Raw genomic sequence first — 55,944 nt, 5'->3', positions numbered from 1 at the left:
GGCCCTCTGGGTGTTCAACGCCAAGCGCGCTCCCGAGTTCGCCGAGGCCTGCATGCTGCCCTTCGCCGATGACGAGCCGCTTCCCGCCCCCCCTGAAGATCCCACTGCAACAAGGAGCACCCGGCCATGACCACCTTCTGGAGTGCGTATATCTGCGTACTGACCATCGGCAGCCTGATCGGCCTGACCTGGCTGCTGATCGGCACGCGCAAGGGTGAAACCAAGGGCAGCGTCGACCAGACCATGGGCCACAGCTTCGACGGCATCGAGGAGTACGACAATCCGCTGCCGCAGTGGTGGTTCATGCTGTTCGCCGGGACCCTGGTGTTTGCCGTCGGCTACCTGATCCTCTATCCCGGCCTGGGCAACTGGAAAGGTATCCTGCCCGGCTACGAGAACGGCTGGACCGGCGTTCACGAGTGGGAAAAGGAGATGGACAAGGCCGATGCCAAGTTTGGGCCGATCTTCGCCAAATTCGCGGCCATGCCCGTGGAAGAAGTGGCCAAGGACCCGCAAGCGCTGAAAATGGGTGGGCGCCTGTTCGCCTCCAACTGCTCGGTGTGCCATGGATCGGACGCCAAGGGCGCCTATGGTTTCCCGAACCTGGTGGAAACCACCTGGCGCTGGGGCGGCAGTGCCGACACCATCAAGCAGACCATCATGGGCGGGCGTATCGCGGCAATGCCGGCCTGGGGTGAAATCCTCGGCGAGGACGGTGTGAAGAATGTCGCCGCCTATGTCCATCATGAGCTGGGCCACCTGCCGTTGCCCGAAGGCAGCGACGCCAACCTGCAAGCCGGCCAGCAGATCTTCAGCAGCAATTGCGTGGCCTGCCACGGCCCTGAAGGCAAGGGCACCCAGGCCATGGGCGCGCCGAACCTGACCCGGCCCGCCGGGCTCATCTACGGCAGCAGCCTGGCGCAATTGCAGCAGACCATCCGCCATGGCCGCCAGGGCCATATGCCGGCCCAGAGCGAAATGCTCGGCAACGATAAAGTGCAGTTGCTCGCCGCTTATGTGTTCAGCCTCTCCCACGGCAATCAAGGAGAAAGCAAAGCCCAATAAACACCGGATATTTCCTGCCGCATCGATCAGGATGCGGCAGTTCCCTGCCTGTACGCGACCCAGTGTCGCACCTCTCCTTTAGTCCGCCTACCCACTCCCGGGAATCGGTACTAAGCTTTGCAAACTTCGATCAAACCGTATCCCCTCGCCCGCCGGTCGATTCCGGCCTTTTCGAGGGCGCGCTTTGACCTTACACCGAGCATGGAAAGGCCGCAGAATCAGCGTCGCACGGTATTGACCGAGGTCATGGCGCGTTGCAATGACCCTACATTTTATCCATACTTGCGGCCGATTTTACTTCTAATAAATATACCCAAACCGTGGAACCTTAGAATGAGCACAGCAATCAGTCCGACTGCTTATAACTATAAGGTAGTCCGCCAGTTCGCCATCATGACGGTGGTCTGGGGGATCCTTGGCATGGGGCTCGGTGTATTCATCGCCTCGCAACTGGTCTGGCCGGAGTTGAATTTCGGCCTGCCGTGGACGAGTTTTGGACGCCTGCGCCCGCTGCACACCAACCTGGTGATCTTCGCCTTCGGTGGTTGTGCATTGTTTGCCACCTCCTACTATGTCGTGCAGCGAACCTGCCAGGTACGACTGATCTCCGACGGCCTCGCGGCCTTCCACTTCTGGGGCTGGCAGGCGGTGATCGTCGGCGCCGGGATCACCCTGCCCCTGGGTTACACCACCACCAAGGAATACGCCGAACTGGAATGGCCGCTGGCTATCCTGCTGGCGATTGTCTGGGTGGTCTACGCCCTGGTTTTTTTCGGCACCATCATCAAGCGCAAGACCAAGCACATCTATGTCGGCAACTGGTTCTACGGTGCGTTCATCATCGTCACGGCGATGCTCCACATCGTGAACCACATCTCGCTGCCGGTGAGCTTCTTCAAGTCCTACTCGGCCTATGCCGGGGCAACCGATGCGATGATCCAGTGGTGGTACGGCCACAACGCCGTGGGTTTCTTCCTGACCACCGGCTTTCTCGGGATGATGTACTACTTCGTGCCGAAACAGGCCGAACGGCCGATCTACTCCTATCGCCTGTCCATCGTGCACTTCTGGGCGCTGATCACCCTGTACATCTGGGCCGGCCCGCACCACCTGCACTACACCGCCCTGCCGGACTGGGCCCAGTCCCTGGGCATGGCGATGTCGATCATCCTCCTGGCCCCGAGCTGGGGCGGCATGATCAACGGCATGATGACCCTCTCGGGCGCCTGGCATAAGCTGCGCACCGACCCGATCCTGCGATTCCTGGTGGTGTCCCTGGCGTTCTACGGCATGTCGACCTTCGAAGGACCGATGATGGCGATCAAGACCGTCAACTCGTTGTCCCACTACACCGACTGGACCATCGGCCACGTGCATGCCGGGGCCCTGGGCTGGGTGGCGATGATCTCCATCGGCTCGCTGTACCACATGATCCCGAAAATCTTCGGCCGTCCGCAGATGCACAGCGTCGGGCTGATCAACGTGCACTTCTGGCTCGCGACCATCGGCACCGTGCTCTACATCGCCTCGATGTGGGTCAACGGCATCACCCAGGGCCTGATGTGGCGCGCGATCAACGACGACGGCACCCTGACCTATTCCTTCGTCGAAGCGCTGCAGGCCAGCCACCCCGGCTATATCGTCCGCGCCATCGGCGGTGCGTTCTTCGCCAGTGGCATGCTGTTCATGGCCTACAACGTGTTCCGTACCGTTCGCGCCTCGGACCCGGCTGAAGCTGAAGCCGCCGCTCAGATCGCTGTCGCTGGAGCTCACTGATGAAGCACGAAGTAGTCGAGAAGAATATCGGCCTGCTGGCCTTCTTCATGGTCATCGCCGTGAGCATTGGCGGCCTGACCCAGATCGTCCCGCTGTTCTTCCAGGACGTCACCAACAAGCCGGTCGAGGGCATGAAGCCACGTCCGGCGCTGGAACTGGAAGGTCGTGACATCTTTATCGCCAACGGTTGTGTCGGCTGCCACTCGCAGATGATCCGCCCGTTCCGCGCCGAGACCGAACGCTACGGACACTACTCGGTGGCCGGTGAAAGCGTCTGGGACCACCCGTTCCTCTGGGGCTCCAAGCGTACCGGGCCGGACTTGGCCCGGGTCGGCGGGCGTTACTCCGATGACTGGCACCGCGCGCACCTGTACAACCCGCGCAACGTGGTGCCCGAGTCGAAAATGCCGGCTTATCCGTTCCTGGTGGAAAACAAGCTCGACGGCAAGGACACCGCGAAGAAAATGGAAGTCCTGCGCACCCTCGGCGTGCCTTACACCGACGAAGACATCGCCGGGGCCAAGGATGCCGTGAAGGGCAAGACCGAAATGGACGCGCTGGTGGCCTACTTGCAAGGCCTGGGCACCATCATCAAAAGCAAACGGTGATCTGGATGGATATCGGGATGATTCGTGGCCTGGGCACCCTGGTGGTGATGGTGGCCTTTATCGGCCTGGCGCTGTGGGTGTTCAGCCCGCGGCGCAAGTCGGAATTCGAGGACGCGACCTTGCTGCCTTTCGCGGATGACCCCGAAGCCATCAAGCAGGTCGAAAAAGCGTCTAGGAGTAACAAAGAATGACTACGTTCTGGAGTCTGTACGTCACAGTCCTCAGCCTGGGTACCATCTTCGCCCTGACCTGGTTGCTGCTGTCCACCCGCAAGGGCCAGCGCGCCGAGCAGACCGACGAGACGGTTGGCCACTCCTTCGACGGTATCGAGGAGTATGATAACCCGCTGCCCAAATGGTGGTTCATGCTGTTCGTCGGCACCATCGTCTTTGCCCTCGGCTATCTGGCCCTGTACCCGGGCCTGGGCAATTGGAAAGGCCTGCTGCCGGGTTACAATTACCTCGACAACGATAAGCAGACCCCCTTCGCCAACGGCCAGAACGGCTGGACCGGCGTACACGAGTGGGAAAAGGAAATGGCCCGCTCGGATGCCAAGTTCGGGCCGATCTTCGCCAAGTACGCGGCCATGCCCATCGAGGACGTGGCCAAGGACCCGCAAGCGCTGAAGATGGGCGCGCGCCTGTTCGCCTCCAACTGCTCGGTGTGCCACGGTTCCGACGCCAAGGGCGCCTATGGCTTCCCCAACCTGACCGACGAAGACTGGCGCTGGGGCGGCGAGCCGGAAACCATCAAGACCACCATCATGGGCGGTCGCCATGCGGTGATGCCGGCCTGGGCCGAGGTCATTGGTGAGCAAGGCGTGGCCGATGTCGCCTCGTTCGTGCTGACCAACCTCGACGGCCGCAAGCTGCCGGAAGGCGCCAAGGCCGACCCGGTGGCGGGGCAGAAACTCTTCGCCACCAACTGCGTGGCTTGCCACGGTCCTGAAGGCAAGGGCACCCCGGCCATGGGTGCGCCGAACCTGACGCACCCGGCGGCCTTCATCTACGGTTCGAGCTTCGCGCAGCTGCAACAGACCATCCGTTATGGTCGCCAGGGGCAGATGCCGGCCCAGGCCCAGTTGCAGGGCAACGACAAGGTTCACTTGCTCGCCGCCTATGTCTACAGCCTGTCCCAAGGTGACAACAAGCCCGCTGAATAAGTGCGTTTGAGCAACAACAGACGGCCCCGCCAGCACAACTGGCGGGGCCGTTTTGATTACCCGCGGCCGGTGTTCAGCACACCGTAAACACCCCGCCGACCGGGTAATCGGAGCTCGCCATAGCCTGCGCCAATCCGCCCCCGTCCACGATCAATCATCTATAGTCAATTGACCTGGATCATGCTTTGTTACATCCACTACACCATACTGAGCGCTGACCCAACGCGACCAAAGGTCGCACCCTTGGAGCACAGGGACCGGCGTATCATTGAGCCACTGCACTACTCTTTCTGATCGCGGTCGGCACGTACTGACCGAGGCATTTCCCCCTGCCGTGGGACGCAATGATGAGCAACCAGATTCCGCTACACGACGTCACGCCACCTGCCAAACCCGCCAACGCAACCGTCGACCTCTACGCGTCGCGAGAGAAAATCTACACCCGAGCCTTCACTGGCCTGTTCCGCAACCTGCGCATGGCCGGTGGTGCCGCCTTGTTCCTGCTGTACTTCGGTACTGTGTGGCTGGACTGGGGCGGTCACCAGGCGGTGTGGTGGAACCTGCCCGAGCGCAAGTTCTTCATCTTCGGCGCGACCTTCTGGCCCCAGGACTTTATCCTGCTCTCGGGCCTGTTGATCATCGCCGCCTTCGGCCTGTTCTTCATCACCGTCTATGCCGGGCGGGTCTGGTGCGGCTATACCTGCCCGCAAAGCGTCTGGACCTGGATCTTCATGTGGTGCGAGAAGGTCACCGAAGGCGACCGCAACCAACGCATCAAGCTCGACAAGGCGCCCATGGGCGCGAATAAATTCCTGCGCAAACTCGCCAAGCACAGCCTGTGGCTGCTGATCGGCTTTGTCACCGGCATGACCTTTGTTGGCTACTTCTCGCCGATTCGCGAACTGATGATCAGCTTCTTCACCGGCGAGGCCGATGGCTGGTCGTATTTCTGGGTCGGTTTCTTCACCCTCGCCACCTACGGCAACGCCGGCTGGCTGCGCGAGCAGGTGTGCATCTACATGTGCCCCTATGCGCGCTTCCAGAGCGTGATGTTCGACAAGGACACCCTGATCGTCTCCTACGACCCGCGCCGGGGCGAAGACCGTGGCCCGCGCAAGAAAGGCGCCGACTACAAGGCCCAGGGCCTGGGCGACTGCATCGACTGCACGATGTGCGTGCAGGTCTGCCCCACCGGCATCGACATCCGCGACGGCCTGCAGATCGAGTGCATCGGTTGCGCCGCCTGCATCGACGCCTGCGACAGCATCATGGACAAGATGCAGTACCCGCGCGGGCTGATCAGCTACACCACCGAACACAACCTTTCCGGACAGAAAACCCATAAGCTGCGGCCACGCCTGATCGGTTATGCGCTGGTCCTGCTGACCATGATCGGCCTGTTGGTGGCGGCGTTCTTCATGCGCCCACTGGTGGGCTTCGACGTCAGCAAGGACCGGGTGCTGTACCGCGAGAATGCCCAGGGGCGGATCGAAAACGTCTACAGCCTGAAGATCATGAACAAGGATCAGCGCGACCACACCTATGTCCTCGACGCCAGCGGCTTGCCCGACCTGAAACTGCAGGGCAAGCGCGAAATCCACGTGGCCGCCGGCGAGATTTTCAGTATGCCGATGGAGCTGTCCAGCGCCCCCGAGCAACTGCCGTCGAGTACCAACGAGGTGAAATTCACCTTGCGCGACGCCGATAACGACAGCGTTCATATTGAAGCCAAGAGCCGATTCATCGGCCCGCAAATCCGTTAAGGAAAGACACGATGCCCGCAGCCACTGCCGCAAGCCCTTGGTACAAGCACCTCTGGCCCTGGATCCTGATCGGGATCATGGCCTGCTCGGTGACCCTGACCCTGTCGATGGTGACCATTGCGGTGAAGAACCCGGACAACCTGGTCAACGACAACTACTACGAGGCTGGCAAGGGCATCAACCGCTCCCTGGACCGCGAACTGCTGGCCCAGAGCCTGAAGCTGCATGCCAGTGTGCATCTGGATGAAGTCACCGGCGAAGTCGACTTGCGCCTGCGGGGCAACAGCCAGCCGGCCAGCGTCGAGCTGAACCTGATCTCGCCAACCCAGCCGGAGAAGGACCGCAAGGTCACCCTGAACCGCAGCGCCAGCGAACCGGGGCGCTATATCGGGCAACTGGCCGACAAGATCGAAGGCCGGCGCTTCGTCGAGTTGCTGGGGGTCGAAGGCGACAAGACCTGGCGTCTGTTCGAAGAAGAGCAGATCAGCCAGGACAAGGACCTGAAGCTGGGCGACGAACCGCTGCAAGGCGCCGAAGACCTGAGCAAATAAATACGATCCGCTTCTGTAGGAGCCGGCTTGCTGGCGATGGCGATCTCACAGTCGATATCTCTATCGCCAGGTAAACCGCTATCGCCAGCAAGCCGGCTCCTACAGTGACCAATGGCGCCTATGACAACCCCCATACCCTGCTACCACTGCGCCCTGCCCGTCCCCTCCGGCAGTCGCTTCACCGCTGTCGTGCTGGGCGAGCCCCGCGAGTTCTGCTGCCCGGGTTGCCAGGCGGTGGCCCAGGCGATTGTCGCCGGCGGCCTGGAACACTATTACAGCCATCGCAGTGAAACCTCGGCCAACCCCGAGAGCCTGCCGGTGCAATTACGGGACGAACTGGCGCTGTACGATCGCGCCGATGTGCAGCAACCTTTCGTCCGCCACGACGGCGAGCTCGCCGAAGCCACCCTGCTGATGGAAGGCATCAGTTGCGCCGCCTGCGGCTGGCTGATCGAGAAACACCTGCTCGGCCTGCCCGCCATGGCCGAGGCGCGGCTGAACCTGTCCAATCACCGCCTGCAAGTACGCTGGGCAGACCGCCAACTGCCGTTGAGCCAGATCCTCGGCGAACTGCGTCATATCGGCTATGCCGCACACCCCTATCAGGCCGACCAGGCCAGCGAACAGCTCGCCAGCGAAAACCGCAAATCCCTGCGCCAACTGGGCCTGGCTGGCCTGCTGTGGTTCCAGGCAATGATGGCGACCATGGCGACCTGGCCGGAATTCAATATCGACCTCAGCCCGGAACTGCACACCATTCTGCGCTGGGTGGCGTTGTTCCTGACCACGCCCATTGTATTCTATAGCTGTGCGCCGTTCTTTCGCGGCGCCTTTCGCGACCTGCGCACCCGCCACCTGACCATGGATGTCTCGGTCTCGCTGGCCATCGGCAGCGCCTACTGCGCCGGAATCTGGACCGCGATCAGCGGGGTCGGCGAACTCTACTTCGATGCCGTGGGCATGTTCGCCCTGTTCCTGCTGGCCGGTCGCTACCTGGAGCGCCGCGCCCGTGAACGCACCGCCGCGGCCACCGCGCAACTGGTCAACCTGCTGCCGGCGTCCTGCCTGCGCCTGGGAGCCGACGGCCAGAGCGAACGCATCCTGCTCAGTGAGCTGCGCCTGGGTGAGCGGGTGCTGGTGCATCCTGGCGCCGTGCTGCCGGCCGACGGGCGGATTGTCGAAGGCCAGTCGAGCATCGACGAATCCCTGCTGACCGGCGAGTACCTGCCACAGCCGCGCACCGCCGGGGATACGGTCACTGCCGGCACCCTGAACGTCGAGAGCGCGTTGACCGTCGAGGTCCTGGCTCTCGGCCAGGACACCCGTCTGTCCGCCATCGTCCGCCTGCTAGACCGCGCCCAGAGCGAAAAGCCGCGCCTGGCGCAGATCGCCGACCGCGCCGCGCAGTGGTTCCTGCTGTTCTCGTTGATCGCCGCGGCGGTCATTGGCCTGGTCTGGTGGCAACTGGATCCGACCCGGGCCTTCTGGATCGTGCTGGCGATGCTGGTCGCTACCTGCCCCTGCGCACTGTCGCTGGCCACCCCCACCGCCCTGACCGCCGCCACCGGCACCCTGCACAAACTCGGCCTGCTGCTGACCCGCGGCCATGTGCTCGAAGGCCTGAACCAGGTCGATACGGTGATTTTCGACAAGACCGGCACCCTCACCGAAGGCCGCCTGACCCTGCGCTCGATCCGCCCGCTGCGCGAGCTGGACAGCGAGCGCTGTCTGAGCCTCGCCGCCGCCCTGGAAAACCGTTCCGAACACCCGATTGCCCGCGCCTTCGGCCGGGCCCCGCAAGCCGCCGAAGAGGTGCATGGCACACCCGGACTGGGCCTTGAAGGCCGGGTCGGTGAACAGTTGCTGCGCATCGGTCAGGCGGCGTTTGTCTGCGAACTCGGCGCGTTTCCCCTACCGCCGACGCCAGACGAAGCCGGACAATGGCTGCTGCTGGGCGATACTCGCGGGCCACTGGCCTGGTTTGTCCTCGACGACCGCCTGCGTGACGACGCCCCGGCCTTGCTGGCAGCCTGCCGGGCGCGGGGCTGGCGCACGCTGCTGCTGTCCGGTGACAGCTCGCCAATGGTCGCCAGCGTCGCCGCCGAACTGGGCATCGACGAGGCCCGTGGCGGCCTGCGCCCGGACGACAAGTTGCAGGTGCTGCGGGACTTGCATCGCCAGGGGCACAAGGTGCTGATGCTCGGTGACGGCGTGAATGACGTCCCGGTCCTGGCCGCCGCCGATATCAGCGTGGCCATGGGCTCGGCCACCGACCTGGCCAAGACCAGCGCCGACGCGGTGCTGCTGTCCAATCGCCTGGGCGCCCTGGTGCAAGCCATCAACCTCGCCCGGCGGACCCGGCGGATCATCATCGAGAACCTGATCTGGGCCAGCCTGTACAATGGCCTGATGTTGCCGTTCGCCGCCCTCGGCTGGATCACCCCGGTGTGGGCCGCGATCGGCATGTCCATCAGCTCGCTGACCGTGGTGCTCAATGCCTTGCGCCTGACGCGCCTGCCCGGCGCGCCGACGCTCACGACCACGCCAGATACCCGCCCGCTGCCGGCCTGAGCCGCGCGGACATGGAGTTCCCATGCCAGCTCTGTACATCATGATCCCCGCCGCGCTGCTGATCGTGGCCATCGCCGTCTATATCTTCTTCTGGGCCGTGGACAGCGGCCAGTACGACGACCTCGAAGGCCCGGCGCACAGCATCCTGTTCGACGACCAGGACCCGAAGCACACCGCCGCCGTCGAAGAGACCCAGCCCGCCAAGGACAAGCACGACAAGGCGCCTCCCCGTGCTTGAACTGGCGCCCCTGCTGGTTTCAGCGGTGATTCTCGGCCTGCTCGGCGGTGGTCATTGCCTGGGCATGTGCGGCGGCCTGATGGGCGCCCTGACCCTGGCGATTCCGCCGGAACAGCGCAGTCGGCGCTTTCGCCTGCTGTTGGCCTACAACCTGGGGCGGATTCTCAGCTATGCCGCTGCCGGCCTGCTGATCGGCCTGGCCGGCTGGGCCGTGGCCAGCAGCCCGGCGGCGTTGTTCCTGCGGGTAATCGCCGGACTGCTGTTGATCAGCATGGGCCTGTACCTGGCCGGCTGGTGGAGCGGCCTGACCCGCATCGAAAGCCTCGGGCGCGGTCTGTGGCGACATATCCAGCCGCTGGCCAACCGCCTGCTGCCGGTGTCGAGCCTGCCCCGCGCCTTGCTGCTGGGCGCGCTCTGGGGCTGGCTGCCGTGCGGGTTGGTCTACAGCACCCTGCTCTGGGCGGCGAGCCAGGGCAATGCCCTCGACAGCGCACTGTTGATGCTGGCCTTCGGCCTGGGCACCTGGCCAGTGCTGCTGGCCACCGGGCTGGCGGCGGAGCGGGTCACCGCCGTGCTGCGCAAACGCAGCGTGCGCATGGGCGGTGGCCTGCTGGTGATCCTGTTCGGCCTGTGGACCTTGCCTGGCCCGCACCAGCATTGGTTGATGGGGCACTGATCCGCCCTGAACGCACACGCTCTCCTGTAGGAGAGCATGTGCATCAGCCTCATACCCCCGTTGACGCAAATCAAGATGCCCCCTCGGCCCTCCCCCTAGACTCGGGATATTGCAGCCAATCCGGGGGAATGCCCGCATGCTCGACGCCATCCGTTGGGATTCAGATCTGATCCACCGCTACGACCTCGCGGGACCGCGCTACACCTCCTATCCCACGGCCGTACAATTCAACAGCCAGGTCGGCACCTTCGACCTGCTCCATGCCCTGCGCGACAGCCGCAAGGCCCTGCGGCCGCTGTCGCTGTACGTGCACGTGCCGTTCTGCGCGAACATCTGCTACTACTGCGCCTGCAACAAGGTCATCACCAAGGACCGCGGCCGCTCCCAGCCCTACCTGCAGCGCCTGGAACAGGAAATCCAGCTGGTCGCCTGCCACCTGAATCCGGCGCAGAAGGTCGAGCAACTGCACCTGGGCGGTGGCACCCCGACTTTTCTCAGTCATGACGAACTGCGGCAACTGATGACCTGCCTGCGCGAGCACTTCAACCTGTTGGACGACGACTCCGGCGACTACGGCATCGAAATCGATCCGCGGGAAGCCGACTGGTCGACCATGGGCCTACTGCGCGAGCTGGGCTTCAACCGGGTCAGTGTCGGCCTGCAGGACCTCGACCCGAACGTACAGCGGGCGGTCAACCGCCTGCAAAGCCTGGAAGAAACCCGGGCGATCATCGAGGCGGCGCGAACCCTGCAGTTCCGCTCGATCAATGTCGACCTGATCTATGGCCTGCCCAAGCAGACCCCGGATAACTTCGCCCGAACCGTCGACGAAGTGATCAACCTGCAACCCGACCGTTTGTCGGTGTTCAACTATGCGCACCTGCCCGAGCGCTTCATGCCGCAGCGGCGGATCAACGGCAATGAACTGCCAGCACCGGCCGACAAACTGGAAATGCTCCACCGCACCATCGAGCAGCTCACCGCCGCCGGCTACCGTTATATCGGCATGGACCACTTCGCCCTGCCCGACGACGAACTGGCGATTGCCCAGGAAGAGTCGACCCTGCAACGCAATTTCCAGGGCTACACCACCCACGGCCATTGCGACCTGATCGGCCTGGGCGTCTCGGCCATCAGCCAGATCGGCGATCTCTACTGCCAGAACAGCAGTGACCTGAACCAGTACCAGAACACCCTCGCCAGTGCGCAACTGGCCACCAGCCGGGGCCTGTTGTGCAACGCCGACGACCGCCTGCGCCGGGCCGTGATCCAGCAGATCATCTGTAACCTCAGCCTGGAGTTCGCCGATATCGAGCGCCAGTTCAATATCGACTTCGGCGGTTACTTCGCCGCGCTCTGGCCACGCCTGACGGAGATGGCCGCGGACGGCCTGATCGAACTCGACCGCGAACGCCTCACGGTCCTGCCGGCGGGACGCCTGCTGGTCCGGTCGGTGTGCATGGTCTTCGATGCCTATCTGGATCAGCAGAACCGCCAGCGGTTCTCACGGGTGATTTGACTGATCGAGCCGTTTTCGGCCAGCCCCGCCTGCACGGGTGCGCTATTTTGGCGCAGGCTGGCCTGAGCGCCCCTTGCTGGGTTACCCTTACGTCTTATGTGTGTTTTCCCACAAGGATTTAAGAAATGTCCGACCCCGTGAAATTGCGCGCCCATAGTCAGGCCCATTGCAAGGATTGCAGCCTGGCCCCTCTTTGCCTGCCACTTTCGCTGAACCTCGAGGACATGGACGCGCTGGACGAAATCGTCAAGCGTGGCCGACCACTGAAGAAAGGCGAGTTCCTGTTCCGCCAGGGCGACACCTTCGGCTCGGTCTACGCCGTGCGTTCCGGGGCGCTGAAGACCTTCAGCCTGAGCGACGGCGGCGAAGAGCAGATCACCGGCTTTCACCTGCCGAGCGAACTGGTCGGGCTGTCGGGCATGGACACCGAGACCTATCCGGTCTCAGCCCAGGCGCTGGAAACCACCTCGGTCTGTGAGATCCCCTTCGAGCGCCTCGACGAACTGGCCCTGCAACTGCCGCAACTGCGCCGGCAGTTGATGCGGGTGATGAGCCGGGAAATTCGCGACGACCAGCAAATGATGTTGCTGCTGTCGAAAAAGACCGCCGACGAGCGCATCGCCACTTTCCTGGTCAACCTCTCGGCGCGTTTCCGCGCTCGGGGGTTCTCGGCCAACCAGTTCCGCCTGAGCATGTCGCGCAACGAGATCGGCAACTACCTGGGGCTGGCGGTGGAAACCGTCTCGCGGGTCTTTACCCGCTTTCAGAGCAACGAGTTGATCGCCGCCGAAGGCAAGGAAGTGCATATCCTCGATCCGATTCAGCTCTGTGCACTGGCGGGTGGATCGCTGGAGGGCTGATTCGAACGCTGTAGAGAAACGCGATCCCTGTAGGAGCCAGCTTGCTGGCGATGCGATCTGACTGCCGACATCGTTGTCGCCTGGAAAATCGCCATCGCCAGCAAGCTGGCGCCTACAGGTACGGTGTTTCCTGGTGAAATACCGTCAGCTAGCCCAGCACTTCACTCAACGGAATAAAGTTCACCCAGTCGCCTTCCACCAGGGTGCTCTCCTCCAACACCTCGACCAAGCCCTCGGCCCAGGCCGCGCTGCGCAGCACGCCGGAGCTCTGGTTGCGGTAGATCGTCGCCCTGCCGTTCTCCAGGCGCCCGCGCAGATATTCGCGGCGATTACCCGGTTTGGGCCAGACAAAACCGGCCGGCACCTTGAACTGCAACGGCTGAACCTCCCGCACGCCTTGCCGGCGTAACAGATAGGGACGGGCCAGGAGGGCAAAAGTAACCAGGGTCGAGGCCGGATTGCCCGGCAGGCCGATTACCGGCACTCCGCGAAAATGCCCGAAGGTCAGGGGCTTGCCCGGCTTGATCGCCAGCTTCCACAGCTCCAGTTCGCCCGCCTCACGCAAGGCAATCCCGAGGAAATCGGCTTCGCCCACCGACACCCCGCCCGTGGACAGGATCAGGTCGACATCGTCCAACTGCGTCAGACGCTGGCGGGTCGCCTCCAGATCATCCGGCAGGATCCCGGCATCCAGCACCTCACACCCCTGGCGCGCCAGCCAGCTGCACAGCAACACACGGTTGCTGTTGTAGATCTGTCCCGGCCCCAGCGGCTGGCCCGGTTCAACCAATTCGTCGCCGGTGGACAGCACAGCCACCCGTACCCGTCGCAGCACCTTCAGTTCGGCACAGCCCAGGGATGCCGCCAGGCCCTGCTCGATCGGCCCCAAGCGGGTTCCGGCGGTCAGCACCACTTCCCCCACCGTGGTTTCCTGGCCCTGGGGGCGGATATTCTGTCCGACCGCCAGCGCTTCGATAAAGCGTACCCGCCCATCGGCGAACACCTCGGCGTTTTCCTGCATTTCCACGCAGTCGGCCCCCGCCGGCACCGGGGCGCCGGTAAAGATTCGCGCGCAAGTCCCCGGCTTCAACGGCTCGGGGGCTTGTCCGGCAAAGATCCGCTGGCTAACCGGCAGCGGCTCGCCGTGCCAATCGGCCAGGCGCAGGGCATAACCGTCCATGGCGCTGTTGGGCCAGGGCGGCAGGTCGAGGCTGGAGACCAGGTCTTCGGCCAACACCCGGCCGTCGGCTTGCGCCAACGGCAGGCGCTGCGACTCACGGATCGGCGCAGCCTCGGCCAGCGCCAGCAGACGGGCCAGGGCAACTTCCACCGACATCAACGCACCGAGCTTGCCCGGCTTACCCACGGGATTCACAAGGCGCCGCCTGTTTCAGATGAGGGACGAAGTTGCACGGACGATGGCGTGCGTCCAACTGCTCGGCGAGGATCCCGTCCCAGCCAGTGCGCACCGCATTGGTCGAACCCGGCAGGCAGCAGACCAAAGTACCGTTGGCCAGGCCGGCGAGCGCCCGGGACTGCACGGTGGAGGTGCCGATGTCCGCCACGGAGATCTGCCGGAACAGTTCGCCAAAGCCATCGACCTGCTTGTCCAGCAGGCAGGCGACAGCTTCCGGGGTGCTGTCGCGCCCGGTAAAACCGGTACCGCCGGTGATCAGCACGACCTGGACCAGGTCTTCGGCAATCCAGCTGGCGACCTGCGCGCGAATCCGATAGAGGTCGTCCTTGAGCAATACCCGCTCGGCGAGGCGATGCCCGGCGGCGGTCAGGCGGTCGACGTAGAGCTGCCCCGAGGTGTCGGTGTCGAAGGTACGGGTGTCACTGACGGTCAAAACCGCGATGTTCAGCGGTACGAAAGGTGTATCGGCCTTGGCTTTCATAGGCTCGGTCCAGTTGAAGGAAGAACAGCCTGGTGTTATATCACAGCCTCCCTTTTCATCGCCGCTGTCGAGATTGCCCATGCCCGTGAACGACCTTTCCATTCTGCTCCTGGCCGGCGGTCGCGGCCAGCGCATGGGCGGCCAGGACAAAGGCCTGCTGGACTGGCGCGGACAACCGCTGATCGCCCATCTGCACGCCGTGGCACGCCCGTTCAGCGATGACCTGATCATTTCCTGCAACCGCAACCCGGAGCGTTACGCGGCCTACGCCGACCGGCTGGTAAGCGACGACAGCGACGATTTTCCCGGCCCCCTGGCCGGCATTCGCGCAGGCCTCGCGGTGGCCCGCCATGGGCATCTGCTGGTGCTGCCCTGCGATGTGCCGCGGATCGACGCGGCGCTGCTCACGGCCATGCTCGATGCCGTGCGCGGCGATCCGAACCGGCCGCTGATGCTGCGCCAAGGCGAACACTGGGAACCGCTGTTGTGCGTGATCCCCTGCGCATTGGCCGCAGCCTTCGAAAGCGCCTGGGCCCTGGGCGAGCGCAGCCCGCGCAAGATCATGCTGCAACTGCAGGCCCAGGCCCTGCAGTGTCCGCCGGATGATCCCCGATTGGCCAATCTGAACACCCCGGAACTGCTGCAACCCGCGAATCACTCGGCGAATGGCTCCTCGCAAGGAACTTGCTGAGCCCGTATCCGTCAGAAACTACAATGAGCGTTGTAATCCATCAGTTCTGGCATCAATCAACGCTATCCTCAAAAAACACCCTTTCCGGAGAAGTACCATGACGCAACGGACTCTTGCCGCACTCCTGCTGACAACCGCCCTCGCCGCCCTTGCCGGTTGTTCGTCGCCAACGGTGATCACTTTGAATGACGGGCGTGAAATCCAGGCGGTGGACACTCCGAAATACGACGAGGACTCAGGGTTCTACGAGTTCAAGCAACTGGACGGTAAAAAGACCCGCATCAACAAGGACCAGGTGCGTACCGTCAAGGAGCTGTAAGCTCTCCGACACATCCAACACAGAGCCCGCCTTGCGCGGGCTCTGTCGTTTTTCCCGACAGCGACAGCATGCAGGCATAACCCCCGGGTACGGCCTATTCTATGGAAATACCCCACCCGGGCTCATTGACCCTTTCCGGTAGCTGAATCATGAAAGTCCTCATGCTGCACGGCCTCAATCACCACCTGTTCGGCAAGCGCGAGCCGATCCGCCATGCAGATGTCACCCTGGAACAGATCGACGCCCGCCTGCGAACGCTGGCCAGGGAGCTGGACGTGGATGTCACCAGTTTCCAGACCAACTGCGAGGGGGCGATGTGCATTCGCATCCGCCAGGGCGCCCGCGAACAGGTGGACGCGGTGCTGATCAATGCCGGTGCCTGGGCCCACAGCAGCTACGACATTCGCGACGCCCTGGCGCACTTGTCGGTACCGGTGATCGAGTTGTACATGGCCAATATCCATCGCAACGAACCCTTGCACCAGCCTTCGGTGCTGGCCGAAGTGGCGCGCGGGCAGATCTGCGGTTTCGGCGTCGACAGTTACCTGCTGGGCTTGCGGGCAGCGGTGAGCGCGGCCCAGGGCCAAGCCTGCCATTGACGGCCGCCGACATCACCAGTGCAGGACAATCTCGCTCTCGAAGCGCCGCTCCTGACCGCTGATCGGATCAATGAAGCGCAGGCCCTGGGCCAGCAGCTTGAGCGGGTTGGCGTAATCATCCACGGCATCCTTGAGCACCTGTGGATAAAACGGATCATTGCAGATACCCGCGCCAAGGGCCGCCATATGCACCCGCAACTGGTGCTTCTTGCCCGTGACCGGATACAGCGCATAGCGCCACAGCTCGGCATTTTTCTCGGCGACTTCGACAGCGGTTTCGGTATTGCTGGTGCCGGCTCCTTCGCGCATGCGGAAAAACGGTTCGCCTTCCACCAGGCGGCTTTTATGCACCAACGGGAACGACAGGTTCGGCAAGGCCCGGGCGATTGCCTCGTAGCGTTTTTCAATCTGCCGTGTCGGAAACAACCTCTGATAGGCCGAGCGACTTTCCGGATTGGCCGAGAACAGCACCAGGCCCGCGGTGTGCCGGTCGATCCGGTGCAGCGGCACCAGATTCGGGTTGTCCAGACGGCGGATCAGGCGCCGTAACAAGGTCTGCTCGACATATTCGCCGGCCGGCGTCACCGGCAGGAAATGCGGCTTGTCCGCCACCACCAGATGCTCATCGGCGTAGAGAATCGTCTCGTTCAGCGGAATTGGCGTCTCGTTCGGCACCTCGCGAAAGTAATGAATGCGCAAACCTTCGCGATAAGGCAACTGCGCGCTGATCGCCGCCCCTCCGGCGTCCAGTACCCGACCACGGGCAATGCGGTCGAGCCATTGCTCGCGGCTGATCGCCTTGAAGTGTTCGCACAGGCAGTCCAGCACCGTGGTCCACGACCCGGGTGGCAGGTACAAGGTGCTGGCCTGGTGCTCGGCGGCATTGAAGGGCAAGACGGACATGACAGGACTCGAACGGCTGGGCAAGCCGGCATTATCCCGCAAGACCCCGGCAGAACCTAGGCTCGCGGCAACCCGATCCACGCCCCGGTGGCCAGTGGCACGCCTCAGCCCGAGGCGATCTTGCTTCCCAGCAGCTTTGCCCCGGCCGCCTCGGTGTAGTCCTTCAGCCAGCGCAGCACATCCACCGCCTCCCAGCGCCCCGGATCGTAGAGCGCGTACAACAAGCCCTGGTAGCCCACCACATCCAGTTGCCGGTGATAGCCCGCCCGCTGGAACAAGGCTTCGATTTCCGCGAAACAGGTATTGAAGTGCAGCTTGTTGAAAGGTGTCTTGCCTTCCGTGACCAGCCCATCCAGGCGCAACTCCAGTACCGCTTCACGCACCACATCGGCGGACATGCGATTCACGCTGGATTTCAATTGTTCGACATTGAGCATGCTTTAACCCTCTTTATCTCTCTGGATTCCGTTCCCGGGTGCGCACGTCAGGGTGGGCATCCTGTCCCAACACCGGAACGAAAACTGTATAAACATACAGTAACTGATTTTTTGATGACCCGCCAACCGATTGCCGCCGGCCGGCAGCCTTCATGATTCCCTGGGATGGACTTTTCCATAGACGTTGCCGCCGATGAACGAGCCCACCGTGCCAAGGATCACCATGGCGTAGGTCCCACCATCGATCTTTCCATACCAGGTCAACATCGCGGTGCTTACGCCAACCACCACGGTGGCCAGGAACTTGCGACCGCCCAGTTGGTTGACCAGCAGAATCGACCTCCCTTTCATTTCATTTCCTCCCTTGCACCACTGGAACGTGCTGCCTCAAACGTCATGCAGCGACGTAAGCACAGTCGTTTTTCCAGCGCAACCGCAGGTAATTTGATGAAACAGAAGGGCCGTCAAGCACGCCGCCAACAGGGGCCTGACGGAAAAGGTCAAGGCGGTTCAGCGCAGAAAGGCCACGACCTGCTCGACATCGAAGGGCCAGTCCAACTCGGCTCCGCTGTCCACCCGACGCAACACCGGAATACGCAGGCCATAGGCATCGAACAGGGTCTCGCTGTCGGCGATATCCACCAGCTCCAGCAACAGGCCGTGTTCGACCAAAGGCATCAACTGCGCCTCGGCGAGTTCACAGAGATGACAACCCAAGGTGCCGAACAGCTGGCATTCAGGAGGCATGAGGCAAGGTCCGCTATCAGAGAAAAACCTATTTTAGGCCCGGGCCGTGAGGCCGTCGAGCCATGCTGGGCCACTCAGGCCGTATCGTAGCGCTTGCCCGAGGCCTCCGGGCGAAATCGGCGCTGGCAGTAGCGGGTCGCCCGCTCCGGCACCGCGGCGCCTCTCAAGCCCTGCAGTGAATACAGACGCTCCATGGACCTCTCCGTTCGACCGGGGCCTGGCCGCACGCTCCCCCAACTGGGGGTTGAGCATAGCGAAACGAGGCGGACTAGTCCTGACTCACCGCGCCGATCTTGTGAATCGAAAGATCGGCACCGTAGTACTCCTCTTCCTGGCTCAGCCGCAAGCCATGCAGCGCCTTGATCGCACCATACACGGCAAAGCCGCCGATCAGCGCCACCACCACCCCCAGCGCGGTACCGATCAACTGACTGACCAGGCTGACCCCACCCAGGCCACCCAACGCCTGCTGGCCGAAGATCCCGCAGGCAATCCCGCCCCAGACCCCGCACAGGCCGTGCAACGGCCAGACGCCGAGCACATCGTCGATCTTCCACTGGCTCTGCGCCGCGATAAAACACCAGACAAACAAGCCGCCCGCCACCACACCGGTGACCAGCGCCCCCACCGGGTGCATCAGGTCGGAACCGGCACAGATCGCCACCAGCCCGGCCAGCGGACCGTTGTGCAGGAAGCCTGGGTCGTTACGCCCGATAATCAGCGCCGCCACCGTGCCGCCGACCATGGCCATCAATGAATTGACCGCCACCAGTCCGCTCACCCCTTGCAGGGTCTGCGCGCTCATGACATTGAAGCCGAACCAGCCGACGATCAGGATCCACGAGCCCAGGGCCAGGAAGGGAATACTCGACGGCGCGAACGCCACCAGCCGCCCCTCGCGATAACGTCCCTGGCGCGGCCCCAACAACAGCACCGCCGCCAGCGCCAGCCAGCCGCCCATGGCGTGCACCACCACGGAGCCGGCGAAGTCATGAAAGCTGGCGCCAAAGCGGGCCAGCAGCCACGCCTGTAGGCCAAAGTTGCCGTTCCAGACCAGGCCTTCGAAAAACGGGTAGACGAAGGCGACGATCAGCGAGGTGGCGCACAGCTGCGGGGCAAACCGCGCCCGCTCGGCAATCCCGCCGGAAATGATCGCCGGAATCGCCGCCGCGAAGGTCAGCAGGAAGAAGAACTTCACCAGGCCATAACCGTGGTCGCCACTGATTTGCGCCGCTGGCTGCAAAAAGCTGACACCGTAGGAAACCCAGTAGCCTATAAAGAAATAGGCCAGGGTCGAAATCGCGAAGTCACTGAGGATTTTCGACAAGGCGTTGACTTGGTTTTTTTGCCGAACGGTGCCGACCTCGAGAAAGGCGAAACCGGCGTGCATGGCCAGAACCATGACCGCACCGAGCAGAATGAACAGGGTGTTGGAACCATGGACCAGAGTGTCCACAGCGCTTTGCAAGTTTTCCATGGAGACGGCAGACCTGAAGTCAGGGAAAAGCACCAAAGCAGTTCAATCGCCGCGCATTTCGCACCAGATTGGCGCCAACCCGAGCCAGGAGCGAACCGCTTTGGCGCAGGGCGAAACACGAAGCGCGAGGAACCCTTGGGTTTTTTCCGCGTTTTTTGATTATTTGAGGTATGGTTTTCGCAGGCCAGGCCTCTAGGACGCCCAAATACAGCGCACACACCTGGCACAACGCACCAGCACAAAGCAAAAGCTGTACCAGCCAATCGCAGTGAACCTTCAACCAAGGCCCGCACTCGAAACCTGCACAGACTTTTCTCGGACGCTTTTTCACGGAGAACATCTAATGGCTCACAAAACGACACAGACGGCTCAAGAAATACTGATGGCGGATTTCCAGGCCCTGGTCAGCGACACCGAACGCCTGCTCGAACACACCGCCAGCCTGGCCGGCGACCAGGCCGATGAGTTGCGCGCGCAGATTCAGGAAAGCCTGATCAAGGCCCGCGAAACCCTGCAACTGACCGAAGCTTCGCTGCGCGATCGTAGCCAGGCGGCGGTCGACGCGACCGAAGCCTACGTCCAGGCCAAACCCTGGCAGTCCATCGGGATTGCCGCCGGTATCGGCTTTATCGTCGGCCTGCTGGCGACGCGGCGCTGATATGGCGGGGGATGAATCGAGCGGCAGCGGCGACTCGACCCGCCGCCTGGGGGCGGCTTTCCTTGGCCTGTTGCACAGCCATGTGGAATTGTTCGGCATCGAGCTCCAGGAGCAGAAAGCCCGTACCCTCAGCCTGTTGCTGTTCGCCGGGATGACCCTGGTGTTCGGCCTGTTGTTGCTGGTGGGGTTGTCGGCGCTGGTGCTGATCCTGCTCTGGGACAGCTGGCGCCTGGCCGGGATCATCGGCCTGTGCGTGTTTTACAGCCTGGCCGGGCTGTTCTGCGCCCTGCGCCTGAAAGCGGCGATCTGCGATGAGTCGTCGCCCTTCCACGCCACCCTTGAAGAGTTGGCCAACGACCGCGAGCGACTGCTGCCATGAGCCTGCCCGACCTTAGCCACATCCACACCCGGCGTGATATGCGCAAGGCGCTGATCCGCCTGCGCATGGAAATGCATCGCCAGGAAATCCGCCATGAGTCGCGGGAACTGCTGCAACCCTTGCAACGCCTGCGTGGCCTGGGCCAGAACTGGCAGGCCAACCTGGGTCTCAAGCATGCCCCGCTGTGGGGAATTGGTATCGTCACGCTGCTCGGTTTCATGAGCGGCCGGGGTGCCAAGGGCGGCGGCGTGGACAGTCTGTCGCGCTGGGCGCGCCTGGGTGCCAGCCTGTTGCCGCTGATTCGGCTGGCGCTGCGCGGCACCGCGTCCAAACCCTGACGCCAGAGAAGCTGGCTGCATTCTTGCAGTAGTCATCGGGTTGAGCGCGAACCCTCGGGCTCGCGTTCAATCTGCCTTGCCCGCCGCAGCCAGACCTATAAGACCCAGCCCAAGGAGGCACCGTGATCGACGGGCAACCGCTCGCCTGCTTTCAGCCGTTCATCGATACCGCCACAGGCCGTATCGCCGGTGTCGAGGCCCTCGGCCGCCTGCGCCAGACCAACGGGCAACTGACCTCCGTGGGACCGCTGTTCGCCGATCCGCGTACGCCTTCGGCCGCGCTGCGCCGCCTGGACCGACAGATCCGTGACAACGCCCTGAGCCGGCTGCATGAAGCGCCCCGGGACTGGTTCCTGAGCCTGAACATGTCGCCGCGCTGGATCAGCCGCCTGAGCAACGGCCAAGCCTTGCCGAGCCTCAAGCAACTGGCGCAATACGACATCGATCCACAGCGCATCGTCTTCGAAATCACCGAACTGGGGGGCAACAGCCTGCGCCTGGCGGAAGTGGTCAAGCGCTATCGAGAAGCCGGCGCGCGCATTGCCATCGACGATTTCGGGGCCGGTTATTCCCAGCTCGACCGGGTACTGGCCTTGCAGCCGGACATTCTCAAGCTCGACATGCGCCTGTTCCAGGCCGCGGCCCGCGGTGGCCCCAGCAGCGAAGTGGTCAAGGCCCTGGCGCAAATGGCAGAAAAAACCGGCTGTTGGATCATCGCCGAAGGCGTGGAGACCGAGGCCGAGCTGAATTTCGCCCTGGAATGCGGCTCGCGCTACGTGCAGGGCTATCTGTTCGCCAAGGCCGAGCTGGATTTCTTTGCCACCGACGCCTTTGTCGCCCGCTTCGCCGAACTGCGCGAGCGCTATGTGCAACAGAAGCTGGCCGAACGCGCGCGCCTGATGAACCTGCGCCAGCAATTGGGCGGACTGATGACCACGCTGCAGAGCTGGGCCCAGGGCCAGGCGCCGCTCAGTCAGTTGCCACGGCCCGACGGCTACCCCTGGCTGCTGCGCTTCTACCAGTGCGATCGCCACGGCACCCAGCTCACCCCCAATCTGGAGTGGCGCAACAACGCCTGGCAGGCCGACAGCAGCTACCTGGGCCACAACTGGTCCTGGCGGCCCTATTTCTATCACTTGCTGGCCGAAGGTTGGGACGAACGCCGGCTGATCCTCTCCAGCACCTATCGCGACGCCACCAGCAACCAGTATTGCCTGACCGCCGGGCAATTCTTCGATAACGGCCAACGGCTGCTGCTGATCGATATCGATGCCGCCGACTTATAAATTTACTTGCAGGGTTTTGCTTGCAGGCCGGGCCGCTAAACGGGAAGCTGGGGCATCAGTCACCGACGGAGAGCCCCGCCTTGGATTGGCACACCCTGCTTACCCGCGAACGCCTCGGAAAATCGCTGCACAGCCCTGAAGAACTGGGCCGCAGCCCTTTCCACAAAGACCACGACCGCATCATTTTCTCCGGCGCCTTCCGGCGCCTGGGGCGCAAGACCCAGGTCCACCCGGTGACCAGCAACGACCATATCCATACCCGCCTGACCCATTCGCTGGAAGTCAGTTGCGTCGGTCGCTCCCTGGGCATGCGCGTCGGGGAAACCCTGCGCGACGCGCTGCCGGACTGGTGCGAGCCAAGCGACCTGGGCATGGTCGTGCAATCGGCCTGTCTGGCCCATGACATCGGTAACCCACCGTTCGGTCACTCCGGCGAGGACGCCATTCGTCACTGGTTCCAACAGGCCGCCGGACGCGGCTGGCTGGACGGCATGAGCGTGGCCGAAGGCAATGACTTCCTCAATTTCGAAGGCAACGCCCAGGGTTTCCGGGTGCTGACCCAGCTGGAGTATCACCAGTTCGAAGGCGGCACCCGACTGACCTACGCCACCCTCGGCACTTATCTCAAGTACCCATGGACAGCGCGGCACGCCGATTCCCTGGGTTACAAGAAGCACAAGTTCGGCTGCTACCAGAGCGAACTGCCGATCCTCGAACAGATCGCCCACAAGCTCGGCCTGCCGCAGTTGGAGGAGCAACGCTGGGCGCGCCACCCGCTGGTCTACCTGATGGAGGCCGCCGACGATATCTGCTATGCCCTGATCGACCTGGAAGACGGCCTGGAAATGGAGCTGCTCGACTATCCCGAGGTCGAGTCCCTGTTGCTCGGCCTGGTCGGCGACGACCTGCCGGAAACCTACCGGCAACTCGGGCCGCAGGACTCCCGGCGGCGCAAGCTGGCGATCCTGCGCGGCAAGGCCATCGAACACCTGACCAACGCCGCAGCCCGGGCCTTCGTCGAGCAGCAGGATGCCCTGCTGGCCGGAACGCTGTCGGGGGATCTGGTGGAACACATGCACGGACCGGCCAAACGCTGCGTGCTCAACGCCAAGGACATCGCGCGCAAGAAAATCTTCCAGGACAAGCGCAAAACGCTCCATGAGATCGGCGCCTACACCACCCTGGAAATCCTTTTGAACGCCTTCTGCGGCGCGGCCCTGGAACAACACGGCGGGCGCACGCCATCGTTCAAGCATCGGCGCATCCTCGACCTGCTCGGCAACAGCGCGCCACAGCCCGAGTGGCCGCTGCACAGCTCGTTCCTGCGGGTGATCGACTTCATCGCCGGCATGACCGACAGCTATGCCAGTGAAATGGCCCGGGAAATGACCGGGCGCTCCAGCCCGGTTTAAGCCCATGGCGCCCGCCCCTGATCAGGGCGGGCCGCTTAGCGGGACAAAGCCTACACAGGCGAGAGAATCAACTGATTGATCATGGCTTCGGCCCACTGAAATAATTGCTTTCCTCTTATGTCTGCCGCCCAAACTCAAGCTGACCTGCCATTCAACAAGCGCCCGATTCCAGGCATATTTTCCTACACAGCGCCTACCTATGTAGCCTTGTCTCGAGTCGACAGGTCGCCCGGAAAACACCATGCCCAAACACAACTTACGCGTGTTGCTGGTAGAGGATCACCCCTTTCAACTGGCCGCCACCCAGAGCCTGCTCAACAGCTATGGCTTCCATGCCCTGACACCGACGCTCAACGCCCGGGAAGCCTTGCGTGCCCTGGATTCGGCACACACACCGTTCGACCTGATGCTGTGCGACCAGTGCCTGCCCGACGCGCTGGGGCTGGACCTGATCGAAACCGCCTGCCGCAGCGGCATGATCAAGCAGGCGATCCTGCTCAGCAGTCTCAGCAATGAGGAACTCGATGCCCTCAGCGCCCTCGCACTGGAGCGACGGCTGCCGCTGCTCGGCTGCCTGAGCAAGCCACTGAACGGTCTCGCCCTGCAGAATGCGCTGAGCCTGGAGCGACACGCGCAGGAGGCCGACGCCCCCACCGAGCCCGCGCCCTGCGCCGAGCCTCACCCCAACGCGCCGTCTTGATCCCTACTCGCCAATCCCCGGTTCCATCCCGAGTTATCGCCGCCAAAACACGCCTACGTACAAGTAGGACATTTCCCAAAATATCATAAGAACTTATAACTAATTAGCCATTCCGTATAACCGCCCATTTCAATACTGAATAGCTCTTCCGTTTCAAACTGGCTCTATCCGTAAGTCGAAACCCTATTTAAAGTAGGAATATTCCTATACTACCTCTGTAGGGTCTTCCCTTCATGCGCCCGCTTGTCCAACTGAGCTAAGGTTCGCGCTTTCCAAGCAGCTCGTATGGGACTTTATTATGAACTCGGTTTTTATCGTCGACGACCACCCCGTTGTCCGCCTGGCCATCAGGATATTGTTGGAACAGGAGGATTGTTATGAAATAGTTGGGGAAACCGATAACGGTGTCGACGCGATGCAAATGGTCCGCGAATGCATGCCGGACCTGGTGATCCTGGATATCAGTATCCCCAAACTGGACGGCCTGGAGGTGCTGGCCCGTTTCAATGCCATGAATTCGCCACTTAAGACCCTGGTCCTGACGGCGCAGACCCCCAATCTGTTCGCGATGCGCTGCATGCAGTCCGGCGCCTCGGGTTATGTCTGCAAGGCCGAAGACTTGAGCGAACTCCTGAGCGCGATCAAGGCGGTACTGTCCGGCTACAATTACTTCCCGAGCCAGGCGTTGATTGGTGCGCGAAAAGAAGGACCGGAAAATCCGGAGATCGAACTCTTCAAACTGGTGAACGACCGGGAACTGATGGTCCTGCAATTATTTGCCCAGGGGCGAACCAACAAGGAAATCGCCAAGGGTATGTTTCTCAGTAACAAGACCGTCAGTACCTACAAGAAAAGACTCATGCAAAAACTCAAAGCCAAATCCTTGGTAGAGCTTATCGAGATGGCCAAACGCAACGCGGTAGTGTGAGAAAACCAATGCCCACGCGCATAAAGGACTATCTGATGGTGATCACAGGCTTGTGCCTGTGCCTGTCAGCGCTTGCAGAGACCCCCAGTGTCACCCACTTCTCATTACTCAGCCGCTCGAGCACCAGCCACATGGAGGTCGCGCTGGACAAGGAACAGCGGCGCTGGGTCCAGGACAAGCGTGAACTGCTGCTCGGCACCTCCGCCCCGGACTACCCACCCTTCGACATGACCGTCAGCGGGCGAGACTACGAAGGCATCACCGCCGACTACGCCGGCATCCTGGGTCGGGCCCTGGGCTTGTCCGTCAAGGTGCAGAGCTTTGCTACCCGGGAGGCCGCCATCAGCGCCCTCGAACAGGGCCGGATCGACCTGCTCGGCAGCGCCAACGGCTTCGAGGCGGTGAACAAGAACATCGCCCTCTCGACCCCCTACGCCATCGACCAGCCGGTACTGGTCACCCGGGAAGACGAAACCCGCGCCCTGAACGATGGCCTGGCGGGGATGCGCCTGAGCATGGTCTACCACTACCTGCCGCTGGACGAGATCAAGAGCCTTTATCCCAACGCCACGCTGCAGTTCTACCCCTCCTACCTGAATGCGCTCAACGCCGTGGCGTTCGACCAGGCCGATGTGTTCCTCGGCGACACCATCTCGACCCACTACCTGATCAACAAGGGCTATTTGCGCAATGTGAAGATGGCCAACTTCGGCAAACACGAGGCCTACGGCTTCAGCTTTGCCGTACGCGGCGACAATGCCGTCCTGCTCGGCGCCGTCAACGCGGCCCTGAAGGCGATCCCCACCAGCGAGCGCGAGAATATCGCCCGCCGCTGGAGCGCCGGCAGCGACATCCTGCTGACCGACCACAAGCTGCAACTGACCGCGCGTGAAGAGCGCTGGCTCAAGGAGCACCCGGTGGTCCGCGTGGTGGTCAACGAAGCTCTGGCGCCCATCACCTTCTTCGACGCCGACAACAGCTTTCGCGGGGTCACCGCCGACCTGCTGGAGCTGATCCGCCTGCGCACCGGCCTGCGCTTCGAAGTACAACGCTCGCGCAGCCTGGAGGACATGATCAATCGAGTGCAAAACCATCAGGCCGACATCATCGCCGCCGTCAGCCCGACCAATGAGCGCGAGAATATCCTGCATTTCAGCCGGCCCTACATGGAAAACTCGTTCGTGCTGCTGACAGCCAAAGGCCGCGACGGCGTCAATAACCTCGATCAGATGCAAGGCCGGCGCCTGGCGGTTATTCGTGGCAACCCGCTGATCGACTATCTGCATCGGGACTTCCCGCAAATCAAGCTGATTGAAACCGATGACAGCCTCAAGGCAGTCGAACTGCTCGCCCAGGGCCAGGCGGACGGCGCGGTCAGCGCGCTGGTGATTGCCAACTACCTGATCGCCTCGCAGACCTTCGACGACAAATTGCAGATCAGCGCAACCATCGGCACCCAGCAGGCGATCTTCGCCCTGGCCACTGCCCGCGGCGCCACGGAGCTGAGCTCGATTCTCGACAAGGCGCTGCTGAGCATCGCTCCGGACGAACTGGGCATCATCAATAATCGCTGGCGCGGCTACACCCCGGCGTCGGACAGCTACTGGCGCAACTACCATCGGCTGATTCTGCAGATCGTCATGGGCGCTGGCGCGCTGCTGTTGCTTTCCCTTGGCTGGAACGCCTATATGCGCCGGCAGATCCGCCAACGGCAACTGGCCGAACGCGCCCTGAGCGACCAGTTCGAATTCATGCGCGCGCTGGTCAACGGCACGCCGCACCCGATCTATGTGCGCGATCGCGAAGGCCTGTTGCAGACCTGCAACGACAGCTACCTGCAAGCCTTCTCGAGCAAGCTCGAGGATGTGATCGGCAAGCGGGTCATGGACGCCTACCAGGGCAACGCCTTCGAGGCCCGGGAATACCAGGCCGACTACCAGCGGGTGATGGACGAAGGCACGGCGCAGATCTGCGACCGCACCCTGCATATCGGCGACCGCCGGATGACCATCTATCACTGGATCCTGCCCTACCGCAATTCCCTGGGCGAAGTGCAAGGCATCATCGGCGGCTGGATCGATATCAGCGAACGCCGCGAACTGTTCGACGAGTTGCGCGCGGCCAAGGATCAGGCCGACAGCGCCAACCGGGCCAAGAGCACCTTCCTGGCGACCATGAGCCACGAAATCCGCACGCCCATGAACGCGGTGATCGGCATGCTCGAACTGACCCTCAAGCGCGCCGACCAGGGCCATCTGGATCGCCCCGCCATCGAAGTCGCCTATAACTCGGCCAAGGACCTGCTGGAACTGATCGGCGATATCCTCGATATCGCCCGCATCGAGTCGGGACGCCTGAGCCTGTCCCCGGAACGGGTCAACCTCAGCGAACTGGTGGAGTCGGTGGTCAGGGTCTTCGATGGCCTGGCCCGGCAAAAGCAGCTGGACCTGGTGGTGCAGTTGCCCGAACGGCAGAGCATCGGCGACATCCTGATCGATCCGTTGCGCTTCAAGCAGATCCTCTCCAACCTGATCAGCAATGCCATCAAGTTCACCGAGCACGGCCAGGTCACCATCTCGCTGCTGATGCAGCCCGCCGCTGGCGCGCAGCGGACGAACATGAGCCTGACCGTCCAGGACAGTGGCATCGGCATCAGCGCCGCCGATCAGGCCCGGCTGTTCGAACCCTTCGTCCAGGCCGACAACTCCGGCCACCTGGCCCGCAGCGGCGCCGGCCTGGGCCTGGTGATCTGCCGCAGCCTGTGCGAAATGATGGGCGGCACCCTGGCCTTGTCCAGCGTGCCCGGTGAAGGCACCCGCGTGGTGGTAACCCTGCAACTGGACAGCCTCGAAGCCATGCCAGGCGCCACCCAGCGCGAACCGGAACTGGCCCCGGCGCTGCAAGCCTTGAATGTCCTGGTGGTGGACGATCACCCGGCCAACCGCTTGTTGATGTGCCAGCAACTGGGCTTTCTCGGCCACTCTTTCAGCACCGCGCAGAACGGCGCAAGCGGCTTGCAGACGTGGAAAGACGGGCACTTCGACCTGGTGATCGTCGACTGTAACATGCCGGTCCTGAACGGCTACGAGATGACCCGGCGCCTACGTGAACATGAAGCCAGCCATGATCTGGCGCCCTGCACGGTGTTCGGCTTCACCGCCAACGCCCAGCCCGAGGAACGCGCCCGCTGCAAAGAAGCCGGCATGGACGACTGCCTGTTCAAGCCCATCAGCCTGACCACCCTCAACCAGAAGCTCGCCGACGTCACGCCGCGCCCGCGCCCGGCCGCTTTCAGCCTCGACAGCCTGCACGCCCTGACCGGAGGCGAACCGCTGCTGATGCGCCGTTTGCTCAACGAGCTGTTGAGCAGTTGCCAGGCGGATCGCGAGGAGCTGCGCGGCGTGCCGGTCAGCGGTGACCTGCTTGCGCTGATCGACATGGCTCACAAGATCAAGGGCGCGGCGCGGATCGCCCAGGCCGGCGAGCTGGTAAAGCACTGCGAAACCCTGGAACAGCTCTGCCAGGAGGAGGCGCCGATACCGCGGCTCGAAGCCGCCCGGCAGGCCATTGTGCAGGCGCTGCTCGAACTCGAGACGGCCCTGCGCGAACACACCGACCCGCCGCCGGAAAAAATGCCCGTTCAGGGCAACACCTGACAGCGGACATTGACTATCCTTGGCGCTGAGCAGTGCACCCCATCACCCAGGAAGATCGGCGATGCCCCGTCCCATGCAACGCGAAAGACGCCGGCTGGCGCTGCACGTGCACATCAGTATCCTGTTCACCTGTCTGCTGCTGTTGACTGGCATCCTGCTGGGGCTGTTCAACTACCGGCAAACCACCCAGATCATTCTCTCCAGCAGCGAAAAACTCTTCGGCAGGGTCCGGGACGATGTACAGCTTGATCTACAGAACACCTACCAGCCGATTCGCCATCTGCTGAGCCTGCTGGCCATCGACGATCGCACCCAGGCCCCCGGGCTGGAGCAACGGCTGGCCCTGCTCAAGCCCTTCACCCAGGCCTTGAACGACAACCCGAACCTGGCCTCGCTTTACCTCGGTTACGCCGATGGCGACTTCTTCATGGTCCGACCGTTGCGCGACAGCGCCCTGCGCGCCTACTTCAAGGCGCCGGAGAATGCTGCTTTCCAGGTCTGGAGCATCGAGCGCGACCCCGGTGTCCAGGGGGTCAAGTCCGAATCGCTGTTCTTCGACGCGGCGTTGCAGTTGATCAGCCGCCAGGACAATCATCGCGAAGCCTACGATCCCCGCGTCAGAGCCTGGTTCAACAGCGCCCTGAACGACAGTGACCAGATCACCACCGCGCCCTACCTGTTTTTCTCCACTCACAATGTCGGCACCACCCTCGCCCGGCGCGGCAGCGCGAACGTGGTGATCGCCGCCGACCTGACCCTCGCCGACCTGTCCGCGACCCTGGACAGGCACAAGGTCACGCCCTCGACCGAAATCGTCCTGTTCGATGAAAACGCCAATGCCGTGGCCTACCCCGACTACGCCCGGTTGATCGGTGGCAGCAGCGACGCGCGCCTGCCCCGGGTGCAGGACCTGAGCCCGATCCTGCGGCGCTTCATGGAACCGGGCAACAGCACCGAGCACTACCTGAAGACCGCGCAACGGCAATGGATAGTCGCCCGCACGCAGCTCGCCGAAGGCGGTCCCAAGGGCCTGCAACTGGCGCTGCTGGTGCCGGAAGACGAACTGCTGGCGGATGCCTACCGGATCCGCTGGCAAGGCGCGCTGATCACCCTGGCCACCCTGTTGCTGTGTCTGCCCCTTGGCTGGCTGACCTCCAGACTGCTGGTCAAGCCGCTGCATGCCCTGGTGCAGGAGGCCGATGCGATTCGCAGCTTCAACTTCAACCACCCGGCGACACCACGTTCGCCAGTGTTGGAAGTCGACCGACTGGCGATCTCGATGACCCGCATGAAGCAGACCCTGGCCAGCTTCTTCGAAATCACCTCCAGCCTTTCGGCGCAAACCCGTTTCGACCCGCTGCTGCAACGGGTGCTCGAGGAAACGCTGAAAATCGCCCAGGCCCGGGCCGGCCTGATCTACCTGCTGGACAGCGAAAGCCGCCAGTTGGAGGCCCACGCCCTGGTCATCGATGGCGTACAGCAGGATCCCCGCCAATTCGATATCCGCAACGCCGCCGAGGCCGACGAACAGCGCCCGGCCTGGCTCAAGACACTCGACCGGCAGGACAACGTGGTCGCCACCCTCGGCTTCGAGCAGGCGGCCGACTTGCAAAAGGTCCTGCTCACCCTGGAAAGCCCACGCATTCACCTGATCGGTATTCGCCTGCACAATCGCCAGGGCGAAACCGTCGGCGTGCTTGCCCTGCTGCTGCCCGACAGCGGCACCGAAGCCGATATGGAGAACCTGCAGCCGGATCGCATCGCCTTTATCAGCGCCATTTCCGGCACCGCGGCCGCCTGTATCGAGAGCCAACGCCTGCAAGCCCGGCAGAAGCAGTTGCTGGACGCCTTCATCCAATTGCTGGCCGGGGCCATCGACGCCAAGAGTCCTTACACCGGCGGCCACTGCCAGCGCGTCCCGGCGCTGACACTGATGATCGCCGAAGCCGCCGCCGCCAGCCAGACGCCGGCGTTCAAGGGCTATCAGCCCACGGAGGACGAATGGGAAGCGCTGCACGTCGCCGCCTGGCTGCATGACTGCGGCAAGGTCACCACGCCGGAATACGTGGTCGACAAAGCGACCAAGCTGGAAACCCTGTACGACCGCATTCACGAAATACGCACCCGCTTCGAAGTGCTCAAGCGCGATGCCTGGGTCGACTATTGGCAAGGCCTGGCACAGGGTGGCAACGAGCCGGCCCTGAGCCAGGCGCGCGATACCAGCCTCGCGGCCCTGGATGAGGATTTTGCCTTTGTCGCCCACTGCAATCTTGGCAGCGAAGCCATGGCCGAGGCCGACCAGGCGCGCCTGCAGCGCATTGCCCAACGCACCTGGACCCGCACGCTGGACGATCGCCTGGGCGTTTCCTGGGAAGAACATCATCGCCAGGAACGCCAATCAGCTGCGCCCCTGCCGGTCAGCGAAGCGCTACTGGCGGACAAGCCCGAGCATCTGTTCGAACGCAACCCCGCCGAGCTGATCCCCGCCGACAACCGCTGGGGCTTCCAACTGGACGTGCCGCCCTACAAGTTCAATCGAGGGGAGTTGTACAACCTGAGCATTGCCCGCGGGACGCTGACCCGCGAAGAGCGCTACATCATCAACCATCACATGGTGCAGACCATCCTGATGCTCGATCAACTGCCATTTCCCGGGCACCTGGCCGCCGTGCCGGAGATCGCCGGCGGTCACCATGAAAAAATGGACGGCACCGGTTACCCCAAGCGCCTGAAGCGTGAACAGATGAGCCTGCCGGCGCGGATGATGGCGATTGCCGATATTTTCGAGGCGCTGACCGCCGCCGATCGCCCCTACAAAAAGGGCAAGAGCCTGAGCGAAGCGCTGGGCATCATGGCCGCCATGTGCCGCGACGCCCATATCGATCCGCAATTGTTCGAGTTGTTTATCCGCGAAGAAATCTACCTGGAGTACGCCCGGCAGCATGTCCTGCCCCAGCAGATCGACACGGTGGATGCCGAGTCGCTGCTGGAAAAGGCCGGGCTGGGCGCCTGAATCGCCTCAGCAGTCAGTCAGACGCAGGAAGATTGCCGCCAGGTGCTCGATGCCGGCCTGGTCTTCGAGGGTGAAGCGGGCCAGGCGCGGGCTGTCCAGGTCGAGCACGCCGACCAAGCGGCCGTCCTTGACCAGCGGTACCACCAGTTCGCTGTTCGAGGCGCTGTCGCAGGCGATATGCCCGGCAAACGCATGTACGTCCTCGACCCGCTGGGTTTCCCGGGTCGCCGCGGCGGTCCCGCAGACGCCCCGGCCGAAGGGAATGCGCACGCAGGCGATCTGCCCCTGGAACGGTCCGAGCAGCAGTTCTTCATCGCGGTTGAGGTAGAACCCGGCCCAGTTCAGGTCCTCCAGCTGATTGAACAGGAAGGCCGAGAATTGCGCGGCATTGGCGATAAAATCCCGCTCGTCCGCCAGCAGCGATTCCAACTGCGCGTGCAGCAGCCCGTAGCCGTCCAGGCCGCTACCCGCGTTCTGTAAATCGATCATGGTGCCTGCTCCAGCAACTTCAAACCCACCCAATAGCGGGCAAACTGATAGGCGCAACGGCCATTGCGATTACCGCGCCCGGTAGCCCAGCGCACCGCCTGGATATCCAGTGCCTCATCACGCTGCCAGGCCAGGCCGGCCTTGAGCGCCAACTCGCCGACCCAGTGCTCGACCACACTGAGAAAGTGCTCCTGGGTGAAGGGGTAGAACGACAGCCACAGGCCGAAGCGGTCGGACAAGGCGATCTTGTCCTCCACGGCTTCGCTGGGGTGCAATTCGCCGTCGACACGCGTCCAGTTTTCGTTATCGCTCTCTTTCTCCGGCACCAGGTGCCGGCGGTTCGAGGTGGCGTAGAGCAAGACGTTGTCCGGGGCCTGTTCGAGGGAACCGTCGAGCACGCTCTTGAGCACACGATAGTCGCCTTCGCCCGCCTCGAAGGACAGGTCATCGCAAAACAGCACGAAGCGCTGCGGCAACTTTTGCAACTGCTCCACCACCCGCGGCAGATCCGCCAGGTGATCGCGCTCGATCTCGATCAGGCGCAGGCCCGCTTTGGCATGCTCGGCGAGCAAGGCACGCACCAGCGAGGACTTGCCGGTGCCACGCGCGCCCCAGAGCAAGGCATGGTTGGCCGGCAAGCCATCGAGGAACTGCCGGGTGTTGCGCGCCAACTGCTCGCGTTGCTTGTCCACGCCGATCAGGTCGGACAACCGCATATCCAGGCTGACCTCCAGCGGCAACAAGTAGCCACTGCGACCTTCACGCTGCCAGCGGGCCGCCAGGCAGCCGTTCCAATCAATGGCCTGGCGCGGCGCGGGCAACAGCGGTTCAAGACGGGCGAGCACCGCGTCGGCACGCTCAAGAAAGGCATTCAATCGGGAATCCACGACGTTTCCTCAGGCAAGTTCATACGATGATGTCGCGTTGGCGCCGTCGGGCGCCGGCAAGCTCTGGCAGACTGCACACCGCGCGTATCGAATCCCCCACTGCCGGTGCGTGCCTCGGATCAGCTATGCTTGCCCGGCGAAGGGAAAGGAAAGTGGTACACCACCCCATGGATATAAAATTCACCCACCGCTTGTCCTACAAACAAGCCCGGTTGACGGTGCTGGTCGGCTTCATTCTGGGAACACTGCTCAGTCTGCTGCAAATCGGCATCGATTATGCCAGCGAAAGCGCCTCGATCAACCGTGAAATCCTCTCCCTGCTGGAAATCAGCCACAACCCGGCATCGAGGATCGCCTACAACATCGACGCCGAACTGGCGCAGGAACTGGCCCTGGGTCTGCTGCGCTCGCCGGCGGTGCTGCGCGCGCAGTTGATCGACAACAACCATATGGTCCTGGCCAGTGTCGAACGGCCGCGCCAGGAGGGCAGCTATCGGATGATCAGCGATTGGCTGTTCGGCGCCGATCGGCGCTTTGAAGACCGGCTTTTTCTCAGCCATTTGCCGGACGAATCCCTGGGCACCCTACACCTGGATATCGACACCTATACCTTCGGCATACGCTTCCTGCATCGGGCCGAGATCACCCTGCTCAACGGTTTTGCCCGCAGCCTGATCCTCACCCTCATCCTGCTGGTGTTGTTCTATGTGATGCTGACCAAACCTCTGGTGCGGGTGATCCAGGCCCTCAGCAGCAGCACCCCGGGCCAGTCGAAACAGGCGCGGCTGGCCTTCCCTCAGGGCCATGAACACGATGAGATCGGCGTGCTGGTCAAGGTCGCCAACCAGCAATTCGAGAACATGAGCACCGAGATCCAGCAGCGCCGCAGTGCTGAAAACCGCCTGACCGACTACCTGGGCCAGCTGGAAAATATCGTCTCGGCGCGCACCACCGAACTCAAGGCCAGCAACGCGCGGTTGAGTCAATCCAACGAAGAACTGGAGGTGGCGCGCAGCACGGCGCTGAACATGGCCCAGGCCCGTTCGGCGTTTCTGGCCAACATGAGCCATGAGATCCGCACGCCCTTGAACGGGCTGCTCGGCATGATCGCCCTGTCCCTGGACAGCCCGTTGAACGCCGAGCAACGCCAGCAGTTGTCGATTGCCCACGACTCAGGGAAAGTCCTGGTGGAGCTGCTCAACGACATCCTCGACCTGTCGAAATTCGATGCCGGGCAATTGGAGCTGGAGCGCATCCCCTTCGACCTCGGCGCGCTGATCGAGGACACCGCCAACCTGCTTTCGCAAAACGCCGCCCCCAGCGTCGAGCTGGCCTGCCTGATCGACCCGCAATTCCCGGCGCTGGTACTCGGCGACCCGACGCGGGTCCGGCAGATCGTCAGCAACCTGTTGTCCAACGCCCTGAAGTTCACTCGCTTCGGCCGGGTCGATGTGCGCCTGAGCGCCCGCGACAACGGCGTGCGCATCGAAATCTGCGACACCGGTATCGGTATCGCCCAGGAAGCCCAGGCGAAGATCTTCCAGCCCTTCACCCAGGCCGGTGCCGGCATCACCCGCCAGTTCGGCGGCACCGGCCTGGGGCTGACCCTGACCTACAACCTCTGCGAGGCCATGAAAGGCCGCCTGACCATCAACTCCGAAGTCGGCTTCGGCAGCCAGTTCTGCGCCGAACTGCCGCTGCCCGGACACACGCCGGCGGCGACACCGCGGCTCCTCACCGGCAAGATCATCGCCGTGACCTCCAGCACCAGCGGCCTGAGCGAACTGCTCGGCCAGCAGTTGCCGGTCTGGGGCCTGGACTATCAACACTACGGGCTGGATGACAGCCTGGCCGGCGTTAACCCCGACCTGTTGATCACCGACTGTCCCGAATGCCTGTTCGGCCTGCGGCCGGCAATCAGCGCGCCGATCCTGCTGGTCACCGCCTATGGCAACTTCATGCCCAGTGAGCAGGCCAGTGCCCTCGCCCCGCTGCAACAGCAGGCCCGCCCCTTGGCGCGCAACGCGCTGTACCAGACGCTGGCGCGCATCCTGCTGCCCGACGATCCGGCAGAGCTCAACGTCCAGCCCCGGGACAGCCAGCCCTTGCGGCGCGCGCGTATCCTGTTGGTGGAGGACAATCCGGTCAATCAACTGGTGGCCAAGGGCATGCTCGGCAAGCTCGGCTGCGAAGTGACAGTCGCCGCCCATGGCGGCGAGGCCCTGAGCCAGCTGGAGCAGCAGGTGTTCGACCTGGTGTTGATGGACTGCAATATGCCGGTCATGAATGGTTACGAAGCCAGCCGGCAGATACGCCGTAGTGGGCGCTGGCCAAACCTGCCGATCGTCGCGCTGACGGCCAACGCCATGCCCGAGGAACGTGAACGCTGCCGGGCCGCGGGCATGAGCGATTACCTGGCCAAGCCCTTCCGCCGTGAAGAACTGATGGCCCTGCTCGAACAGTGGGTGCCTGCTACAACGACTTGAGTTGGACCAGCAACTGGTCGAGGCCGTGGCGCAGCTCGTCGAGCCGGGTCAGATCGACGCCACTGTCGCAGAGCAGGCGGGTCTTGATCGGCAACACCTGAGCACGCAAGGCCGCCCCCGCCGGGCTCAGGCTCAGGTGCACTTCGCGCTCGTCGAGGGCCGAACGACGCCGTTGCACCAGGGCCATCTGCTCGAGGCGCTTGAGCAGCGGCGTCAGCGTCCCCGAGTCCAGCAGCAGGCGCTCGCCGAGAGCCTTGACCGTCGGTTGCGCCGGCGCGCTGTCGTGCCACTCCCACAGCACCAGCATCGCCAGGTACTGCGGGTAGGTCAGGCGCAACTGCTCCAGCATCGGCTTGTAGCCGCGGATCACCGCCCGGGAAGCGGCATAGAGCTTGAAGCAGAGCTGGCTGTCGAGGCTCAGCGAATCGCTGGACAGGTCATTCATTTAAGCAGGGCTTCGATCTCGCGGGTGAGGTTCTCCGGCTTGGTGGTGGGCGCGAAACGCTTCACCAGGCGGCCGTCCTTGCCAATCAGGAACTTGGTGAAATTCCACTTGATGCCCTGGGACCAGAGCAGACCCGGTGCGCGTTTCTTCAGCTGGACGAACAGCGGATGGGCAGCGTCGCCGTTGACGTCGATCTTCTTGAACAGCGGGAAACTGACGCCGTAGTTCAGCTCGCAGAACTCGGAGATCGCCCCTTCGTTGCCCGGCTCCTGCTTGCCGAACTGGTTGCAGGGAAAACCGAGCACCACCAGCCCCTGGTCCTTGTAGGACTGCCAGAGTTGCTCAAGCCCTTTGTACTGCGGGGTAAACCCGCACTTGCTGGCGGTGTTGACCACCAGGATCGCCTTGCCGGCGAAGTCGCCCAGGGTCTTTTGCTCGCCCTTGATGGTGGTGCAAGGGATGTTCAGCAGGTTATCGCTCATGACAGTTCCTCCAATGAATGTCGAACAAGATAGCGAGCAATTGAATTGCGCACAATTCAATTGCTCGGATTGATGGTCCCCTATAAGCCATGCCCCCCAGCCCACCAGGTTTCGCGCGGGCCCGGAAATCAGGAACACCGCGCAACAGCGGATTCAGCCGCGCGGAGCCAGATCCAGGCACACCGAGTTGATGCAGTAGCGCAAACCGGTCGGCGGCGGGCCGTCGGGAAAAACATGGCCCAGGTGCGCGTCGCATTTGGCGCAGACCACTTCGGTGCGGATCATGCCGTGGCTGATATCGCGGATCTCGACCATCGCATTGTCGCCGATCGGCTGGTAGAAACTCGGCCAGCCGCAGCCGGAGTCGAACTTGGTACGGGAATCAAACAGCGGCTCATTGCAGCAGATGCAATGATAGACCCCGTCGGTCTTGGTGCCGTTGTATTTACCGGAAAACGGCCGCTCGGTGCCTTTGAGCCGGCACACGTTGTACTGCTCCGGGTCGAGCATGGCGTGCCATTCTTCCAGGGTTTTTTCCAACTTTTCCATCGTTACACCTCGGCGGCTGAAAAACCCCGATCTGTCTCTTTTCCACGGATCGGGCGGCACGTATGATTGCGCCTCGTCAAATGCCAGTCTGGCACCCGCGTCCGACGCATTCAAACGGATTTTCCCAGCCAGCGGCTGGGGGACCACAAGACGCGGTGAAAACGCAGTATTGCCATAGCGGCCTCGACGAGACCGCCTGGATCGTCCATTTTCAGGATCACATCGCCATGCAGGTCAGCAAATCGAACAAGCTCGCCAACGTCTGCTATGACATTCGCGGCCCAGTGCTCAAGCACGCCAAGCGCCTGGAAGAGGAAGGCCATCGCATCCTCAAGCTGAACATCGGCAACCCGGCGCCCTTCGGTTTCGAAGCCCCGGACGAAATCCTCCAGGACGTGATCCGCAACCTGCCGACCGCGCAGGGCTACAGTGACTCCAAGGGTCTGTTCAGCGCCCGCAAGGCGGTCATGCAGTACTACCAGCAAAAGCAGGTCGAAGGTGTCGGCATCGAAGACATCTACCTGGGCAACGGTGTGTCCGAACTGATCGTGATGTCCATGCAGGCCCTGCTCAACAATGGCGACGAAGTGCTGGTTCCGGCGCCGGACTACCCGCTGTGGACCGCCGCCGTGACCCTGGCCGGAGGCAACCCGGTGCATTACCTGTGCGACGAGCAGGCCAACTGGTGGCCGGACCTGGCCGACATCAAGGCCAAGATCACCCCCAACACCAAGGCCCTGGTGATCATCAACCCGAACAACCCGACAGGCGCGGTGTATTCGAAGGAAGTCCTGCTGGGCATGCTGGAACTGGCCCGCCAGCACAACCTCGTGGTCTTTTCCGACGAAATCTACGACAAGATCCTCTACGACGACGCCGTCCACATCTGCACCGGCTCCCTGGCGCCCGACCTGCTCTGCCTGACCTTCAACGGCCTGTCCAAATCCTACCGGGTCGCGGGTTTCCGCTCCGGCTGGGTGGCAATCTCCGGGCCCAAGCAGAATGCCCAGAGCTACATCGAAGGCATCGACATACTGGCCAACATGCGCCTGTGCGCCAACGTGCCGAGCCAGCACGCGATCCAGACCGCCCTCGGCGGCTACCAGAGCATCAACGACCTGGTGTTGCCGGCCGGCCGCCTGCTGGAACAGCGCAACCGCACCTGGGAACTGCTCAACGACATTCCTGGTGTCAGCTGCGTGAAACCCATGGGCGCGCTCTACGCCTTCCCGCGGATCGACCCGAAAGTCTGCCCGATCCTCAACGACGAGAAGTTCGTCCTCGACCTGCTGCTCTCGGAAAAACTGCTGGTGGTCCAGGGCACCGCGTTCAACTGGCCATGGCCCGATCACTTCCGCGTGGTCACCCTGCCTCGGGTGGATGACCTGGAACAGGCCATCGGGCGCATCGGCTCGTTCCTGAAAACCTACCGCCAGTAATCTCCTACAACCTCCTGCGACTCATCCGTGAGCCGCAGGAGGGCACTTTTCCCTCATTTCTTTTTGTATGTCTTTGCGTCAGCATGCCGCCGGCCAGGGACTCCCCCTCACAGCCAACACATCCCCCGGTTTCAAAGGGGCTTGCAGCGCTACGCCGCCTTAAAAACCCGAGCTATCCCTTAGGAAATGACTGGCAAGCGGCTAGAATCAAGCTGTAGGACACAGTTTGAAATAGTCACCCGGTTGAATAGGTCGGAGCCGCACCTTATATACCCCGCATGACGCTACATCTTTAGCTGAGGAGAAACTTTCAACCATGATGCGCATCCTGCTGTTCTTGGCCACTAACCTGGCGGTCGTGCTGATTGCCAGCATCACCCTGAGCCTTTTCGGCTTCAACGGGTTCATGGCGGCCAACGGGGTTGATCTCAACCTCAATCAGCTGCTGGTCTTCTGTGCGGTCTTTGGTTTCGCGGGTTCGCTGTTCTCGCTGTTCATCTCCAAGTGGATGGCGAAGATGAGCACCGGCACCCAGCTCATTACCCAACCTCGTACCCGCCATGAACAGTGGCTGCTGCAAACCGTCGAGCAACTGTCCCGCGACGCCGGGATCAAGATGCCCGAAGTGGGTATCTTCCCGGCCTACGAGGCGAACGCCTTCGCCACCGGCTGGAACAAGAACGACGCGCTGGTCGCGGTCAGCCAGGGCTTGCTGGAGCGGTTCTCGCCCGATGAAGTGAAAGCCGTGCTGGCCCACGAGATCGGCCACGTGGCCAATGGCGACATGGTCACCCTGGCGCTGATACAGGGCGTGGTGAACACCTTCGTGATGTTCTTCGCGCGAATCATCGGCAACTTCGTCGACAAGGTCATCTTCAAGAATGAAGAAGGCCAGGGCATCGCCTACTACGTGGCGACCATCTTCGCCGAACTGGTCCTGGGCTTCCTGGCCAGCGCCATCGTCATGTGGTTCTCGCGCAAGCGCGAATTCCGCGCCGACGAAGCCGGGGCCAGCCTCGCCGGTACCGCCGCGATGATCGGCGCCCTGCAACGTTTGCGCTCCGAACAGGGTTTGCCGGTGCACATGCCGGACACCCTGAACGCCTTCGGCATCAACGGTGGCCTGAAACAGGGCCTGGCGAAGATGTTCATGAGCCACCCGCCGCTGGAAGAGCGTATCGAAGCCCTGCGTCGGCGCGGCTGATAAGCACCCTGATGGCCCCGCTTATGAGGGGCTGTGGTTGTGGGAGCGGAGCTTGCCCGCGAAGGCGCCTGTGAGGACGCCAAAAGCTTCGCGGGCAAGCTCCGCTCCCACAACAGCCAACAGCGCGGTGTTTTCAGAGTCACCACCCGCCTGTCTCCTGCCCTGATCATCGCAGGCTTACCCGCCTCCTACGAAACCTTCTCCAAGCGGTAAACCCGCTCATCAAGCCGGGTGACACCGGCCTGGAGAAACTTCCAGCTTTCGCCGAGCACATCCTGCTCGTCCTCCACCTGAAGCTGCCATTGGGGCTCCAGCAAGCGCCGGACCTCCCCATCGAGCAAGGCGAACGGCGGCCCATCGAGTTGGGTCTGGTCGTAGTCCAGGGTGATCAACAAGCCCTGGGTGCCGACCGCCAGTATCCTGCTCAAATGCGCCGCATAACGCTCGCGCATGGCTGGCGGCAAGGCGATCAGCGCCGCCCGGTCATACAACCCCACGCAGTCGGCAACGTCTTGCGCCGTCAAGGCAAAGAAATCCCCGCACCAGAGCTCCAGCGGACCCGCCTCATAAACCATGAACGCGCCCTGCTGACGTATCAGCGGCTTGAGCTGCTGCTCGGCAAAAAAAGCCTCCACCGCCTTCTCCGACAACTCCACCCCCAGGACCCGCAGGCCTTGCGCCGCCAGCCAGGCCAGGTCGAGACTCTTGCCACACAAGGGCACCAGCACCCGCGCCTCGATCGGCAATGCCAGGTCGGGCCAGAAGCGCTGCAGATGGGGGTTGACCTGCTCCAGGTGAAAGCCGATCTGGTTGTGTTCCCAACGCTTGTGCCAAAATTCCGGTTGCATAGGTCACCCTGAAAATTCGATCAAAAAGCACTAAAACTTATATTAGATTTAGATCAATGATCTGATTGAAGATGGCGTCATCTTAACTCGACGCTCAGGACTTTTATTATGCTCCCCAGCCTGTTCATCTCCCACGGTTCGCCCATGCTGGCCCTCGATCCCGGCGCCAGTGGCCCGGCCCTGGCGCGCCTGGCGGCCGAGCTGCCGCGACCGAAGGCCATCGTCATCGTCTCGGCCCACTGGGAAAGCCAGGACCTGCGGGTCAGCAGCAATCCGCAACCGGAAACCTGGCACGACTTCGGCGGTTTTCCACAGGAGCTGTTCGCCGTGCAATACCCGGCGCCCGGTGAGCCGCAGTTGGCCGCCGAGGTCGCCGCGCTCCTCAATGCCGCCGGTCTGCCCGCTCAGCTCGATGAGCAGCGCCCGTTCGACCACGGGGTCTGGGTGCCCCTGTCGCTGATGTACCCGCAAGCCGATATCCCGGTGGTCCAGGTGTCCCTGCCGAGCCGCCAGGGCCCGGCCCTGCAGACGCGCATCGGGCATGCGCTCAGCGGCCTGCGGGCACAGGGCATCCTGCTGATCGGCTCCGGCAGCATTACCCATAATCTTGGCGAACTGGACTGGCATGCCGGGCCGAACAGCATCGAGCCGTGGGCCAAGGCCTTCCGCGACTGGATGGTCGACAAGCTCGCCGCCGATGACGAAGCGGCCCTGCACGACTACCGCAAACAGGCGCCCTACGCCGTGCGCAGCCACCCCAGCGACGAACACCTGCTGCCGCTGTACTTCGCTCGTGGCGCCGGCGGCCAGATGAGCATTGCCCACCAGGGTTTCACCATGGGCGCCCTGGGCATGGACATCTATCGCTTCGCCTGACGCGCCCCCCCCCTGTGGGAGCCCGGCTTGCTGGCGATGAGGCCAGTGAGTCTTGCAGTGATCTTACGGACGCCATCGCCGGCAAGCCGGGCTCCCACAGGGGTTCGCACGGTGAATGCGCAAACGCTGTAAAAACAGGCAAAAAAAATCCCCGAACCAGTCGGGGATTTTTTTATCGATCAATCAACCCGGGGGCTGATCAATCTTCGCGGTAACGACGCAGCTTGAGCTGCTTGCCAGCCACGCGGGTGTCCTTCAGTTTGGTCAGCAGACGCTCCAGACCATCTTCCGGCAGTTCTACCAGACTGAAGCTGTCACGCACCTGGATGCGACCGATCGCTTCACGCGCCAGGCCACCTTCGTTAAGGATGGCGCCCAGCAGGTTCTTGGCGGCGATACCGTCACGCGCACCCAGCGCGGTACGGCAACGGGCACGACCTTCAGCCAACGGCACCGGAGCACGACGCTCACGATCGCTACGCTCAGGACGGTCACCGGAACGCTCCGGACGATCGCCACGTGGCGCATTGTTCGGCACCAGCGGACGCTCTTTCTCGATCGCCGCCAGGGTCAGCGCCTGGCCATTGGTGGCCTTGCGCAGCAGGGCCGCGGCCAGGGCACGCGGGCTGCAACCGATATCGGCGGTCAGGCGATCGAGCAGCTCGCCATGGGTCGATTCAGCATCGGCTACCAGTGGCGAAAGGCTGTTGGTCAGTTTCTTGATGCGCGCATCGAGAACAGCCTGGGCATCCGGCAGGCGGACTTCGGCGACTTTCTGACCGGTCACACGCTCGATCACTTGCAGCATGCGGCGCTCACGTGGCGTCACCAGCAACAGTGCGCGACCTTCGCGACCGGCACGGCCGGTACGGCCGATACGGTGCACGTAGGACTCAGGATCGTACGGCATGTCGACGTTGAACACGTGGGTGATACGCGGAACGTCCAGGCCACGTGCGGCAACGTCGGTCGCCACAACGATGTCCAGACGGCCATCCTTGAGGGATTCGATCACGCGCTCACGCTGGTTCTGGGCGATGTCGCCGTTCAGCGCGGCAGCCTTGTAGCCTTTGGCTTCCAGGGCGCTGGCCAGGTCCAGGGTCGCTTGCTTGGTGCGCACGAACATGATCAGGGCGTCGAAATCCTCGACTTCCAGCAGGCTCAGCACAGCCGAGGTCTTCTGGTCGGCGTGAACCAACAGGTGAGCCTGTTCGATCGCGGTAACGGTCTGGGTCTTGGTCTGAATCTTGACGTGTTGCGGATCGCGCAGATGGCGTTCGGCAATGGCGCGGATCGACTGCGGCAGGGTCGCCGAGAACAAAACGGTCTGACGGGTTGCTGGCAGGGACTTGAAGATGACTTCCAGGTCGTCCATGAAGCCAAGCTTGAGCATTTCGTCCGCTTCATCGAGAACCAGGTGGTTCACGGTGGCCAGGACTTTTTCGTCACGACGCAGGTGGTCGCACAGACGACCCGGAGTGGCGACAACAATCTGTGCGCCATTACGGATTGCTTTCAGTTGTGGGCCCATGGGCGCGCCGCCGTAAACGGCCACAACGGTAACGCCCGGCATTTGCTTGGCGTAGGTTTCGAAAGCGGTTGCTACTTGCAACGCCAACTCACGGGTTGGCGCCAGGATCAGGGCTTGCGGTTCGCGCTTAGCAGGATCGATACGATGCAGGATCGGCAGGGCGAACGCAGCGGTTTTACCCGTACCGGTTTGCGCCTGGCCAATCATGTCGTGGCCGGCCATGATGATCGGGATCGATTGCTGCTGGATAGCCGAAGGCTCTTCGTAGCCAGTCGCGGTGACGGCTGCAAGAATATTCGGATTAAGATTAAAAGCGGCGAAGCCGCCGATTTCCTGGGTCATGGGTCTGCCTCTAAGTGCATCCGCAAAGACCCATGCTCCAAAGCTGCGCATGCCTTGTAAGACTCTGAGAGTCACCCTGGCAGCTTTGTCGGCGGGGATTTGCGAAAACGATTGAATGAAAGAATCGTCAAGGATAGTCCGCATGGCGGACAGCAGCCGAAGCTGACTTCGGGGAATTGCATTACCTAAACGCGGCCCGGTTAAAGGCCGGCGCGCACTATACCGGAATTGGCGAAAAAAGGGAGATTTATTTATCTGGAAATGCCGCTGTACGCCTCTCTATGGCGGGCTTTGCAGATAATCGGTCACCGGCTTGCCTCTGACCCTCCTTGCCGGATGGGCCTGGCGGCTTAAACGGTTCACTCGTCGGAATCTGCGAATAAAACTCAAGCGATCTCCAGAGCACGACAAAACTGCGTATGCCGTCTTGCCCCTTGACTCGCAACTGCAGCCAACGCTGTCAATGTGGGAGCCGGCTTGCCGGCGATAGCGGTGTTGGATTCACCATCGTCATCGCTGGCAAGCCAGCTCCTACAAGGTCCGTGTTTGCTTCAGATCCTGGCGGCGAACAAGGCCTGATGCGCCCGGCATTGCTCGGCCGTAAGCATGAACACGCCGTGCCCACCGCGCTCGAAGTCCAGCCAGGCAAAGTCCACCTCGGGGTACAGCGCCTCGACATGCACCTGGCTGTTGCCGACCTCGACAATCAGCAGGCCCTTCTCGGTCAGATGATCCGCCGCCTCGGCCAGCATCCGCCGTACCAGGTTCAGACCGTCGTCACCGCACGCCAGGCCCAGCTCGGGCTCATGCTGGTATTCCTCCGGCATGTCGGCAAAATCCTCGGCATCCACATAAGGGGGGTTGGAGACGATCAGGTCGAAACGCTGGCCGGGCAGACCGTCGAAACCATCGCCCTGGACCGTGAACACCCGCTCATCGACGCCGTGGCGCTCGATATTCTGGTTGGCCACTTCCAGCGCCTCGAAAGACAGGTCGGCCAACACCACTTCCGCCTGCGGGAACTCATAGGCACAGGCGATGCCAATGCAGCCGGAGCCAGTGCACAGGTCGAGAATCCGCGCTGGCTCATTCGCCAGCCAGGGAGCGAAGTGGCCCTCAATCAATTCGCCGATCGGCGAACGTGGAATCAGCACCCGCTCGTCAACGATAAACGACAGACCACAGAACCAGGCCTCGCCCAGCAGATAGGCGGTGGGCACACGATCTTCGATGCGGCGCTTGAGCAGGTGCTGCAAGCGGCTCAGCTCGTCATCTTCCAGGCGGCAGTCGAGGTAGCTGTCGGCGATTTCCCATGGCAGGTGCAAGGCCCCCAGCACCAGTTGACGCGCCTCATCCCAGGCATTATCGGTGCCATGACCAAAAAACAGATCCGCGCCATGAAAGCGGCTGACAGCCCAACGAATATGGTCGCGCAGCGTACGCAGGCGGGAATTGATCACGGGGGGAGGCTCCTGAAAAAAACGACGGGGGATTCTAACAGTCAAACCGGCACCGGGTGAAAATAAGGCAAAAAGACATCATCCACCGCCGTTTCGCCCGCGGGCAAACAACCCTTGACACGGCTACAGCCCAATAACCACGCCGCCTGCGCGGGTTGCGATTCACATACGCGCTCAGCCGGAGGACAATGCGGTAAAAGCCCCACTCAAAGGAGCCCCGAATGCCTGTTCCAAAGACGATGTTTCAACTCAGCGGCCGTGGTTATGCAGCCGCCAATCTGGGCCATGCCAGCCTGTTGATCATCGACGCCCAGAAAGAATATCTCAGCGGCCCGCTGGCCTTGTCCGGCATGGACGCTGCCGTCGACAATATCAAGCAGTTGGTGGCCGCCGCCCGCCAGGCCGGACGCCCCATCGTGCATATCCGTCACCTGGGCACCGTGGGCGGTCTGTTCGATCCCCAGGGCGAGCGCGGCGAATTCATCCCCGGGCTGGAACCCCAGGGCGACGAAACCCTGATCGGCAAGCTGCTGCCCAGCGCCTTTCACGGCACCGGCCTGGAGAAGCACCTGCAGGACCTCGGCTCCCTGGACCTGATCGTCTGCGGTTTCATGAGCCACTCCAGTGTCAGCACCACGGTGCGCGCAGCCAAGAACCTGGGTTTCCGCTGTACCCTGGTGGAAGATGCCTGCGCGACCCGCGACCTGCCCTACAAAGGTGAAATCATCAGCGCTGTCCAGGTCCAGCGTACCGAGATGGCGATCATGGCGGACAATTTCGCCACCCTCGCCCAGACCAAAGAGCTGATCGGCTAGCCGTTTCGATGGAGCGTCCTGACGACCGCCCATCCATTAACGCGGTCAATTGCGTCTCATTTTCCGATTTCCCGGACACATCAGGAACAAGCCGACCATCTCCCGGTCGAAGGGCCGATACTCATAGAGGAAATCGGAATGAAGATATCCGATGGTTTTGACGCTCGCCGCCTGCGCCCCCGGGGCCAGAGCAGCTGGGGCTCACGTTTGAGCGCGGCGCTTGCCGCGTTGCTGGCCACCTTCGGGGTGCTGCTGATCATGGCCGGCGCGGCCAGCCTGCTCGGCCACGCGCCGGCACTGGGTGATTTGAATGCCACGCCGGTCGGTTCGGCGGTGGCTTTGGGCGTGGGCCTGCTGACGCTCTGGCTCGGTGTCTGGCTGTGGCGCCGCAGCCGGCGCCGGATGCGCCGCGGCCACGGGCTGAACATCGCCCCCCACCTGATGAAAAAGCACGACTGATCAAGCACCTGCGCGCAATCTGCGGTGACGCCACCCAGGGCACTTGGGTAAACTGCCAGGCCCTGCGGAGGCTGACATGCAAGACGACGACTTTTCCCTGTTCAAAAGCGAGATCCGTGGCGTCAAGCCGATCAAGCATGATCGTGCCGACACCGGCAAGCCCAAGTCCGATCGCGCGCAGCTGGCCAAGTTGCGCCAGGCGGCCACGGTGCGGGTGCAGGACACCGCGGTGGATGGGCTGTCCGACCAGTTCGTTATCGACGTCGGCCCCGAAGACGAGTTGCACTGGGCCCGCGACGGGGTTCAGGAAAGCCAGATGCGCAAGCTCAAGATCGGCCAGATTCCGTTCGAAGGCAGCCTCGACCTGCACGGCATGAGCGTGGAGAAAGCCCGGGAAACCCTCTGGGCCTTTCTCGCCGAGGCGACCAAATTCGAAATCCGCTGTGTGCGTGTCACCCACGGCAAGGCGGTACGCCTGGACGGCAAGCGCCCGATGATCAAGAGCCACGTCAACACCTGGCTGCGCCAGCACGCCCAGGTCCTGGGTTTCACCTCCTGCCAGCCGAAACATGGCGGTGCGGGGGCGGTGTATGTGATGCTCAAGCGGACCATGATGGAAGGCCGCGACGAGTAACCGGACTGTCATCGAATTTGCAGGCGGCTGCCAGCCGCCGTATCCTTGCCCTTTGCGTAAACTCCCACAGGTAGCTTCATGTCCCTGGAACAGAATTACACCGAGATCCTCGGCCAACTCGGCGAGGACGTCTCCCGCGAGGGTCTGCTCGACACACCCAAGCGCGCCGCCAAAGCCATGCAGTACCTTTGCCGCGGTTACGAACAGAGCCTGGAAGAAGTCACCAATGGTGCCTTGTTCAGCTCCGACAACAGCGAAATGGTGCTGGTCAAGGACATCGAGCTCTACTCGCTGTGCGAACACCACCTGCTGCCGTTCATCGGCAAGGCCCACGTGGCCTACATTCCGAGTGGCAAGGTGCTGGGCCTGTCCAAGGTCGCGCGCATCGTCGACATGTATGCCCGGCGCCTGCAGATCCAGGAAAACCTCAGCCGCCAGATCGCCGACGCGGTCCAGCAGGTGACCGGTGCTCTGGGTGTGGCGGTGGTGATCGAAGCCAAGCACATGTGCATGATGATGCGCGGTGTGGAGAAACAGAATTCGTCGATGATCACCTCGGTGATGCTCGGTGAGTTCCGCGAAAACGCCGCGACCCGCAGCGAGTTCCTGGCACTGATCAAGTAAGCCGCTGATGCAGTACCTGTGAGAGGGTTGCTTGTGTGGGAGCGGTGCTTGTCGGATCGCCGCACCGCCGCGAAGCTTTTAGCGGCCTCAAGGGCCTCTTCGCGCGCAAGCTGCGCTCCCACACAAGCTGCATTCCTACACAAGCAACCCTCTCAAACAAATTTCGCCCCCACCCAAACAGCGTGCCCACCACTATCAGGTAAGCTGCACCCCTTCTCCACCGCCCACGAGGCTATCCCGTGTTCGTCAAAGCACTTCGAGTCGGCCTGGGCCAACTCATCATCTTCATCGATTTCCTCACCCGCCCAAGCAAGCAAAAACGCCCCGCGCCTGATCAGGCCAAGGTCGAGGCCGCGGCCCGGGAACTGACCCTCTATCAGTTCCACGCCTGCCCGTTCTGCGTGAAGACCCGCCGCACCCTGCGCCGCCTCAACGTGCCGGTGGCCCTACGTGACGCGAAGAACAACGAACAGGATCGCCAGACCCTGCTCGAGCAAGGCGGCAAGATCAAGGTGCCGTGCCTGCGTATCGAAGAAAACGGCCAGACCACCTGGATGTACGAATCCAAGGTGATCATCGACTATCTGCAGAAGCGTTTTTCCGCGGCCTGAACCCGGGCACCTTTAGTTGCGGCAGCCGTTGGTTTCATCACGACACTCGGTATAAGCCTTCAACTGCGCCGCACGCTGCCGGGTCAACTCGGCCTTGCACTGCAAATCAAGCATCGGCCAGATCGAACCACCGTCCGCCGGTTTGCCATTCCGATACAGGCAATCGGCGTCACGGAAAGCCAGCCACTTGCGCTGCGCATCCTTGAGCGCTGCTTTGTTGGCCGGGTTCTTCAGGTAGTCCATCTGCGTCTTGTAGTACCGGTTGAGGTCGTTGTCGGCCCTCTTCAATTCCTTGCCCGCACATTCATTCATCGACGCCTGGTTGGCATCGCAGTTATCGGCCGCCTGTGCGCCCGTGGCCAGGCCGAGAACACCCAGCGCAAAAAAAGCCAACATGGGATAACTCATGCGGTCTTCCTTGTTCGGTGAATAAACAGATGACCTACCTCCTGTAGGAGCCGGCTTGCCGGCGATAGCGAGCTGACAGTCGACATCTCTGTCGCCTGACAAACCACTATCGCCAGCAAGCCGGCTCCTACAGGGAGGGTTTGCGTCATCCAGAAGCTCGCGTCATACGCCAGATCGTCAATCCAGCATGCCGACATGCTTCGGATGGCTGGCCACCCGCTGCAACCAGGCCTGGATGCCCGGGTAGGCGCTCAGGTCGAAGCCGCCCTGATCGGCGACATGGGTATAGGCATACAACGCGATATCGGCGATCGAATAGTGCTCGCCCACCAGGTAAGGGGTTTGCTGAAGCTGCTTCTCCATCACCTTCAACGCCTTGTGCCCACGCTTCTGCAGCTTGAGGTATTCCTCACGACGCTCCTCCGGCAAGCCCAGATAGAACTCGATAAACCGCGCTACCGCGATATAGGGTTCGTGGCTGTACTGCTCGAAGAACTGCCATTGCAGCACCTGGGTGCGCAAACGCGGCTCGCTGGGCAAGAATTCGCTGCCGTCGGCCAGGAAGTTGAGAATCGCGTTGGACTCCCACAGGCAGGTGCCGTCTTCCAGCTCCAGCACCGGCACCTTGCCGTTGGGGTTTTTCGCCAGGAATTCCGGCGTCTCGGTGTCACCCTTGAGGATGTCCACCGGGTGCCAGCGATATTCCTGCCCCAGCAGGTGCAGCATCAGCTTGATCTTGTAGCAATTGCCCGACTGGTAATCGCCATAAACCTTGTACATGGCCCTCCCCTTAAGCCGCCTGTGCGACCTGTGCATGACGGATGACCGCGGCCAGGCGCTTGAGACCTTCGTCCAGGCGCTCCGCTGCGATGTGACTGAAATTAAGACGAAGATTACCCGGATTACGCTCCGGTTCGGCAAAAAAAGGCTCGCCGGGCATGAATGCGACATCCCGGCTCAATGCCTCGGCGAGCAAGGTACGGGTGTCCAGCGGCTGCTTGAGGGTCAACCAGAAGAACAATCCACCCTGCGGCACCTGCCAATCGGCCAGGTCGCCGAAGTGGCGCTCCAGTGCCTGTTGAAAAGCATCCCGTCGAACTCGGTAAAAGTCACGGAGTTGCACCAGGTGCTGGCGATATTTTTCCGTGCCGATCCACTGCAGCGCCTGCCACTGGCCGATGCGATTGGTGTGCAGGTCCGCCGACTGCTTGAGCTTGAGCAGATGGGGAAACAGGTCCGGGCTGGCGATCAGGTAGCCGACCCGCAATCCGGGAGCCAGGGTCTTGGAGACGGTGCCGGTGTAGATCCAACTGCTGTTGTTCAAACGACTGACAATCGGCCGGGCGCTGCCGCCGTCATAGGTCAACTCGCGATAGGGCTCATCCTCGATCAGGGTCACGCCGAACTCGTCGAGCAAGGCGGCGACAGCCTCACGCTTGGCTTCGCTGTAGCGCACGGCCGAGGGGTTCTGGAACGTCGGAATCAGGTAGACGAAGGCCGGCTGGTGGTTTTCCAGGCGCACGCGCAGTTGGAGCAGATCGGGGCCGTCCTGTTCCTGGGGGATCGTCAGGCACTCGGCGCCGAACAGCTGGAAGATCTGCAAGGCGGCGAGGTAGGTCGGCCCTTCGAGGAGGATCTCGGTGCCCTTGTCGATATGCAGCTTGGCCACCAGATCCAGGGTCTGCTGAGACCCGCTGACCACCAGTACCTGGCTGGCCTGGCAGTCGATCCCCAGCGCCCGCGCCTCGGCGGCCAGCACCTCGCGCAGCGCCGGCTCGCCCTCACTCATACCGTACTGGCCATAGCCGACCGGCAGCCCCTCCCACTCCAGCGTCGGCAACATGGCTTCGGACGGCAGGCCGCCGGCAAAGGACATCACTTCCGGACGCTGGGCGGCCGCGAGGATTTCGCGAATCAGGGAGCTTTTCAGACGGGTCACGCGTTCGGAGAAGGCCATGGATGGTCACCGGTAGCTAAGTGGACGAAAAGTACGTCAAACTGCTTGACCGAAATTACGCCGCCGCGAGCCAATACGTCAATATGCTTGACCTTAAAAATTCGAATGCCCAGCAAGATGCCATGCAGGCCTTCTTCTTCGGTTACCAGGCCTTCACCGCCAAGGCCGACGAAATGCTCGAGCGTCGTGGCTTGAGCCGGGTGCACCAGCGCATCGTGTTTTTTATCGCCCGTTATCCGGATGTGAGCGTCAAGGAGCTGCTGGCCTTGCTCGGCGTCAGCAAGCAGGCGCTGAACATGCCGTTACGCCAACTGACTGAAATGGACCTGGTGCGCAGCGTTGCGTCCGAGGCTGACAAGCGCAAGCGCCTGCTGCGCCTGACAGCGGAAGGTGAGCAGCTGGAGGCGTCGCTGCGCCGTGAGCAGGTCAAGTTGTTGCAGAAGGCCTTTGCCCAGGCCGGTGAGGCCGCCGTGGACGGCTGGTTGGCGGTGAACCTGGCGCTGGGAGAAAACCGCCCGTCCTGATACCACACTCCTTGTAGGAGCCAGCTTGCTGGCGATTGCGATCTGACAGTCGACATCTTTGTCGATGGGTAAACCGCTATCGCCAGCAAGCTGGCTCCTACAGGGTTCGCGACAACTCTCCTCTCAATCGCCCCCTTCCGACGTATCGCACACAAATTAAAAAACATTATTTGCTTTATTTGTATACAAAAGCATAATTCGTTTCGTGCGAGTTCCTGACTTTACAGTCAACAAACCCGTGCTGCCTCAAAGAGCCGCTGCCCGCCCCTGCGTCCGGCTCTGGAAATAACAATAAAACTCTTGAGGAGTACTCGCTGTGGAAAGCCGCAAATCCGAAGCCCCCTTGCTGGACCTGTCGCCACCCTCGAGTTCCGGCCTGCTGGAACGCCTGTTCAAGCTCAGGTTGCATCGCACCACGGTGAAAACCGAACTGATCGCCGGTGTGACCACCTTCATCACCATGGCCTACATCATCTTCGTCAACCCGAACATCATGGCCGACGCCGGTATCGATCATGGCGCGGCCTTTGTTGCCACCTGCATCGCCGCCGCCCTCGGCTGCCTGCTGATGGGCCTCTACGCCAACTGGCCGGTGGGCCTGGCACCGGGCATGGGCCTGAACGCGTTCTTCACCTACACCGTGGTCGGCACCATGGGCTACCACTGGGAAACCGCTCTTGGCGCGGTGTTTATCTCCGGTGTGCTGTTCATGGCGCTGACCCTGTCGCGGATCCGCGAATGGCTGCTCAACAGCATCCCCGTCAGCCTGCGCCATGCGATGGGGGCCGGGGTCGGGCTGTTTCTCGGGGTCATCGGCCTGAAAACCGCCGGAATCGTTGTCGCCAGCCCCGCCACCTTGATCAAGCTCGGAGCCCTGCATGAACCCGGCCCGCTGTTGGCTGCCGTCTGCTTCCTGATGATCGCGATCCTCAGCTACCACCGGGTCTTCGGTGCCATCCTCATCAGTATCATCAGCGTGACCCTGGCCGGTTGGGGCCTGGGGCTGGTGGAATACCACGGGATTTTTTCCACCCCACCGAGCCTGGCCCCGACCTGGATGGCCATGGACCTGAAGGGCGTGTTCAACGTCAGCATGATCAGCGTGGTGCTGGCCTTCCTCTTTGTGCACATGTTCGACACCGCCGGCACCCTGATGGGCGTCGCCCAGCGCGCCGGGCTGGTGAACGCCGACGGCCGTATCGAGAACCTGTCCCGGGCCATGAAAGCGGACAGCGTCTCCAGCGTATTCGGTGCGGTGGTCGGTGTACCGCCGGTCACCAGCTACGTGGAAAGTGCCGCGGGTGTTGCAGCAGGTGGTCGGACTGGTCTGACCGCTGTTACTGTAGGCATACTGTTTGTCGCGGCCATGTTCTTCGCCCCGTTGGCTGGCATGATCCCTGCGTACGCGACCGCGGGCGCGCTGATCTACGTGGCGATGCTGATGATGAGTGGCATGGCGCATATCGAGTGGGATGATGCGACGGACAGCATTCCGGCGATTGTCACCGCGATCATGATGCCGCTGACGTTCTCGGTCGCCGATGGGATCGCCCTGGGTTTTATCACCTATGTGGCACTGAAGGCGGGAACCGGCAAGTTCAAGGATATTTCCGTCAGCCTCTGGGTGCTGTGCGCCATTTTTATCGCCAAGTTCATCTTTCTGTAAGAGAACCCGAGCGGTAGTAACCAGCCCCATCTCGATGGGGCTTTTGTACGAAGGGAGAAACCCGATGAGTCTGGAAACCTGGTTGTTGTTCAGCACTGCCGCCCTGGTGGTGATCCTGATCCCCGGGCCGCTGTCGCTGCTGATGATCAGCAACAGCCTGAATTATGGATTGCGTCGCTCGTACCCGGCCTTTCTCGGCGGGGTCAGCGCCTCGATCTGCTTGTTGAGCGCCTCGGCTCTGGGTCTGGGTGCGTTGCTGCTGGCCTCGGAGCAGTTGTTCAGCGTGCTGAAGATTATCGGCGCGCTGTACCTGTTCCATCTCGCCTGGCAGAGCTGGCAACAATCGCGGCAACCGGCGCGGGCGGCGAATGTGCCCGAAACCGCACCGGTCCCGCGCTTTCGTGCCCTGTTTGGGCGCGCCTTCGTACTCGGTGCCAGCAACCCGAAGGACATCCTGTTCTTCGCCGCCTTCCTGCCGCAGTTTCTCAAGGCCGACCAAGCGTTTCTCGGCCAGTTGCTGGTGATGATCGCTACCTGGACCGTGTTGGATCTGCTGTGCAAGCTCGCTTATGGCCTCGGCGCCCATGGCGCGGCGGGGTATTTGCGCAGTGGCAAGGGGCAGAGCTGGTTCAACCGGATCAGCGCCGGGTTGTTCGGTGGGGCGGGGGCGGTGTCGTTGTTGAGCCGTTAGATGTGTAGCGTCAGTACTGGCCTCTTCGCGGGCAAGCTCCGCTCCCACAATGTCCGAGTCAACCTCGGCATTGTGTACAGACACAAAACGGTGGGAGCGGAGCTTGCCCGCGAAGAGGCCAGTACATTCACCACCACAACCACCTGCAAACCCAACCGCCAGACATAAAAAAGCCCGCAGTGAACGCGGGCAAATAACCAAGGAAACTTTTGCGCAGAGGCTTGGGGAATCTAGCTGCCTCGGTAGGTCGAATAGCTGTAGGGCGAAATCAGCAACGGTACGTGGTAGTGCTCCTGCTCGGCGCTGATCCCGAAACGCAGCACCACCACGTCAAGGAACGCCGGCTCCGGCAGCGTTACGCCACGAGCCCGATAGTAATCACCGGCATGGAACTGCAACTGATAGACCCCGGAGCGGTAGTCGGCCCCTTGCAGCAACGGCGCATCGCAGCGCCCGTCGCTGTTGGTCAGGACACTGGCGACCAGCTCCAGCTGTGCGCCTTCGAGCCGATACAGCTCGATCTTGATCGAACTGCCGGGGCAGCCGTGTGCGGCATCCAAAACATGTGTAGTCAAACGTCCCATTGATTCTGCGGGCCGGCCCGCCCTTCAGGCAGATCAGGCCTCGCGCCTCCCGGAGTCAGTGAATAAAGGAGAAACCGCACCCTGGCGAAGCACGAACCGGCGCGACTCGGAAATTATTAAGACACTTTTACAAAATATTGTACACAATAAATTCGAGCTTTTTTCCGACGCCCCCGACCCACGCCCGCCAGCCACCAATACCGCGCAATCACCTGCCGACAAAAGACCGCCGAAGTATTAACTGACCGAACAGGCAGGTTTCTTGCAAGGTTTCCCGAGGTGAAGCGTGCGGTCATTCAGCGGAAAGAAATGCAAAAAAACTGGCTTACAAAATCAATATAAAGTTGTATACAATCATTCCATCGCCGTGACGCCACCCGGTTTTGACGGGGCACCACGCAACCGTCACCACGAACAAGAAGGAACACTGCAGTGAGCGCCGACTACCCACGCGACCTGATTGGTTACGGCAGCAACCCGCCTCACCCCCACTGGCCGGGCAACGCCCGCATCGCCTTGTCCTTTGTGCTCAACTACGAAGAAGGCGGCGAACGCAACATCCTCCATGGCGACCCGGAATCCGAGTCCTTCCTCTCGGAAATGGTTGCGGCGCAACCCCTGCAGGGCGCACGCAACATGAGCATCGAGTCGCTCTACGAGTATGGCAGCCGTGCTGGCGTGTGGCGGATTCTCAAACTGTTCAAGCGCTTCGATATTCCCCTGACCGTGTTCGCCGTGGCCATGGCCGCCCAGCGCCACCCGGACGTAATCCGTGCCATGGTCGAGGCCGGCCACGAGATCTGCAGCCACGGCTACCGCTGGATCGACTACCAGTACATGGACGAAGCCGAGGAGCGCGAGCACCTGCTCGAAGCCATCCGCATCCTCAGCGAAATCAGCGGCGAACGGCCACTGGGCTGGTACACCGGGCGCACCGGGCCGAACACCCGCAAGCTGGTGATGGAGGAAGGCGGCTTCCTGTATGACTCGGACACCTACGACGACGACCTGCCCTACTGGGAGCCCAACAACCCCACCGGCAAGCCGCACCTGGTAATTCCCTATACCCTCGACACCAACGACATGCGCTTCACCCAGGTGCAGGGCTTCAACACGGGCGACGATTTCTACCAGTACCTCAAGGACGCCTTCGACGTGCTCTACGCCGAAGGCGCCGATGCGCCGAAAATGCTTTCCATCGGCTTGCACTGCCGCCTGATCGGCCGTCCGGCACGCCTGGCCGCCCTCCAGCGTTTTATCGAATACGTCAAGGGCCACGACCGGGTCTGGTTCAGTCGCCGGGTCGATATCGCCCGCCACTGGCACGCCACCCACCCGTTCCAGGAAGCCGTGAAATGACTGCCTTCCAGACCCTCAAGCCATCGACCCTGAACCGCGCGGCCTTTATCCAGGCCTTCGCCGATATCTACGAACATTCGCCCTGGGTCGCGGAGAAGACTTTCGACCTGGGCCAGGACACCGGCCTCGACGAGGTCGAGACCCTGCACCAGCGCATGAGCGACATCCTGTTGAGCGCCGATCACGCCAGCCAGCTGGCCCTGATCAACGCTCACCCGGACCTGGCAGGCAAAGCCGCCGTCCAGGGCCAGTTGACCGAAGCCAGCACGAACGAACAGGCCGGCGCCGGTATTCACCAATGCTCGAGCGAGGAGTTCCAGCGCTTCACCGAGCTGAACGACGCC

At 62.4% G+C, this 55,944-nt stretch carries 58 protein-coding genes (2 of these 58 running past the window's edge); 39 read left to right on the top strand and 19 right to left on the bottom strand.

The features are described 5' to 3' along the window. From AC07T0_RS13215 to fnr, 13 genes are all read left to right on the top strand, one after another. Positions 1-130 carry the 3' portion of a cbb3-type cytochrome oxidase subunit 3 gene (locus AC07T0_RS13215; protein ID WP_495001587.1) on the top strand. The gene continues 68 nt to the left of window position 1, outside the view, so the window shows 130 of its 198 coding nt (coding positions 69-198); its start codon lies off the left edge, out of view; its stop codon occupies positions 128-130. Further along, positions 127-1,065: a cytochrome-c oxidase, cbb3-type subunit III gene (gene ccoP / locus AC07T0_RS13210; RefSeq protein ID WP_495001586.1), complete on the top strand. Its 939-nt coding sequence runs from the start codon at positions 127-129 to the stop codon at positions 1,063-1,065. Before AC07T0_RS13215 ends, ccoP (AC07T0_RS13210) begins: the two co-directional genes overlap by 4 nt. Positions 1,066-1,398: 333 nt before the next feature. Continuing rightward, positions 1,399-2,841, top strand: coding sequence for a cytochrome-c oxidase, cbb3-type subunit I (gene ccoN, locus AC07T0_RS13205; protein WP_495001585.1), 1,443 nt, complete (start codon positions 1,399-1,401; stop codon positions 2,839-2,841). Further along, positions 2,841-3,449: a cytochrome-c oxidase, cbb3-type subunit II gene (ccoO, locus tag AC07T0_RS13200; RefSeq protein WP_100940578.1), complete on the top strand. Its 609-nt coding sequence runs from the start codon at positions 2,841-2,843 to the stop codon at positions 3,447-3,449. The genes ccoN and ccoO overlap by 1 nt, the downstream gene beginning before the upstream one ends. A gap of 5 nt (positions 3,450-3,454) precedes the next feature. Further along, positions 3,455-3,640: a cbb3-type cytochrome oxidase subunit 3 gene (locus tag AC07T0_RS13195; RefSeq protein WP_100940961.1), complete on the top strand. Its 186-nt coding sequence runs from the start codon at positions 3,455-3,457 to the stop codon at positions 3,638-3,640. Beyond that, complete coding sequence (gene ccoP, locus AC07T0_RS13190) at positions 3,637-4,611, top strand: cytochrome-c oxidase, cbb3-type subunit III (RefSeq protein WP_495001584.1); 975 nt, start codon at positions 3,637-3,639, stop codon at positions 4,609-4,611. The genes AC07T0_RS13195 and ccoP (AC07T0_RS13190) overlap by 4 nt, the downstream gene beginning before the upstream one ends. Before the next feature lie 347 nt (positions 4,612-4,958). Then, the gene (gene ccoG, locus AC07T0_RS13185; protein WP_495001583.1) at positions 4,959-6,374 is read left to right on the top strand and encodes a cytochrome c oxidase accessory protein CcoG; all 1,416 of its coding nucleotides are present in this window, start codon (positions 4,959-4,961) and stop codon (positions 6,372-6,374) included. Between the two features lie 11 nt (positions 6,375-6,385). Beyond that, entirely contained in the window at positions 6,386-6,925 is a 540-nt protein-coding gene (locus AC07T0_RS13180; RefSeq protein ID WP_495001582.1) for a FixH family protein, read from the top strand. Positions 6,926-7,045: 120 nt separating this feature from the next. Continuing rightward, on the top strand, positions 7,046-9,496 hold the full coding sequence (locus AC07T0_RS13175) for a heavy metal translocating P-type ATPase (protein ID WP_495001581.1): 2,451 nt from the start codon (positions 7,046-7,048) through the stop codon (positions 9,494-9,496). A 22-nt stretch (positions 9,497-9,518) separates the two neighbouring features. After that, positions 9,519-9,734 (top strand): cbb3-type cytochrome oxidase assembly protein CcoS, encoded by a 216-nt coding sequence (ccoS, locus tag AC07T0_RS13170; protein WP_495001580.1) that lies wholly within the window; start codon positions 9,519-9,521, stop codon positions 9,732-9,734. Continuing rightward, on the top strand, positions 9,727-10,410 hold the full coding sequence (locus tag AC07T0_RS13165; RefSeq protein ID WP_495001579.1) for a sulfite exporter TauE/SafE family protein: 684 nt from the start codon (positions 9,727-9,729) through the stop codon (positions 10,408-10,410). Before ccoS ends, AC07T0_RS13165 begins: the two co-directional genes overlap by 8 nt. Positions 10,411-10,546: 136 nt before the next feature. After that, a complete protein-coding gene (hemN, locus tag AC07T0_RS13160; RefSeq protein ID WP_495001578.1) occupies positions 10,547-11,929 on the top strand; it encodes an oxygen-independent coproporphyrinogen III oxidase in 1,383 nt (460 codons plus the stop codon). Between the two features lie 125 nt (positions 11,930-12,054). Continuing rightward, complete coding sequence (gene fnr, locus AC07T0_RS13155) at positions 12,055-12,789, top strand: fumarate/nitrate reduction transcriptional regulator Fnr (protein WP_495001577.1); 735 nt, start codon at positions 12,055-12,057, stop codon at positions 12,787-12,789. Between the two features lie 148 nt (positions 12,790-12,937). Here the strand turns inward: fnr and AC07T0_RS13150 are convergent, their stop codons facing one another. Beyond that, complete coding sequence (locus tag AC07T0_RS13150) at positions 12,938-14,125, bottom strand: molybdopterin molybdotransferase MoeA (protein ID WP_495001610.1); 1,188 nt, start codon at positions 14,123-14,125, stop codon at positions 12,938-12,940. A 22-nt stretch (positions 14,126-14,147) separates the two neighbouring features. Further along, positions 14,148-14,687 carry a molybdenum cofactor biosynthesis protein B gene (moaB, locus tag AC07T0_RS13145; protein ID WP_495001576.1) on the bottom strand — a complete coding sequence of 180 codons (540 nt, stop codon included), beginning with the start codon at positions 14,685-14,687 and terminating at the stop codon, positions 14,148-14,150. 79 nt (positions 14,688-14,766) lie between these two features. Here moaB and mobA point away from each other — a divergent pair, with 79 nt between their 5' ends. From mobA to AC07T0_RS13130, 3 genes are all read left to right on the top strand, one after another. Next, a complete protein-coding gene (gene mobA, locus AC07T0_RS13140) occupies positions 14,767-15,378 on the top strand; it encodes a molybdenum cofactor guanylyltransferase MobA (RefSeq protein WP_495001575.1) in 612 nt (203 codons plus the stop codon). Between the two features lie 97 nt (positions 15,379-15,475). Then, positions 15,476-15,697 carry a YgdI/YgdR family lipoprotein gene (locus tag AC07T0_RS13135; RefSeq protein WP_248796689.1) on the top strand — a complete coding sequence of 74 codons (222 nt, stop codon included), beginning with the start codon at positions 15,476-15,478 and terminating at the stop codon, positions 15,695-15,697. A 149-nt stretch (positions 15,698-15,846) separates the two neighbouring features. Continuing rightward, positions 15,847-16,296 (top strand): type II 3-dehydroquinate dehydratase, encoded by a 450-nt coding sequence (locus tag AC07T0_RS13130; RefSeq protein WP_495001574.1) that lies wholly within the window; start codon positions 15,847-15,849, stop codon positions 16,294-16,296. A 12-nt stretch (positions 16,297-16,308) separates the two neighbouring features. Here the strand turns inward: AC07T0_RS13130 and AC07T0_RS13125 are convergent, their stop codons facing one another. The 5 genes from AC07T0_RS13125 to AC07T0_RS13105 all read right to left on the bottom strand — a co-directional run bounded on the left by AC07T0_RS13125 (position 16,309) and on the right by AC07T0_RS13105 (position 19,860). Beyond that, complete coding sequence (locus tag AC07T0_RS13125; protein ID WP_495001573.1) at positions 16,309-17,199, bottom strand: pseudouridine synthase; 891 nt, start codon at positions 17,197-17,199, stop codon at positions 16,309-16,311. A gap of 104 nt (positions 17,200-17,303) precedes the next feature. Next, positions 17,304-17,636, bottom strand: coding sequence for a transcriptional regulator (locus AC07T0_RS13120; RefSeq protein ID WP_100940592.1), 333 nt, complete (start codon positions 17,634-17,636; stop codon positions 17,304-17,306). A gap of 150 nt (positions 17,637-17,786) precedes the next feature. Continuing rightward, positions 17,787-17,987, bottom strand: coding sequence for a hypothetical protein (locus AC07T0_RS13115; protein ID WP_191486553.1), 201 nt, complete (start codon positions 17,985-17,987; stop codon positions 17,787-17,789). A 159-nt stretch (positions 17,988-18,146) separates the two neighbouring features. Then, the gene (locus tag AC07T0_RS13110; RefSeq protein ID WP_495001572.1) at positions 18,147-18,383 is read right to left on the bottom strand and encodes a glutaredoxin family protein; all 237 of its coding nucleotides are present in this window, start codon (positions 18,381-18,383) and stop codon (positions 18,147-18,149) included. 268 nt (positions 18,384-18,651) lie between these two features. Next, the gene (locus tag AC07T0_RS13105) at positions 18,652-19,860 is read right to left on the bottom strand and encodes an ammonium transporter (RefSeq protein WP_495001571.1); all 1,209 of its coding nucleotides are present in this window, start codon (positions 19,858-19,860) and stop codon (positions 18,652-18,654) included. A gap of 343 nt (positions 19,861-20,203) precedes the next feature. Here AC07T0_RS13105 and AC07T0_RS13100 point away from each other — a divergent pair, with 343 nt between their 5' ends. The 9 genes from AC07T0_RS13100 to AC07T0_RS13060 all read left to right on the top strand — a co-directional run bounded on the left by AC07T0_RS13100 (position 20,204) and on the right by AC07T0_RS13060 (position 32,230). Further along, positions 20,204-20,518: an ElaB/YgaM/YqjD family protein gene (locus AC07T0_RS13100; protein WP_495001570.1), complete on the top strand. Its 315-nt coding sequence runs from the start codon at positions 20,204-20,206 to the stop codon at positions 20,516-20,518. Between the two features lies 1 nt (position 20,519). Beyond that, positions 20,520-20,897 (top strand): phage holin family protein, encoded by a 378-nt coding sequence (locus AC07T0_RS13095; protein ID WP_495001569.1) that lies wholly within the window; start codon positions 20,520-20,522, stop codon positions 20,895-20,897. Further along, positions 20,894-21,235, top strand: a complete 342-nt coding sequence (locus AC07T0_RS13090; protein ID WP_495001568.1) for a hypothetical protein — start codon at positions 20,894-20,896, stop codon at positions 21,233-21,235. Before AC07T0_RS13095 ends, AC07T0_RS13090 begins: the two co-directional genes overlap by 4 nt. A gap of 122 nt (positions 21,236-21,357) precedes the next feature. Further along, positions 21,358-22,521 (top strand): EAL domain-containing protein, encoded by a 1,164-nt coding sequence (locus AC07T0_RS13085; protein ID WP_495001567.1) that lies wholly within the window; start codon positions 21,358-21,360, stop codon positions 22,519-22,521. Between the two features lie 80 nt (positions 22,522-22,601). After that, complete coding sequence (locus AC07T0_RS13080; protein WP_495001566.1) at positions 22,602-23,933, top strand: deoxyguanosinetriphosphate triphosphohydrolase; 1,332 nt, start codon at positions 22,602-22,604, stop codon at positions 23,931-23,933. Positions 23,934-24,174: 241 nt separating this feature from the next. Then, the gene (locus AC07T0_RS13075) at positions 24,175-24,633 is read left to right on the top strand and encodes a response regulator (protein WP_495001565.1); all 459 of its coding nucleotides are present in this window, start codon (positions 24,175-24,177) and stop codon (positions 24,631-24,633) included. Between the two features lie 298 nt (positions 24,634-24,931). After that, positions 24,932-25,561 carry a response regulator transcription factor gene (locus tag AC07T0_RS13070; protein ID WP_040064687.1) on the top strand — a complete coding sequence of 210 codons (630 nt, stop codon included), beginning with the start codon at positions 24,932-24,934 and terminating at the stop codon, positions 25,559-25,561. Between the two features lie 8 nt (positions 25,562-25,569). Further along, positions 25,570-29,217 (top strand): transporter substrate-binding domain-containing protein, encoded by a 3,648-nt coding sequence (locus tag AC07T0_RS13065; protein WP_495001564.1) that lies wholly within the window; start codon positions 25,570-25,572, stop codon positions 29,215-29,217. A 61-nt stretch (positions 29,218-29,278) separates the two neighbouring features. Beyond that, entirely contained in the window at positions 29,279-32,230 is a 2,952-nt protein-coding gene (locus AC07T0_RS13060) for an HD domain-containing phosphohydrolase (RefSeq protein WP_495001563.1), read from the top strand. 6 nt (positions 32,231-32,236) lie between these two features. On the opposite strand, the gene AC07T0_RS13055 is transcribed toward AC07T0_RS13060, so the two are convergent. Next, the gene (locus AC07T0_RS13055) at positions 32,237-32,719 is read right to left on the bottom strand and encodes a GAF domain-containing protein (RefSeq protein ID WP_495001562.1); all 483 of its coding nucleotides are present in this window, start codon (positions 32,717-32,719) and stop codon (positions 32,237-32,239) included. Further along, a complete protein-coding gene (locus tag AC07T0_RS13050; protein WP_495001561.1) occupies positions 32,716-33,606 on the bottom strand; it encodes an ATP-binding protein in 891 nt (296 codons plus the stop codon). Before AC07T0_RS13050 ends, AC07T0_RS13055 begins: the two co-directional genes overlap by 4 nt. Positions 33,607-33,773: 167 nt before the next feature. Here AC07T0_RS13050 and AC07T0_RS13045 point away from each other — a divergent pair, with 167 nt between their 5' ends. Next, positions 33,774-36,092 (top strand): hybrid sensor histidine kinase/response regulator, encoded by a 2,319-nt coding sequence (locus tag AC07T0_RS13045; RefSeq protein ID WP_495001560.1) that lies wholly within the window; start codon positions 33,774-33,776, stop codon positions 36,090-36,092. Here the strand turns inward: AC07T0_RS13045 and AC07T0_RS13040 are convergent. The 3 genes from AC07T0_RS13040 to msrB all read right to left on the bottom strand — a co-directional run bounded on the left by AC07T0_RS13040 (position 36,079) and on the right by msrB (position 37,568). Further along, positions 36,079-36,537: a MarR family winged helix-turn-helix transcriptional regulator gene (locus AC07T0_RS13040; protein WP_495001559.1), complete on the bottom strand. Its 459-nt coding sequence runs from the start codon at positions 36,535-36,537 to the stop codon at positions 36,079-36,081. The genes AC07T0_RS13045 and AC07T0_RS13040 overlap by 14 nt on opposite strands. Further along, the gene (locus AC07T0_RS13035) at positions 36,534-37,019 is read right to left on the bottom strand and encodes a glutathione peroxidase (RefSeq protein WP_495001558.1); all 486 of its coding nucleotides are present in this window, start codon (positions 37,017-37,019) and stop codon (positions 36,534-36,536) included. The genes AC07T0_RS13040 and AC07T0_RS13035 overlap by 4 nt, the downstream gene beginning before the upstream one ends. Positions 37,020-37,172: 153 nt before the next feature. After that, positions 37,173-37,568: a peptide-methionine (R)-S-oxide reductase MsrB gene (gene msrB, locus AC07T0_RS13030; protein WP_495001557.1), complete on the bottom strand. Its 396-nt coding sequence runs from the start codon at positions 37,566-37,568 to the stop codon at positions 37,173-37,175. A gap of 227 nt (positions 37,569-37,795) precedes the next feature. On the opposite strand from msrB, the gene AC07T0_RS13025 reads away from it, so the two are divergent. Together AC07T0_RS13025 and htpX are read left to right on the top strand one after the other, a co-directional pair. Further along, positions 37,796-39,007 (top strand): pyridoxal phosphate-dependent aminotransferase, encoded by a 1,212-nt coding sequence (locus AC07T0_RS13025; RefSeq protein ID WP_495001556.1) that lies wholly within the window; start codon positions 37,796-37,798, stop codon positions 39,005-39,007. Between the two features lie 316 nt (positions 39,008-39,323). Beyond that, complete coding sequence (gene htpX, locus AC07T0_RS13020; RefSeq protein ID WP_103499304.1) at positions 39,324-40,211, top strand: protease HtpX; 888 nt, start codon at positions 39,324-39,326, stop codon at positions 40,209-40,211. Between the two features lie 188 nt (positions 40,212-40,399). Here htpX and AC07T0_RS13015 read toward each other — a convergent pair whose 3' ends face one another. After that, a complete protein-coding gene (locus AC07T0_RS13015) occupies positions 40,400-41,059 on the bottom strand; it encodes a thiopurine S-methyltransferase (RefSeq protein WP_495001555.1) in 660 nt (219 codons plus the stop codon). A 108-nt stretch (positions 41,060-41,167) separates the two neighbouring features. Here AC07T0_RS13015 and AC07T0_RS13010 point away from each other — a divergent pair, with 108 nt between their 5' ends. Continuing rightward, the gene (locus AC07T0_RS13010; protein ID WP_495001554.1) at positions 41,168-41,935 is read left to right on the top strand and encodes a DODA-type extradiol aromatic ring-opening family dioxygenase; all 768 of its coding nucleotides are present in this window, start codon (positions 41,168-41,170) and stop codon (positions 41,933-41,935) included. Between the two features lie 199 nt (positions 41,936-42,134). Here AC07T0_RS13010 and AC07T0_RS13005 read toward each other — a convergent pair whose 3' ends face one another. Next, the gene (locus AC07T0_RS13005) at positions 42,135-43,808 is read right to left on the bottom strand and encodes a DEAD/DEAH box helicase (protein ID WP_495001553.1); all 1,674 of its coding nucleotides are present in this window, start codon (positions 43,806-43,808) and stop codon (positions 42,135-42,137) included. 551 nt (positions 43,809-44,359) lie between these two features. Further along, positions 44,360-45,268, bottom strand: coding sequence for a 50S ribosomal protein L3 N(5)-glutamine methyltransferase (gene prmB, locus AC07T0_RS13000; RefSeq protein ID WP_495001552.1), 909 nt, complete (start codon positions 45,266-45,268; stop codon positions 44,360-44,362). 221 nt (positions 45,269-45,489) lie between these two features. Here prmB and AC07T0_RS12995 point away from each other — a divergent pair, with 221 nt between their 5' ends. From AC07T0_RS12995 to AC07T0_RS12975, 5 genes are all read left to right on the top strand, one after another. Further along, entirely contained in the window at positions 45,490-46,083 is a 594-nt protein-coding gene (locus AC07T0_RS12995) for a cysteine hydrolase family protein (protein ID WP_495001551.1), read from the top strand. A gap of 138 nt (positions 46,084-46,221) precedes the next feature. Continuing rightward, positions 46,222-46,542: a hypothetical protein gene (locus AC07T0_RS12990; protein ID WP_495001550.1), complete on the top strand. Its 321-nt coding sequence runs from the start codon at positions 46,222-46,224 to the stop codon at positions 46,540-46,542. Between the two features lie 76 nt (positions 46,543-46,618). Further along, positions 46,619-47,176 (top strand): Smr/MutS family protein, encoded by a 558-nt coding sequence (locus AC07T0_RS12985; protein ID WP_495001549.1) that lies wholly within the window; start codon positions 46,619-46,621, stop codon positions 47,174-47,176. A gap of 78 nt (positions 47,177-47,254) precedes the next feature. Beyond that, complete coding sequence (gene folE / locus AC07T0_RS12980; protein WP_100940621.1) at positions 47,255-47,800, top strand: GTP cyclohydrolase I FolE; 546 nt, start codon at positions 47,255-47,257, stop codon at positions 47,798-47,800. Between the two features lie 239 nt (positions 47,801-48,039). Beyond that, entirely contained in the window at positions 48,040-48,411 is a 372-nt protein-coding gene (locus AC07T0_RS12975; RefSeq protein WP_495001548.1) for a glutathione S-transferase N-terminal domain-containing protein, read from the top strand. Between the two features lie 12 nt (positions 48,412-48,423). Here the strand turns inward: AC07T0_RS12975 and AC07T0_RS12970 are convergent, their stop codons facing one another. The 3 genes from AC07T0_RS12970 to AC07T0_RS12960 form a co-directional block, all read right to left on the bottom strand. Beyond that, positions 48,424-48,819, bottom strand: a complete 396-nt coding sequence (locus AC07T0_RS12970) for a lysozyme inhibitor LprI family protein (RefSeq protein WP_495001547.1) — start codon at positions 48,817-48,819, stop codon at positions 48,424-48,426. 177 nt (positions 48,820-48,996) lie between these two features. Continuing rightward, positions 48,997-49,599 (bottom strand): glutathione S-transferase family protein, encoded by a 603-nt coding sequence (locus AC07T0_RS12965; RefSeq protein ID WP_495001546.1) that lies wholly within the window; start codon positions 49,597-49,599, stop codon positions 48,997-48,999. A gap of 10 nt (positions 49,600-49,609) precedes the next feature. After that, a complete protein-coding gene (locus AC07T0_RS12960) occupies positions 49,610-50,776 on the bottom strand; it encodes an aminotransferase-like domain-containing protein (protein ID WP_495001545.1) in 1,167 nt (388 codons plus the stop codon). 83 nt (positions 50,777-50,859) lie between these two features. Between AC07T0_RS12960 and AC07T0_RS12955 the strand changes: the two genes are divergently transcribed. From AC07T0_RS12955 to AC07T0_RS12945, 3 genes are all read left to right on the top strand, one after another. Then, entirely contained in the window at positions 50,860-51,300 is a 441-nt protein-coding gene (locus AC07T0_RS12955) for a MarR family winged helix-turn-helix transcriptional regulator (protein WP_495001544.1), read from the top strand. A gap of 316 nt (positions 51,301-51,616) precedes the next feature. Next, positions 51,617-52,966: an NCS2 family permease gene (locus AC07T0_RS12950; RefSeq protein ID WP_495001543.1), complete on the top strand. Its 1,350-nt coding sequence runs from the start codon at positions 51,617-51,619 to the stop codon at positions 52,964-52,966. A gap of 64 nt (positions 52,967-53,030) precedes the next feature. Then, a complete protein-coding gene (locus tag AC07T0_RS12945; RefSeq protein WP_495001542.1) occupies positions 53,031-53,657 on the top strand; it encodes a LysE family translocator in 627 nt (208 codons plus the stop codon). Between the two features lie 230 nt (positions 53,658-53,887). Here AC07T0_RS12945 and uraH read toward each other — a convergent pair whose 3' ends face one another. Then, entirely contained in the window at positions 53,888-54,241 is a 354-nt protein-coding gene (uraH, locus tag AC07T0_RS12940) for a hydroxyisourate hydrolase (protein WP_495001541.1), read from the bottom strand. A 432-nt stretch (positions 54,242-54,673) separates the two neighbouring features. Here uraH and puuE point away from each other — a divergent pair, with 432 nt between their 5' ends. After that, complete coding sequence (gene puuE / locus AC07T0_RS12935; protein WP_495001540.1) at positions 54,674-55,600, top strand: allantoinase PuuE; 927 nt, start codon at positions 54,674-54,676, stop codon at positions 55,598-55,600. Further along, positions 55,597-55,944, top strand: the 5' portion of a protein-coding gene (gene uraD / locus AC07T0_RS12930; protein WP_495001539.1) for a 2-oxo-4-hydroxy-4-carboxy-5-ureidoimidazoline decarboxylase. Its footprint extends 168 nt past the window's final position; only the first 348 of its 516 coding nucleotides appear in the window; it begins with the start codon at positions 55,597-55,599; its stop codon lies beyond the right edge, outside the window. Before puuE ends, uraD begins: the two co-directional genes overlap by 4 nt.

This window comes from Pseudomonas sp. GW821-FHT04D07, from assembly GCF_059420225.1.
Note: the sequence above shows the minus strand (reverse complement) of the source record. Positions and strands in the feature narration are given on the sequence as shown.

Coding starts and splice junctions, on each gene's coding strand:
- ccoP (WP_495001586.1), top strand. CDS start 127: ATGACCACCTTCTGGAGTGCGTATATCTGCGTACTGACCATCGGCAGC.
- ccoN (WP_495001585.1), top strand. CDS start 1,399: ATGAGCACAGCAATCAGTCCGACTGCTTATAACTATAAGGTAGTCCGC.
- ccoO (WP_100940578.1), top strand. CDS start 2,841: ATGAAGCACGAAGTAGTCGAGAAGAATATCGGCCTGCTGGCCTTCTTC.
- AC07T0_RS13195 (WP_100940961.1), top strand. CDS start 3,455: ATGGATATCGGGATGATTCGTGGCCTGGGCACCCTGGTGGTGATGGTG.
- ccoP (WP_495001584.1), top strand. CDS start 3,637: ATGACTACGTTCTGGAGTCTGTACGTCACAGTCCTCAGCCTGGGTACC.
- ccoG (WP_495001583.1), top strand. CDS start 4,959: ATGAGCAACCAGATTCCGCTACACGACGTCACGCCACCTGCCAAACCC.
- AC07T0_RS13180 (WP_495001582.1), top strand. CDS start 6,386: ATGCCCGCAGCCACTGCCGCAAGCCCTTGGTACAAGCACCTCTGGCCC.
- AC07T0_RS13175 (WP_495001581.1), top strand. CDS start 7,046: ATGACAACCCCCATACCCTGCTACCACTGCGCCCTGCCCGTCCCCTCC.
- ccoS (WP_495001580.1), top strand. CDS start 9,519: ATGCCAGCTCTGTACATCATGATCCCCGCCGCGCTGCTGATCGTGGCC.
- hemN (WP_495001578.1), top strand. CDS start 10,547: ATGCTCGACGCCATCCGTTGGGATTCAGATCTGATCCACCGCTACGAC.
- fnr (WP_495001577.1), top strand. CDS start 12,055: ATGTCCGACCCCGTGAAATTGCGCGCCCATAGTCAGGCCCATTGCAAG.
- AC07T0_RS13150 (WP_495001610.1), bottom strand. CDS start 14,125: ATGTCGGTGGAAGTTGCCCTGGCCCGTCTGCTGGCGCTGGCCGAGGCT.
- moaB (WP_495001576.1), bottom strand. CDS start 14,687: ATGAAAGCCAAGGCCGATACACCTTTCGTACCGCTGAACATCGCGGTT.
- mobA (WP_495001575.1), top strand. CDS start 14,767: ATGCCCGTGAACGACCTTTCCATTCTGCTCCTGGCCGGCGGTCGCGGC.
- AC07T0_RS13135 (WP_248796689.1), top strand. CDS start 15,476: ATGACGCAACGGACTCTTGCCGCACTCCTGCTGACAACCGCCCTCGCC.
- AC07T0_RS13130 (WP_495001574.1), top strand. CDS start 15,847: ATGAAAGTCCTCATGCTGCACGGCCTCAATCACCACCTGTTCGGCAAG.
- AC07T0_RS13125 (WP_495001573.1), bottom strand. CDS start 17,199: ATGTCCGTCTTGCCCTTCAATGCCGCCGAGCACCAGGCCAGCACCTTG.
- AC07T0_RS13120 (WP_100940592.1), bottom strand. CDS start 17,636: ATGCTCAATGTCGAACAATTGAAATCCAGCGTGAATCGCATGTCCGCC.
- AC07T0_RS13115 (WP_191486553.1), bottom strand. CDS start 17,987: ATGAAAGGGAGGTCGATTCTGCTGGTCAACCAACTGGGCGGTCGCAAG.
- AC07T0_RS13110 (WP_495001572.1), bottom strand. CDS start 18,383: ATGCCTCCTGAATGCCAGCTGTTCGGCACCTTGGGTTGTCATCTCTGT.
- AC07T0_RS13105 (WP_495001571.1), bottom strand. CDS start 19,860: ATGGAAAACTTGCAAAGCGCTGTGGACACTCTGGTCCATGGTTCCAAC.
- AC07T0_RS13100 (WP_495001570.1), top strand. CDS start 20,204: ATGGCTCACAAAACGACACAGACGGCTCAAGAAATACTGATGGCGGAT.
- AC07T0_RS13095 (WP_495001569.1), top strand. CDS start 20,520: ATGGCGGGGGATGAATCGAGCGGCAGCGGCGACTCGACCCGCCGCCTG.
- AC07T0_RS13090 (WP_495001568.1), top strand. CDS start 20,894: ATGAGCCTGCCCGACCTTAGCCACATCCACACCCGGCGTGATATGCGC.
- AC07T0_RS13075 (WP_495001565.1), top strand. CDS start 24,175: ATGCCCAAACACAACTTACGCGTGTTGCTGGTAGAGGATCACCCCTTT.
- AC07T0_RS13070 (WP_040064687.1), top strand. CDS start 24,932: ATGAACTCGGTTTTTATCGTCGACGACCACCCCGTTGTCCGCCTGGCC.
- AC07T0_RS13065 (WP_495001564.1), top strand. CDS start 25,570: ATGCCCACGCGCATAAAGGACTATCTGATGGTGATCACAGGCTTGTGC.
- AC07T0_RS13060 (WP_495001563.1), top strand. CDS start 29,279: ATGCCCCGTCCCATGCAACGCGAAAGACGCCGGCTGGCGCTGCACGTG.
- AC07T0_RS13055 (WP_495001562.1), bottom strand. CDS start 32,719: ATGATCGATTTACAGAACGCGGGTAGCGGCCTGGACGGCTACGGGCTG.
- AC07T0_RS13045 (WP_495001560.1), top strand. CDS start 33,774: ATGGATATAAAATTCACCCACCGCTTGTCCTACAAACAAGCCCGGTTG.
- AC07T0_RS13040 (WP_495001559.1), bottom strand. CDS start 36,537: ATGAATGACCTGTCCAGCGATTCGCTGAGCCTCGACAGCCAGCTCTGC.
- AC07T0_RS13035 (WP_495001558.1), bottom strand. CDS start 37,019: ATGAGCGATAACCTGCTGAACATCCCTTGCACCACCATCAAGGGCGAG.
- msrB (WP_495001557.1), bottom strand. CDS start 37,568: ATGGAAAAGTTGGAAAAAACCCTGGAAGAATGGCACGCCATGCTCGAC.
- AC07T0_RS13025 (WP_495001556.1), top strand. CDS start 37,796: ATGCAGGTCAGCAAATCGAACAAGCTCGCCAACGTCTGCTATGACATT.
- htpX (WP_103499304.1), top strand. CDS start 39,324: ATGATGCGCATCCTGCTGTTCTTGGCCACTAACCTGGCGGTCGTGCTG.
- AC07T0_RS13015 (WP_495001555.1), bottom strand. CDS start 41,059: ATGCAACCGGAATTTTGGCACAAGCGTTGGGAACACAACCAGATCGGC.
- AC07T0_RS13010 (WP_495001554.1), top strand. CDS start 41,168: ATGCTCCCCAGCCTGTTCATCTCCCACGGTTCGCCCATGCTGGCCCTC.
- AC07T0_RS13005 (WP_495001553.1), bottom strand. CDS start 43,808: ATGACCCAGGAAATCGGCGGCTTCGCCGCTTTTAATCTTAATCCGAAT.
- AC07T0_RS12995 (WP_495001551.1), top strand. CDS start 45,490: ATGCCTGTTCCAAAGACGATGTTTCAACTCAGCGGCCGTGGTTATGCA.
- AC07T0_RS12990 (WP_495001550.1), top strand. CDS start 46,222: ATGAAGATATCCGATGGTTTTGACGCTCGCCGCCTGCGCCCCCGGGGC.
- AC07T0_RS12985 (WP_495001549.1), top strand. CDS start 46,619: ATGCAAGACGACGACTTTTCCCTGTTCAAAAGCGAGATCCGTGGCGTC.
- folE (WP_100940621.1), top strand. CDS start 47,255: ATGTCCCTGGAACAGAATTACACCGAGATCCTCGGCCAACTCGGCGAG.
- AC07T0_RS12970 (WP_495001547.1), bottom strand. CDS start 48,819: ATGAGTTATCCCATGTTGGCTTTTTTTGCGCTGGGTGTTCTCGGCCTG.
- AC07T0_RS12965 (WP_495001546.1), bottom strand. CDS start 49,599: ATGTACAAGGTTTATGGCGATTACCAGTCGGGCAATTGCTACAAGATC.
- AC07T0_RS12960 (WP_495001545.1), bottom strand. CDS start 50,776: ATGGCCTTCTCCGAACGCGTGACCCGTCTGAAAAGCTCCCTGATTCGC.
- AC07T0_RS12955 (WP_495001544.1), top strand. CDS start 50,860: ATGCTTGACCTTAAAAATTCGAATGCCCAGCAAGATGCCATGCAGGCC.
- AC07T0_RS12945 (WP_495001542.1), top strand. CDS start 53,031: ATGAGTCTGGAAACCTGGTTGTTGTTCAGCACTGCCGCCCTGGTGGTG.
- uraH (WP_495001541.1), bottom strand. CDS start 54,241: ATGGGACGTTTGACTACACATGTTTTGGATGCCGCACACGGCTGCCCC.